Source organism: Streptomyces sp. NPDC018000 (assembly GCF_044328025.1).
Taxonomy (GTDB): Bacteria; Actinomycetota; Actinomycetes; order Streptomycetales; family Streptomycetaceae; genus Streptomyces.
The window spans coordinates 1-56,335 of sequence record NZ_JBIRGM010000014.1 but is presented as its reverse complement, the minus strand read 5'-3'; the positions used below and the strand labels follow the sequence as shown (position 1 = coordinate 56,335).

The following is a 56,335-nucleotide window of genomic DNA, read 5'->3' as shown; positions in this document are numbered from 1 at the left end:
ACGTGCGACTCGGTGGATTCCACCGCATCCCGACCACGAACGAACTGCGCCCGCTGGCCGAGCGGTTGCGCCGGGCCCGCGACGACGCGACCCAAACCGTACGCTGGGTGGCCGGCTTCGAGTTCCCCGACGCCGGATGCGAAAACGACCTGTTCGCCCTGTCCGAGCCCGGTACCTACGCGATCGAGTCCGGCACCCCGACCGTCATGCCCGCGCCGCACACCGCAGGCCTTCCCCCCGGATCCGACCGCGCGCTGCCCCTCCGTACCTTCGAGGTCCGTGAGTTCGGTGCCCACGTCGCCGAGAACCAAGTGCTCCACTCCACGGCCCTCCACTCCCTGCTGGACGACCGCCGCCACCTCACCGGCTCACTCGCCCGATACGCCATCAACGGCCGGTGGCTTTCGTCGATCGCCCTCCAGGCCGCCCACGACGCCGGACTCGGCGACCCCCGACAGGGCACCGTCTGTCGAAACCCCTTCCGCAGCATCATCGTCCGAGCAGTCGAGGTGCTCTACGCAGTCGACGAAGCATTGCGCATCATCGACGCCTACGAACCCCCACCGCACCCCTACGTCGACGTGCCCGCGCGCGCCGGAACGGGGCACGGGGCGACTGAGGCGCCGCGCGGCCTGCTCTACCACCGCTACACCCTCGACGCCGAAGGGACCGTCACCGACGCCAACCTGATCCCGCCGACCGTGCAGAACCTCGGCGCGATCGAGGAGGACCTCCGCCGCATCGTGCAGGAACGCCTGGCAGACGGCGACCCCACCGATGCGGAGCTGACCGCCCTGTGCGAACGGGCGATCCGCAATCACGACCCTTGCATCTCATGCTCGGCCCACTTTCTCGACCTCACCGTCGAGCGAACCCGAAACGGCTGCTGACGCCCCCACCGAGGACTCGGACGCCTCGCAGAAGCGGCACGGCCGACTGTTGTACAGCGGCGGTCCGACACCCCGGCGGCGGTCGAGAGGAGGGACACTTCCACGGGCCGGGAACGGTCGTGGCGGATCTCCTGTGGCTCGCCCGCAGGGCGGCTGTTCTCGATGCCCGTTCACCCGGGGGCGGTGAGGTCGCTCGGCGCGGCGTCCGTACTTCCGGCGCGGAGCAGCTGATTGCCGAGGTCGATCAGGGCCCGGCCGGCAGCGTACTCGTCGCCGATCTCGGGGACGAGTGCGTCGTGAGGGTTGCGCCGGGCGGAGGTGCGGCTCTGAAGGGTGGTGTCACCGGTGTCGAGGATGGCATGAACCTTGGTGAGGTCACCTTCCTCGAAGAGGTCCAGACGCACGATCCACTGCTTGGTGCGTGGCTTCTCGGTGCTGGTGTGTCGGGTCATGGTCAGGTACTTCCTTCCGCTGAGTACTCCAGGCTGCCTGGGAGGCGCGTCGCCTTTGATCGGCGGCGGCATGTCGCCTCTCCTCGCGGGTGAACCGGCAACGTCTCCGCGACCTCAGGACTCCAGCCTGCGCTGTGCGGGTCGTCCCCGGCTTGGGCCTACTGGTCCACAGGACATGCCGGACGGGTCCGCGCTGCCGTGACTGCTGTGGTCGGCGTTTCATCGGGAGTGCGGCCCTTCTTCCCGATGCACGCTGGAGGCCCAGCGCCGTCGGACGGCGTCCTCGTGTTCGCTCTGTTCCAGGGCGAGCTCGGTGCGGGCGAGTGCCTCGCGCAGGTTCGGGATCCAGTGGCGTTGCAGGGCACGGACTCGCTGGCGGGTGCTCTGCACCTCCGTGCCGATGATGCGGACGGCTGCTGCTGCGGCGGCGTGCTCGGCGGCCGCCAGGACCACCTCTCGGTATGCGGCCTCGGCGTGCACCAGAGCGGTGTTGGCCGGTGCGGCAGCGGTGGGGGAGCGGGCGGGCAGGGTGCAGGAGACGTCCGCCGGGTACAAGGCGCCCATGAAGCTGGTCCAGCGGGCCTCGACGTCGGTTCGGTCCAGCGCCTCCGCCGCCGCATCCAGGGCCCCCTCCCCGTTCAGCAGGAGACCGCGCACCAGCCAGGTTTCGGCCTCCTTCACCCGCTCGTGCCAGGCACGCGCGGCGGCTTCCTCGGCGCGTTGTAGACGCTGGTGCTCGGCGCGCAGGATGCGGAGCTTCTGTTCGAGGAGGTCCGCGCCGCGCTCGGCGACGTCCAGGCTGTGCCGAAGACGGAGGCGTCCGGCACGTCCGGGCGGGATGTGAAGGGTGCTCACGGCGCCGCCCCGTGTGCGTCGAGCAGGGCGTTCGGCAGCATGGCGAGCTGACTGCGGGGGAGGGTGAGGAGCACCTGCCAGGCGCGGTCCAGGGTCTGGTCCAGGGTGTGCAGTTCGTCGCGTCGCTGATCCACGAAACGGTGCAGGAAGGCCTGGTCGAACTCCAAGTACCGGCGGTCGGCCGGGCTCAGGGCCGCCTCCCCGACCAGGTCGGTGAGCTCACGGACCTGACGGGCGCGGGCGAGCGCGGCCAGCAATTGCGCCGCGACGTCGAGATGGTCGTCGCGAGTGCGGCCGGGCCCGGCGCCCTTGCGCATCAGCCGGGAGAGCGAGGAAAGCGCGTCCACAGGGGGGTAGACACCCTGGGCGTGGGTCTCGCGGGAGAGGACGACCTGGCCTTCGGTGATGTACCCGGTCAGATCAGGAACCGGGTGGGTGATGTCACCCGCGGGCATGGTCAGCACAGGCAGGACCGTGACGGAGCCCGGCCGGCCCTGGATCCGCCCGCAGCGCTCGTAGAGGGAGGCGAGGTCGCTGTAGAGGTAGCCGGGGTAGGCGCGACGCGCCGGGATCTCGCCGCGCGCCGCGGACACCTCGCGCAACGCCTCCGCATAGCTGGTCATGTCCGTCATCACCACGAGGACGTGCCTGCCACCGTCGAACGCGAGGTTCTCGGCGACGGTGAGTGCCAGGCGCGGAGTGAGGATCCGCTCGATGACTGGTTCGTCAGCCGTGTTGATCAGCAGCACCAGTTCGTGGGCGGCGGAGCGTTCCTCCAGGGCGTCCCGGACGAAGGAGGCGTCGGCGTGGGTGAGTCCCATACCGGCGAAGACCACGCAGAAGGGCTCGCCACCCGCGGTGGACTGGGCGGCGATCTGGGCGGCCAGCTCCAGGTGCGGCAGACCGGCGACGGAGAACACCGGCAGCTTCTGCCCGCGCACCAGGGTGGTGAGCCCGTCGACGGCGGCGACGCCGGTGAGTACGGGCTCTGCGGGTGGCTGTCGGCGCACCGGGTTGATCGGGGTGCCACCGACGGCCGCGGTGGTCGGCCCGAAGACCGGGGGCCCGCCATCGGTCGGCTCACCGCGGCCGTTGCAGACCCGGCCCAGCCAGCCGGGGCCGACCGGGATGCGAAGCGGCTCTCCGGCAAAGGCCATTCGCACGCGTGCGGGATCCATGCCGGCGGTGTCTTCCAGGACCTGCACCACAGCGACTTCGCGGTCCACTTCCAGTACGAGGCCGTGCCGTTGCTCGCCGGACTCAAGGGTGACCCGGACGAACTCGTCCCAGCCGACCCCCCTCACCCCTTCCACGACGGCGAGCGGGCCGCGCAGCTCACGGATGGCCGTGTACTCGACCTCACCCCAGGCGGTCACATCAGCTCCCTCAGTACGGCGAGCACGGCGTCCCGCCGGAGGGCCACGCCCGCAGAGTCGTGCGGGCCGACTTCCTCGCGGGCGCGCAGCAGTGGGCCGAAGTCCGCCTCCTCGATGGAGCCTGCCGGCACACCGGCCTCGGCCAGCTCCCGGCACCGCGCGATGACCGTGAGGACCGCCTCGGCCAGCGCCGAGGTCTTCTCCGGACCGCAGTAGGCGTCCCGGTCGGACAGGGCACTCTGCTGGAGGACCCCTTCGCGCACCAGTCGGCCGCCGAGTACGCTGACGCGTTCCTGGCCGGGGAGCGCGGTGATGCCGACCAGGTCGACGAGATCGGTGAGCCGGTCGGCCTCCGCCAGCAGGGCGCTGATCTCTGCCTGCCTGCCCGGCCACGCCGGGTCGCCGGCCTCCGCGTGTCCGGCCGCGAGGGCGTCGGCGTCGCGCGAGAAGGAGCCCGCCCAGGAGATCGCCGGATAGTGGCGGGCATAGGCGAGCTCGCGGTCGAGCATCCACAAGCAGCGTACGAACCGTTCGGTGTGGGCGGTCACCGGCTCGGCCATGTCCGCCCCGGGCGGGGAGACCGCGCCGATCACGGTGACCGAGCCCCGGCCACCCCCGAGGGTGGTCACCGCACCGGCCCGCTCGTAGAACGCGGCGATCGCCGAGGCGAGTCCCGCCGGATAGCCCTCCTCGGCCGGCAGGGCGCCGGTGCGGGAGGCGAACTCGCGCAGCGCCTCGGCCCACCGCGACGTGGAGTCGGCGATGACCACTACATCGTGTCCCATGTCCCGGAAGTACTCGGCAACCGTCGCTCCCGTGTAGATGCTGGCCTCCCGGGCCATCATCGGCATGTTGGAGGTGTTGGCGATGACCACCGTGCGCTCGACCAGCCGGCCTCCGGTGCGGGGGTCCGCGAGCTCGGAGAGTTCGGCGATGACATCGGCCATCTCATTGCCACGTTCTCCGCAGCCGACGTAGACGATGACATCGGCGTCGCACCACTTGGCGATCTGCTGGAGCAGCAGGGTCTTGCCTGTCCCGAATCCGCCGGGCACGGCTACCGTGCTGCCCCGGGCGACGGGGAAGAGTAGGTCGATCGCACGCTGACCGGTGTGAAGCGGTCGGCGGGCGTCGAGGCGTTCACGCACGGGGCGTGGTCGGCGGATCGGCCAGTCGGCGGTCATCCGGACCTCGGTGCCACCGACGACGGCCAGCAGCGAGTCCAGGGTGTAGTGCCCTTCCGGGACGATCTCCTTTACCGGGCCGGTGCAGCCGGGCGGTGCCAGGATCCGAGTCTGCACGGGACCCGCCTCCAGGACCTCGCCGAGCGCCTGCCCCCCTGTCACCTGTTCGCCGACTGCCACGGTAGGGGTGAACCCCCAGGTACGCGCGTCGTCTTCGCTTCCTCCGCTTCCGGGCAGCAGCCAGTCGCCGGAGGTCGACAGCGGGCGGAGCAGGCCATCGAAGATCCCGCCGAGCAGCCCCGGGCCCAGTCGCGCCGACAGCGGGCTGCCCCGGGGGCGGGCGCGGTGTCCGGGTGCCAGGCCACCGGTGTACTCGTACGCCTGGGCCGTCACCACAGTGTCGGTGATCTCCACCACCTCGCCGGGCAGTCCGGCCTCTCCCAGAGAGACCAAGTCGTTCATGGCGGTGTCTCCGGTGTACTCGAATTCGACCAGCGGTCCCGCAACGCGCAGGATCGCGGGATCGGCTCGGTGCAAGCCGGTCATGGTGCCCACAAGGCTTCCGCGTCCGCGCCCAGGCGGTCGAGTGCACGGGCGGCGAGGGCGTCCAAGGTGAAGTCGGATCGCCGACCGGCAGTGTGGGCGATCACCCCTCCGTCGGGGTGTTCGGCAACGGTGGCGTCGGGACCGAGGAGCTGTCGGGCCCGCCGCTCCAACCTGTCGAGTACGCCGGGGTAGTCCGCCGTGTACCGCAGGGCCCGGAAGCGTTCTGTCACCTGGCGGTGAAGCTCCTCGTATGCTTCCCGGCGGGCAGCCTGCTCGCAGGCCCTGGCATTCCAGCGGGCCCGCAGCAACTCCGCCGCTCCGGCGGCAGCGCCCTCTGCCGCACCCTCGCGACGGGCCTGTTCCACGATCTCTTCGGCATCGTTCCTGGCCCGGTCGAGCACCGCCTCGGCATCGCGCGGCCTCGACGATCAGCGCTTCGGCGTCGGCCCGGGCCGAGCGCAGCAATTCCGCCCGTACCGTCGCGAGGGCATCTGCCTGGCCAGCGGTTGGTGTCGTCATGCCGGCATCACCGCGATCAGGGGCCGCGTACCCTGCAACTGCGTCCGGCCGAGCACCTCGGCTACGGCCGGGGTGACGATTACCAGCGTGACCTCGTCCGACACGCTCCGCCAGGCTTGGCGTACCGCCTCGGGGTCCTCTGCGACGAGGACGCTCACCCCGGCGAGCGACAGCCCGGCCACCCGCGCCCGTGCTCCGATGGCTACCACCCGCCCCATGGTCAGGCCTTGCCCAGCAGCAGGACCGCGACGACCAGCCCGTAGATGGCGATTCCTTCGGCGAGTCCGACGATGACCATCGCCCGGCCGAACAGCTCGGGACGCTCGCTCATGGCGGCCAGCGCCGCCGCTCCGGTGTAGGCGACGGCGATCGACGCACCGATCGAGGCCCCTGCCACCGCGATCGCGGCGCCGATCAGAGCGGCGGACCCGGCACCGGACCCGGCAGCGGCAGTGCTGGACGCCGCCGCCCGTGCCGCGCTGCCGCTGAGCGCGACGATCAGCAGAGCGAGCGCACCGCCGAACAGCAGCACGTCAGCGGCGATGATCAACCGGAGGGCGGCCCGGCCGTGCCGGCGCGCCAACTGGCGGGTGACGGCAAAGATGACCGCGAGGGCGGGAAGGGCGATGAGCCAGGCGATCACGGTGCCACCTCCGTGTGTTGCGTGGGCACATGCCAGGGGCGGAAAGGACGGCCCCAGGTCTCGAAGACCCGGGAGAACAGCTCGTAGAACTCCAGCCGCAGGGCCTGTACCCCGGCGACCAGCGCCTCCAGCGAGAACGCCAGGGCATTGCCCACGGCGAAAACAACCGCCGCCCCTATCAGCCCGCCCGGACCCATGTGGGCCAGTGCGGTCGTTCCCCTCCACACGACGGCGCCGAGCGCCGCGTGCGTCAACCCGAAGGCGGCCAGCCGTGCGAAGGAGACAGTGTTCGAGAAGATCCGTACCACCGAGTCGAAGAGCTGAACCGCGGTCTGCATCGCCCCGGGGACACCGCCCCCCGAAGCGATGAACAGCCCCCAGCCGACCAGCACGAGACCGCAGACCGCAATCCCGGTTCCCGTGAGGGTGAGGTACGTGTGGTGCAGATACCCACCTGCGGCGAGGCCGACGAGCCCGAGGAACAGGGCCGAACCCGCGATGCCGGAGACCGCGTACAGCGCCCGCGCCGGCCCGCCCTCCCGCCAGCGGTTGACGATGCCCGCGCCGTACGCCAGCGCGAGCAGCACCGCGCCGACTCCGCCGGCGGCCGCGATCAGCCGTTCGGGATGGTCCAGAGGGGCCAGCCAGAGTACGGGAAGGACCTTCGTCGGACCGAAGAACTCGCCGTAGGCGAAGCCGAACGCAATACTCGTGGCCCCGGCCCCCGCGACAAAGGGCCACATCGCACGGAGCCGTGCCAGCCTGCGGGGGCGGCCGGTCCGCAGCAGGAGCGCCATCAGGAGCAGCAGTGCGCCGTGCCCCGCGTCGCCGAACATCATGCCGAACATCACCACGTACGCGATCCCGGCGGGCCACGTCGGGTCGACATCCGCGTACGGCACTGTCCCGTAGGTGCGCACCAGCGGCGTGAACGAACGGTGCACCGGACCGGTGCTGCGCAACAGGGTCGGCGGGTCGACGCCCCGCGGTGCTGTCAACGCCACGAGCGCGCAGCCGAGCTCGGCCACTCGCCCAGCCGTCGCCGGTACCTCGCTGGCTGGGCACCAGCCGGCGAGCGCCACCACGTTTCCGCGCCGCACAGCGCTGCCGGAACGCTCCTCAAGCTGTGCCTCGCCCGCGAGCAGACCCGCGTGGCCCTCGTGTTCGAGGGCGTCGAGGTCGGGAGGGTCGGCGGAGAGCATCGCTCTCGGCGGCTCGGCGCGCAGAAGCTGCAGCCGACGCGCGGCCGGTCCACGCTCGCCCTGCCCGGAGCCGTCCGCCCGGTCGATCTCGACGCACCCGGCGTCCGCGAGCCGCACCAGCGTCTCCCGGAGTGCCTCGCGCGGCACGACGATCGCCACCCGTTGCATGCGGACCGGTGTCACGGCCTCAGCCCAGCGCATCGAACGCCTCCAGCGTGCCGCCCCGTGCGGCCGACTCCAGCGCCGCCCGTACCCGCCAGGCGTCCGTGGAGAGCAACGCGACAGCACCGACGACCGGCGCGGCGTCCAGGCGCGAGCCGCGCAACAGCGCGGAGCCCTCCTCCTCGACCCGATTCCACCAGCGCGCCTCGGCTTGCCAGAGATCGGCCGACTCGTCGATACCGTCCACCGCCCAGCGCGCCGTGCCCGGCAGCTGCCGACGGAAGTCGGCGAAGGAAGCGGCGCGCAGGACTCCGGGGCCGAGGACCCGGGCAGCGCGCCGACCGGACGGTTCCGTCAGCCGACGCCCGTGAACGAACAGCTCACGGGCGACCAGCAGGGCAAGACGTCCTGCCGCCCAGGACACCGCCTCCGGCACGGCCCCCGCTGTGCGGGTGGCGGCCGAGATCCGCAGACCGATGCCCACCGCAGCCGCCGAGTCGCCTCCCGGATCCCCCCACGCACAGGAGGCCAGCGCGGCCCGCAGTTCGGCCGGCGACCGGCTTTCGGCCAGTCGAGGCCAGGCCGTCGCCAACCCGCCGAGCCGGTACGGGCACGGCCTGCCAGCAGCCGTGCCCGATAGCACCCGCAAGTGCTCCTCCACGTTGGCGACCTCGAAGCCGGCCGCCAGCACGCGGACCGCGCCTGCCCCTTGACGCGGCAGCCAACCCGCGACCACCCGCAGATGCCACAGCAGAGTCGCCGCTACGGACCGCTGTGCGGCCGCCAGCCCAGCCTCCGCGTCGAGCACGCGCCGGTACGGCGTAGCTGCCAGCTGTCCGAGGGCGTCATCAAGCGTGGCTGCGGCAGCCACTTCACGGGCCCCGCGCACTCCCAGACGGCGCGACACCATGGCTCTGGCCCGGGTCACCCCAGCGACCCATCCTGCTCCCACCGAGACCTCCCCCCCGGCGCGTTCCCCCCGGTCACGACCGAGGCGCCGGTCTCTGCGAAGTCCGCCAGCACGCGGTCGACGAGGGAAGCCATGCGTTGCTGCGCTCGGCGCTTCAGCAGGGCGGCTTTGCGCTCCGACTCCGCAAGACACTCCGCCGCCTCGGTCTTGGCCAGGCCGTAGGTATGCGCGGCGCTCTCCGTCCGCACCTCACGTGCGCGAATCCGGGCCAGCACCACGATTTCCTCGGCTTTGTCGGCAGTCGCCCGTCGGTTCTGTTCCGCCTGCTGAGCGGCCGCTTCGCGGATCTGTTGTGCCTCGGTCTCTGCTTGTCCCAGGCACGAGAGCACTGGGTCCAGTTCGGCCGCGAGGTCCGCCGAACGATCTGCAGGCACACCCGTTGTGTTCGCCGGGCCCGGCGAACCGGCCGGACGGAACCGCATCAGGAAGTCCCGGAACGCCGTCACGACAGCTCCTTGAAGTGCATCCCCACTTCAGTGTCTACGGTTGTCGTACCGCTGTCGCCCTGGACTGGACCGATCGGCCCGCACCAGGGCATTCCCCTTCGCGGCTCATCCGACGGCTGCCGGACTGATCACCGAAGACTCTTCCCGTGACCGACCTGGTGATCCCTGGTGCTGCGCCGGATCGTCGAGGCCGCGGTCGTCGTGGCCGACGCGGGCCTTGGGCGTGGTCCGGTGTTCCCATTGCTCCAGCCGTTATCCGGCGTGTGGGGAGTGCTGCATGGTGTCCAGCGCATTACCGGTCTGGTCTGCCAGGGTCACGGCGACGAGGCGGGCTTCCAGGGAGGGAACGACACCCGGGGTCGCTTCGAGCATGAATCGGCCGTAGAAGCGGCCGTTGCCGAAGACCCGTAGTTCGACCTTCTCGTCCGGTAGGCCGAGTCGGTCGACGGCCCACTTCTTGCGGCCCAGGACGACGGAGCCGTCCTGTTCCAGGCGTGGCGGGTGGCCCAGCAGCGTGCTGTACTCGAAGCGGCAGCCGCGCAGGTGGAGCAGGCCCACGAGTTGTGCTCGTACCTGGTCGATCACGGCGGTCGGGGAGGTGGACGACTGGGCCAGCCGGGCCGTGTGGTGGATCTGGGCGAGGTAGTCGGCATCGGTGATGGCGATCACCTGGAGGCGGCGGGCGCGGGCGGCCAGCTGGGAGACCGCCAGTCCGACCAGGAGGAGCAGGACGGCGGTGGTGATGTCGGCCGACCTGGTGATCGAGAAGTGCTCGTAGGGGCGGGTGAAGAAGAAGTCGAACCACACGGCAGCGGAAACGGCCGTCAGTGCTCCGGCCGGGCGGTGTCCGAGGGCTGCCGCTGCGACGACCACCACAACCAGGATCAGGGCGACATTGACGTTGGCGATGTTGCTGCGGAAAGGCAGCAGGAGCGCGCAGACGGCGAGCGGGGCCATCAGTGCTGCAAGGATCGCGAGGGGGCCTCGGGTGAGGAAGTGAGACATGGTGCACCTCCTGCATTCAGGTGTAACAGGGGGCACGCACGGTGAGGACAGTCGGCACGGCCGGGCACGGCCGACCCCTCGCCGCCGAGGACCGGCGGGTCTTCCTCGCCTGCGCGGCGCAGTTCGCGGCGAGCCGGGAGAACTACCGGCGCCGGCAGCAGGCCGCGGAAGCTGAGGAACGCGTGGCCCACGCACTGCGCCGCAGCCCCGCCGAAGCGCCCCCGCGCGTCGAGGCGGCATCGGCCGCAGGGCGGGTGGACACCCGCCTGGTTGACCACGGCCCGCCCACACCCGAGGCAGCACAGCGGGAGCCCAACGGCGGCCACGGTCCGACAAGCGGGGTGCTGCGCCTTTGCGCCGATCTCGCCCCGGCGATCGGTGGCACGCTGCGCTGGGAGGAGACCACCGGAGGCGGTCTCACCTCGGTTCTCAGCCTTCCCGCAGCAGCCGAGCCCTGAGGCCGACGGGCTCGCGGCCGGTGAGGTGCGGTGCGTGGCAGAACACGCGATGCTGCAACTGGAAGCCCGACCACAACGTGGTCGCCGAGCGAAGGCGCTGCGCTCGCGGACCAAGGTACGCCGTACCCGTGCCGCAGTCGTCGGCGCCACCGTCGGGCTCCTCATCGACATCCTGGCCAGACATGGGCTCCAGGTCGCCCGCTCGCAGACCGAGGCCGAGAACCTGGCCCGCCTGGTCGCCGACGTCATCGCTGACGGCCCACGGACCCAGACGGAGCTGGTGGACGCCGTGCGCCGCACCTTCGACCTGGACGCCATCGCCCTCCTGCGCCCCACCGAAACAGGTTGGCAGACCGAGCAGGCGGCAGGCTCACTGCCCGTGACGCGCAACTCCTGCGCTCCTTCGCTACCCAACTGCGCCTGAACCAGGAGAAGATCCAACTCGATCGGCTGCACCGCGGCTGATCGGGTCGATCCATACGTCACAGGAGCGCCGCGGGGGTGGTGATGAGTTCCGCATCAGGAGCAGGGATCTTGATCATCGGCCGCGGAGGGCACCGTGCCCCCCCTGAGCGCGCAGATCGGCCCTGTCGTGCACGCGACCATCCACCATGCCGCATGCCGCATGCCGCATGCCGCATGCCGCATGCGCGGTCGCCGTCGTCACCCACGGCTGATCCATCGGGTGTCCTGACCGCTCGTCCTTCCGACGCGAGCCCTCCGACGCACCCGCCCCGGATAGCTTCGAAGGCACATTTGAGATCCCCGACAGCGCCAGCTGCGGCGCCCCCATGGCGGCGTCCGTCGGCGGTGAACTCCACGTCCTCCACCGCACGAACGCCTGACACCGCGCCTGGGCGGGCGCCGCGGGTTCACCCGTCGCCAGACCGGGGAGTCGGGACTTCGGCGTCACCCTGTGACTGGGTTCAGGCGATCGATCACTTCGGTCACGTCGTCGATGTCCTTGATCTTCGCGAGGAGCCGCGGGACATCGGCTTCCGCTATCCGGCCACTGACGTCCACCACGCCGTTGCGCACGGTGACCTTGACGGTGTTCTGCGCAGCCGGGAAGTCTTCGGCGAGGATCCTCGACTCAATCTCCTCGCGAATCGCGGCATCATCGCGTATCAGCGCGTTGAGCAGTGTGTTCCTGTGCACGGTACCGATCAGGCGGCCCTCGTGGTCCGTCACCGGCAGGCGCTTGAGGCGCGACAGGGACACGAGCCAGGTGGCTTCGGCGACGGTCGAATCAGGGAACACGGTGACGGCCGGAGAGGTCATCAGCATCTCGGCGGTCTCGGCACGGGCCTTGTCGTGCAGCCGCCGTTCCCTCAGTCGGCCGATCGCGCCCGGTTCGTATCCGGACGCCTCGACCGCGGCTTTCGCCAGCAGGTCGGACTCCGACACCACGCCCATTACCCGGTCGTCGGTGTCGACCACTGGCAGGGACCCGACGTGTTCACGGGTCAGGCTCCGGGCGATGTCCAGGAACAGCATGTCGCCGTGCACCGATGCAGCCGGTACGTCCATGACGTCACGGACCAGCAGAGGCGCGGGTTCGGCACCGGACACAGGCTCGGCGGACTCCTTCGCTCGCCCCGGTGGAGCCGACTTGGGTGCGGTCGGGCGCCGTGTCGCCGCTTGCTTGGCGGACACCCTGGCCACGGTGCCAAGGTAGCGCAACAGCATGTCCTGCCGTAGTGGTTCGTCGGGCCTCCATGCCTTTCCCGGCACCGCGCGGCGGGCTTCGGCCCCTGCCGCGATGTTCTCCCGCTCAGTCATGGTGGGCTCCTCACTCTGGCCGAGCCGACCTGCTCCCAGTCTTCCGCTACTGAGGCCGGCCACAAGGGCCAGTCGGCCCGTGCGGGCTGACGGACGGCCCCGACAGGACAGGAAACAACAGACGGCCGACAGGCGGTGAGACCGGAGCTGGCCCTCGGACCACTCGCGGAGGGACTCGCATAGGCGCTCGGTCCTGTCGCGACGCGGTTTCGCCGGAGGTCGCCGCCTGCATGGTTGCGCCTGCGTCGACAACCATCGCCCAGCGCTCGGACCGGCGGGGCTGCCACCTGCGGGCCAACCGCTTGTCGAACCTGGACGGCTATCGGGCCGCGTTCCCAAGCACGTCCTCCCGCCCCCCGTGCGCCGATGGCCGTACCTGGGCCGCACATGCCCCTCGTCCCGTCTGAGCCTCCGCCTGTGACCGGAGCACGCGTTCAGGCTCAGGTTGCCCCATGGGGAACCGGGGCCATGTGGTCGGTGAACCAGTCACGGGCCAGATCGGTGACCTTCTCCAGGGCACCGGGTTCCTCGAAGAGGTGGGTGGCGCCGGGGACGACCGCGAGCCGGTTCTCGCAGCGCAACCGAGCTTGTGCCTCGCGATTGAGGTCGAGCACCAGCTGGTCGTGGCCCCCGACGATCAGCAGCGTGGGCGCCGTCACCGCCGGCAGCCGTGGCCCCGCCAGGTCGGGCCTGCCGCCCCGCGAGACGACCGCGGCGATCCGCGCACCCGGCTCGGCGGCTGCCCACAACGCGGCTGCCGCGCCGGTGCTGGCGCCGAAGTACCCGACAGCGAGCCCTTCGGTCTCCGGCTGTCCAAGCAGCCAGCCGGTGGCGTCCGCCAGACGCCGGGCCAGCAGTCCGGTGTCGAACACGTTGGCCCGGTCGATCTCTTCCTCCTCGGTGAGTAGGTCAAACAGCAGGGTGCCCAGCCCGGCCCGATTCAGTCCGGCGGCCACGAACCGGTTGCGCGGGCTGTGCCGACTGCTGCCACTGCCGTGCGCGAACACCACGACCCCGCTCGCGCCCTCGGGTACCGTCAGCTGCCCGCGCAGCACCACCGCACCAGCCCGCACGTCCACCTCGCGATCCTCGAGCACGGCGTGACGCGAATCAGCCCGGCGGGTGCTCACCGAGCGGGCGCCCACCTCTTCCAGACAGGCGACAACCTCGTCGTCGTCGACCTGGCAGAAGTCGATTGTGTAGAACTGCCCGACCGCCAAGAAGTTCCGCGGGGTGTGCAGGCATATCAGTTCGTCGGCCTCCTCGCCGAGCCGTGCGATCCAGTCGTGAGGTGCCACGGGGACGGCGAGCACGATCCGCGCAGCCCCGCGGGCGCGGGCGATCCGGCAGGCCGCGCGCGCCGTGGACCCCGTGGCCACCCCGTCGTCGACCATCAGCACCGTACGGCCCTCCAGCCTGATCGGTTCCCGCCCGCCCCGGTACCGCCGGGCACGGCTCTCCAGCACCTCCCGCTCACGGGCCTCGACCTCAGCCAGCTCATCCGAGGTGATGTGCGCCGCACACACCACGTCATCGTTGATCACGCGTACGCCGCCCTCGCCGATCGCTCCCATTCCCAGCTCCGACTGGAAGGGCACGCCCAGCTTCCGCACCAGGCAGACATCCAGCGGCGCGCCCAGCGCCACGGCGACCTCTGCGGCGACCGGAACCCCTCCGCGGGGCAGGCCAAGCACCACCACCTCAGCCCCCTTGAGGTGCGCCAGCCGGGTGGCCAGTTGCCGGCCGGCATCACGACGATCCATGAAGAACACGACCGACCTCCTCGTCACCGGAGGAACACGTGGGCGACGCGTGCGCCCCGTACCTCCATCCTCGCCCCTTCGTAGGCGCTTGTTACGCAGGCGAGCACGCGTGAGGCCGTGCTCGACGGGACCTGTCCGGGGTCCACGTGCGCATCGAGATGAAGGTCTGCGCCTCTCTCACCTCTCACCAAGGAACTGCGTACCGGCGACGTCACGGCGGTTGGTTCGAACGAGTGCGGCAGCCCATGTTCCGGCCTCAGGACCGGATCGATCCGGTGGCCTTCGTGCGATACATCGGATCTTGCCCGATTCGCGAGGCGATAGGCAGGCGCGCAGCATCGAGGTGTATGGAATCGTCGTTCTGCGGAGGTGAACCGCGATGAGTCTTCCCGTCGTACACCGCAGGCCCGGTCGGTTCATGGAACGGCCGTTCCCCTCTCTGGGCTGGGGCGAGCCGACCGCCGCCGGATTCGATGACCTCCTCGAGCAGATGAACCGCTTCCTGGGAGCCGTCGGCACCGAGTCCTCCGCCGGTGCGTGGTCGCCACTGGCCGACCTGCACGAGACGGACGACACCTACGTGGTCGAGGCGGAGCTGCCCGGGATCGAGCGCTGGAAAGGGACCCCCCGTTTCCACGAGAACCCGGTGGCACCGGGCTGTGGTAAGGCCGACCTTGTTCGGTCTGGGTGTCACCGACCGCCGGCACCTGGAAGCGGGCGGAGGAGCGTTGCCGGCGCCGAGCCTCGGAGCGTTTCATGGCTGGTATCTACGCACTCATCGATCCCGACGGACGGCTGGAGTTCCGCGACGGCGTCCCGGACCGGATGCTGGGAAACTCAGACCCGTCGCACGGGATCCCCGTAGCCTTCACCATCCAGCGCGCCGCATGGGGCGGCAACGGCCTGCAGGGCCACATCGGCAACGCCTCCTGTTTGGGCGGCGCGTATCCGCCGAACCGCATCGCCACCGGTGTCGTGACCGCCCTGGGCGGCCCGCAGGAGTACATCTTCGGCAACCTGACCATCTGCGGCAGTCAGAGTTTTTCCGTCAGCGGGGCACCATACTTTCTGTGCGCCCTCACCGAGGCACAGCAGGACCTCATCAGTGATGTCCACACCGCAGTCTCGAAAAGAGCCGCCAACGGCCCGTAGCCGAGTGGCAGTGGCAGCGACTGTGCACGGTACGTAAAGAATGGCTTGCTGGTACGCATCCACCGAGGGCCGTTGATGTCATCCGGCCTTGGCGGGGGACTGCGCGCGCCCGGGACGGCCCTCCTGGGAATCGTCGGGCGCAGGGCGTGCGGATCGGGCCTGCGTGCTCGGCCCCGATGTGGGCCTGACCGTGCATGGCCGCGCGTGTCGCGGCATCCGGCAATCGACGTTGTACTGGTGGCAGGAGCGCTGCCGTGCGATGGGAGCAGCTATGTCGCCTTCCGACGTTTCTCGTCCCGGGAAGCCGGAGACGGTTTTCGACCGCGAAGCCGAGTGGGACGCGCTCGTCGCTTTCGCCTGCGACACCCGGCCCGGAGGCGGACTCGGCGTCGTGTCGGGACGGCTGCGGCAGGGCAAGACGTACCTCCTGAAGGCACTCACCGCGGCCCTGGGCGGCTTCTATTTCGGGGCGCAGCAGGCGGCTGAGGGCGAGTCCCTGCGCCGACTCGGCGAAGAGCTCGCCCAGTACACGGGCACAGCGCCACCGAGTCGCTGGCGTGGTTGGGAGGACGCCGTCGAGGCGCTGCTCGAGCTGGGCGACCAGCGGCCTGTCCCGGTCGTCGTCGACGATTTCCCCGACCTGGTACGGCAAAGTCCCGCGCTGCCCTCCATCATCCACAGCGCTTACCGGCGCCTGCGCGACACGGGCCGGGACAACCGCCCGCGCCTGCTGCTGAGCGGCAGTTCCCTGCCGGTGATGCACCGGTTGTTCAGCGCGTCCTCACCGTTGCGCGAACTGGCCGATCTGGAACTCACCCTTGGTCCGCTGGACTTCCGGCAGGCCGCGCGGCTCTGGGGCATCGACGAACCCGGTCTCGCCCTGCTGGTCCACGCCGTCGTCGGCGGGACCCCCGCCTACTGGCGGTACGTGGGCAATCACGGCCCCAGCGGGCCGGACGACTTCGATGCCTGGGTGTGCAGGACCGTCCTCAACCCCCGGACTCCCCTGTTCCTGGAGGCACATCACCTGCTGCAGGAGGAGACCGATCACTGGGACCGTGCGCTGTGTCACTCCGCGCTCGCCGCCATCGCCTCGGGCTGCTCGACACCCGGCGAGATCGCAGAATGTCTCGGCGCTCCGCTCACCGATGCCTCCCGCTGGCTGGCGCTCCTGCGGGAAAACGGCCTGCTGTACGGCGAGTCCGATGCCTTCCGGCCGAACCTGATCCGGCTGCGTATCGCGGAGCCGTTGCTCGCCTTCGAACACGCGGTTGTCTGGCCCCACCGCTCGGCGCTGGAGCAGCAGGAGGCCATCGAGGTCTGGCGGAGCGTACGTCCCGTCTTCGACTCAGCGGTGGCAGACCCCCATTTCGCCCGCATCTGCCGGGACTGGGTCATGGACTTCGCCGACCCGGCCGTCTTCGGTGCGCACCCCGCAATGGCGGCCCACGGCTCACTTCCCGACCCGGCGCGCCGTGCCGGTCCGGACGCGGAAGCGGAAGTGGCGGAAGCGGAAGTGGTCGCACGCGGCCGGGCGGACGTCTGTTCCGGGCCTCTGCTGTCGGTGGGGGTGGCGCGCTGGGACGAGGTCATGGACCTGCACCACCTGGAACACCTCCGTCACCTCCTCGCGCTGCTCGCCGCCTGCGGCGAGGACGTCACGCACGCCCGGCCCGCCTGCTACAGCGGTGTCGGCTTCACTCCCGCGCTCCGCTCGGCCGAAGCCGACGGACATGTGGTGCTCGTCGACCTCGACCGTCTGTACCGGGGGCGGTAGCCCGGCAGCAGCAGCGAAGGGCGCGGTGCCCGGCGGTGATCTGGTTCAGCCGGGGATGGCACTTGTTGACTCCAGATCCTCCGGCGGCACCCGGTGCGGCTCGAAGGGACCATGACGACGCAGGCAGCCCATGGCAGCATTCGCCAGACGACGTGCATCACCGAACGCCGGATCGATGAAAAGGCCCCGCAGGCCATTCGGCTCCTGCACCCGGGGTCGGCGTCGAGATGTGATGAACCGGGCCCGGGCCGAGGATGGACAGCAGGGGGTGCGCCCGTGAAACATTTCTCCGCAGCGGGGCTGGCAGCCGCCGTTTCGGCGCGGCTGGAGCCGGCTCTTCTTGCCGTCACGGCAGCGGCACTGGCGGCCGGCGGTGCGGCCTGGATCGTCGGTGCGGGCAGCCTCGCGGACCTGTTCTGGGGTCTGGGGACCGTGTTGGCCGTCGTCCCGGCGGTGGGGTGGGTTGTGGCTGCGTTGCGGCAGGGTCATGCGGGCGTGGACCTGATCGCTGTTCTGGCCCTCGGAGGCACGCTCGCCGTCCACGAGTACCTGGCCGGCGCGCTGATCGCCCTGATGCTGGCCACCGGCCGCACTCTCGAAGCCGCCGCCCAACGGCGAGCCTCCCATGATGTGCGGGCCCTTCTGGAACGTGCGCCGCGCACAGCCCGGCGCTTCACCGACGTCGGGGTGCGCACGGTGCCGCTCGCCGAGGTGGGAGCCGGTGACCTGCTCGTGGTGGGCCCGGGGGAAGTAGTACCCGTCGACGGCCGTGTGGAGAGCGCCGTCGCTGTGCTGGACGAGTCAGTGCTCACAGGGGAGCCGCTGCAGGTCGAGCGGGCGAAGAGCGAAGCGGTGCGCAGCGGCGTGGTCAACGCGGGCGGCGCCTTCGACCTGCGGGCCACTGCCACCGAGCAGGAAAGCACCTATGCCGGGATCGTGAGGCTGGCGCGGCAGGCTGGCGCGGAATCCGCTCCCGTGGTCCGCCTGGCCGACCGGTACGCAGGGTGGTTCCTCCCCCTGTCCCTCGCGGTGGCGGGCCTGGCCTGGCTCCTGAGCGGTTCCCCGGTACGCGCGGTCGCGGTCCTGGTGGTCGCCACCCCGTGTCCCCTGTTGCTGGCCGCACCGGTCGCGATCGTCTCCGGGCTGTCCCGCGCGTCCCGTCTCGGCGTGGTGATCCGTGACGGCGGCGCGCTGGAGAACCTCGGCCGAGCCCGTACCCTGCTGCTGGACAAGACCGGCACCCTGACGGGCGGTCGTCCGCACGTCTTCGACGTGGCCGCCGCACCGGGATGGAAGCCGGCAGAGGTATTGCGCCTGGCGGCATCGGCCGACCAGTACTCGCCGCACGTGCTGGCCCGCGCCATCGCCGACGGGGCACGGGAACGCGGGCTGGACCTGTCGATGCCGTCGGACGTCACCGAAGAGCCTGGCCGGGGAGCCTCAGGGCTCGTGGACGGGCACCGGGTGTCCGTCGGCCGGATCGGCGCCTCGGACGCCATGCCGTCCTGGGCCCGGGCGGCGGACAACCGTGCGCTGCTCGACGGCGCGGCCGTCGCCTGGCTGACCGTCGACGGGCAGCTGGCGGGCGGGGTCCTGTTGCGCGACCCGATCCGCACGGACGCCCCCAGAACCCTGCGCCACCTGCGTACGGCGGGCATCACGCGGATCATGATGCTCACGGGTGACCGAGCCGAGCCTGCCCATGAAGTGGCTGCGGTCCTCGGCCTCGACAGTGTTCGGGCCGAGCTCAGCCCTGCGGACAAGGTCGCTGCGGTTCGCGCCGAGCGTGACCGCGCCGTCACCGTTATGGTCGGCGACGGCGTCAACGACGCCCCCGCCCTTGCCGCGGCGGACGTAGGGGTGGCCATGGGGGCCCATGGTTCCACCGCTTCATCAGAAGCCGCCGACATCGTCCTGACCACAGACCGCGTGGACCGCCTCGCCGATGCGGTGGCCATCGCCAAACGCGCCCGGCACATCGCGGTGCAGAGCGCGCTGGGCGGCATGCTGATGTCGCTGGCAGCCATGGCCGCCGCTGCCGTCGGTCTCCTCCCGCCCGCCGCCGGCGCCCTGCTCCAGGAGGGCATCGACGGCGCGGTCATCCTCAACGCCCTGCGGGCGCTGCATGTCGACCGGGAGACGCGACCGGCGCTCACTCCCACCGCCGAAGCGCTCATTCGCCGTTTCGCCGCCGAACACGACGATCTGCAGGACGTCCTCGAGGCGGTACGCGCGGCCGCAGACCGGCTCTCCGACACCCCGGGCCCCGAGGCCATGGAAGCCGTAGAGGAGACGTACCGGCTGCTGACCGAACGGCTCCTGCCGCACGAGCACGCCGAGGAGCACCAGCTCTACCCCGCGCTCGCCCCCACGCTCGGCGGCCCCGAGGCCACCGCCACCATGAGCCGCGCCCATACCGAGATCGAACGCCTCTCCCGACGCATCGCCACCCATCTGCACCTGGCCCACGCCTGCGGGCAGCTCGCCACCGACCAACTCGACGACCTGCGCTCGTGCCTGTACGGACTGCACACGGTCCTGCGACTGCATTTCTCCCAGGAAGAGGAGAACTACTTCTCTCTGGCCCCATGAGAACTGACCCTTCAGCTGGGCGGGGCTGGTCACTCTCGCTTTGGTGGTGCTGACCATTGAATCCGGCAAGTGGCTGGAGGAACGGGTGCGGGGGAGCGCGCTGGTGGAAGAGCACGCCGAGATGGGCTCCGGTCTCACTCCGTGGGCGATCGTTTGTACTGACGGTCGCCGTCTGGCTGCTCGGCCGCGCCGGCCCTCGCCGGGAGCGTCAGCGCAGCGGTGCGGCCGACAGCCCCACCAAGGGCGGGGCATCCGCCGTGGCTCGGCTGGCTTCTTCCCTTCCAATGCACGTTGCGGCGCTGGTGATCGCCCTGGCTGTGGCTGTCGGCGCGATCGTTGACGCATACCGGATCGGTGACTCGGGTGCGAAGGCTGTCTGGCATGGCCGTTTCTCAGTAAGCGAGTCGGGCGGCAGGCAGTGACGCGGCAACAGCCGCGTCACCGGAAGCCCGGCCAGCCCCTGTGATGCGTCGACCGGCCGGACGGTCTTGCCTGGTGTCCGGCCGGTCGCGCGGCTTGGCCAGGGAGTCAGTGCAGTTGGTTGAGTGCCTGCTGGAAGGCGGCTGCCTGCTTGGCCTTGTCAGCGGCCGTGTCCCGGAAGTAGCGGGCGGCTGCGGTGTCGCCGACGGCGGAGGCCTGCTTGGCGAACCCCGGGTACAGACCGGTCGCCTCGGTGTGCTCCCCGGTGACGGCCTTGCGCAGGTTGTCCTTCGTCGTGCGGACCAGTCCGGCCAGGACCGCTTCGCCGGCGAAGTGCTCGTGCAACTCCACCTTGGCAGTGCCCTCGAACAGGCGGGCCAGCGCGGGGTTTCCGCTCTGCTGCGCGCGGGCGGCGAAGAGCATGTACTTGGCGTGGGCGAGCGCCTCGCCGTGCATCGCGGTGTCGAGGTTGGCCCGGGTGCTGGCGGCCTTCACCTTCGGCGGCCCGGCAGGCACCGGCACCATGTCGGCCTTCGGTGGCGCCGGGATCGTGCCGCGGCCGGTGATCACGACCGTGAGAGCGGTGCGGAAGGCGTCGCGGTGGCGGCCCTCGTCCGCGGCGATCTCGGTGAACAGCTTGGCGGCGTTCAGGTCTCCGTCCTTGCGGGCCTGGTCGGCGAAACCGCGGTACATGACCCGGTGCTCGTAGGTTTCGCCGTTGATGGCCTGGCGCAGGTTGGCCGCGTCCGTGCCGACAACGCCGGCCAGGGTGGCTGCCTGGTGCAGGTGTTCGTTCAGCTCGGTCTGTGCCGTGGTGCGGAAGAGCCTGCCGACGGCCGGGTGGGCCTCGCGGTCGGCTTGAGTGCCGAAGAGGTTGTAGGAGGCGTAGGCGAACGCCTCGCCCTTCATGGCGGTGGTCAGGTCGGAGAGGGTCTGCGGGTTCAGGGCCCGGTCTGCGGTGTATGTGGCCCGGAGCTGATCGGCCGGCGCGGCGAGGGCCACGGCCGTAGCCGCCTGGGACGCGGCGGTCAGTGTGCACAGGCCGACCAGAAGCGTACGTATCGAGTGGCGGACCATGATGCCTCCTTCGGGGCGCTTCTGGATGTGAGCGCCCCTCCCCATGCGACCCGCAGACGTACACCCCTGCCCTTTCACATAACCCTTTCGAGTGAATACGCACAGTGATTGCATGGCATGCCTGTTGATCGACGTGCTCCCTCGGCGATGTAGAGGGGAGAAGGAATACGGGCACGGTCAGTCTTCGGCCGTCGTAGGATTTTTCGGCCAGGTGGGGGTGGCGCCTTTGTGGGCGAGGCGCCTGGTCATGAGCGGCGTCGTGCAGGTCGGCGGGGGTGACCACGGCGATGAGAGGCCTCGGGTGTCGACGACCAGGTGGCGCTTGTGACCATTGATTTTCGTGCCCGCGTCGTAGCCGCGGGTGGCCTTGGAGACGGTTCGGCGGCCTTGACGCTCTGGGAGTCGATCACTGTGTCGACCGCCCGGGGCCTTTGCCCATGTCCCGGAGGATCCGCCCCGAAATCTGGTTGAGGATCTGGCCGACGATCCCGGCCGCTGCCCAGCGGGCCATGCCCCCCCAGACTGTGCGCCAGGCGGGAAAGCCGCAGGCAAAGCCCGCCACTTGCAGCCGGTGTCCACGACAAAGCTCCTGACGCACCGCAGTTCCCGGGCCGCTGCTCGTGGCATTCGCGGCCTCCGAGAATGGTGCAACATCCCCCGGTAGGCCCTGGGGTCCGGGGCTGTTGGGGTCGCAGACCCGGACATCGGGCCCTTCGCGTCCGTACGCCGGCGACACCCGGGAGCAGGGCGTCGCCGGAAGAAGCGCCCGTAGTCAAAAGGAAGGCTGGTGGTCATGGCTCAGGCGCAGAGAGCCCCGATCGACAGCTGGCCGCCCCCGGAAGAGCCCGTGGTCATGTGCGTGATTCGGGTTCGGTGTAGCGCAGCAGTACGGCCACGCCCTCACGCAACTGCAGCCGCTGCTCGGGTATCACGACGAGTTCGGCCTTCGTGCCCACCAGGGCGCGGGTCAGGGCCGCGTCGGCGCGCTCCTCGCGGACGTCCTGTACGCCGTAGGAGCGCAGTTCCTGCTCGGTGAGGGCGAGCTGGCCGGGTTCAGGGCCGACCCACAGGCGCAGCGTCGACTCGGGATGGTTGTTGAGGAAGAGGGCCTTGACCCGTCCGCGCTGCAGGGCTGATATGGCGGCGGGGAGGTCCTCGGCCGAGGCTCCGTCGCGGGCCTGCTGAGCGAGGAGAGCATCCAGCAGGGCCCGGTCGTGCGCGGCCATGAGTCCGCTGAAGAGACTTTCGAGCCGCCGCTCCATGAGCGCCCTCCCAGGCTGGGACTCGCCCACGCCTTCCACCGGGGTGACCTGTCGGCGCAGGAACGCGGGAAGCCGGTGGACGAGGATGCCGCGGGCCCAGACGTCTCCCGCTACGACCACCGCTTCGGCGTCGATGCCGCGTGCGTGGCCCTCCAGCTTCCTCCCGATCACTCCTGCAGCGTGCAGCCAGTCGGTCACAGGGATCTCCTCGTGGAGGAGGTGTTCCGGTGTGACCTTGGTCAGGGGCCAGATACCCGCCTCGGCGTCGATGCGCACGTTGCCGGTGGCGTCCGTTGAGTGAGGGCCTCTGTAGTGAACGCGGACCGCCAGGTACGGGATACCGGGAGTGTGTTGGACGAGCAGCGGCATGGTGTCCGGCAGTGGTCCGAAGTGCGCCGTGTCCCGTGCGGGCGGGGCGGGCAGCTCGTCCAGCAGAGCCAGTCGACCATGCGCGGTGAACACCGCCTGCCCGTGGGTGCCGGGGACGTCCGCGTCGCTGCCCACCACACGTGCCACCGCGGTGACGGAGCCCTGGTCCGCTCCCTCGGACCTCAGCGCGTCCCGCAGATGCCGCCAGCGCAGTTCTATGGCGGCATCGGGATCCTCGACGGCGCTGTCGCGGGAGGTATCCAGATACACCGACGCGAAGGGACCAGGCTGCTTGTACAGGGGCTCGAGGAACGTAAGTCTCATGGTCACTCCCGGGTGCGCCGTCGATCTCCCGGGCGAGGACGACCGCGTTCCCACGCCGAGCCGGCGGCCTGACGTTCGAAGTCGCTCACAGCAGCCTCCCGACGAGCTTCGGCCCGTCACCTACCCGGCCAGTGTCACACCGATCCGATCAGCCTGCCGCCGGGCGGATGCGGCAACCCTCAGCCCCGCCCGGCCCGGCGCGACAGGGTCTCCTCCCGGAGGGAGACTCGGGTCCAGGGACGACCGGCGACTCCGTGCCGCGATTCCGGGAGCCCTGATGAGCTTGCGTCCGGCAGGCGAGCGCCCGTGCGGCTACCTTGGGCGCCCACTCTGCGCTGCATCACCCGCTCCTCAAGGAGGCAGCTCGTATCCCCCATGGCATCCGTCGACGTGAGCACCGCGGTGGCCGTCGCTGACCGGCGGTCACCATCCAGGCCCACGGTGACGACTGGCCCCACGGCGACCGCATCCGTCTCGTAAAAAGCTGCAGCCACGTTCAGAGCGCTGCTGTCTCCTGCCGACGTCAGCGGCCAGGTGGGCGACCGTGAGGGGCGCTCGGTGCGCGAGCGTCTGCGTCGGCACGTCCGTACGGCCGCAGCTGCCGCATCGAATCCCGGATGGCATCCGATGCGGCAACGTGCCACGCGTGGCACGTTGGCTACAGCAGCATTGGGAGGAGATGGTAGCGATCATGCGAGCTCACCTCGGCGACCAACTCGTCATCGAAAGTCCGGCGACCGGTTCTGCCAGGCGCGACGGCGAGATCATCGGACTCCACCATGAGGACGGAACACCTCCCTACGACGTGCGCTGGTCGGATACGGGCGGGGTGACGCTCGTGTTCCCCGGGCCCGACGCGCACGTTCATCACATCGAGCAGCCCGGCGGACGCCAGGCGCCTTCCCGGCCCGGCATGGACGAGGCCGGTGTCATGTCCGCAGCGACCCCACCAGACGGGACCGCCAGCCCTGGCGACATCGGCCGACGCGTGGCCGCCGAACGCACGCGGCAAGGACTGTCCCGCGAGGAAATCGCCGGCCGGGCCGGCATGGCGCCCGACTACCTTGCCTACCTCGAAGAACGGCCGGCCGACCCGAGCCTGGCGACCCTCATCAGGCTGGCTGGCGCCTTGGGCATGACCGTCGCGTCGCTGCGCGGGGTCGGCGTCGAGGCGCCGCCCGGCCAGGGGCAGGCGCTCCTCCACCCCCGGCTGCAGGCTCTCAGGCCCGGCGAATGCCGCGTCCGGCTCTCCACTCACGGTGTGGGGCGTGTCGCGGTGTCCACCCCGGACGGCCCGGCGATCATCCCCGTGAATTACGAGGTCGTCGACGACGCCATCGTCTTCCGTACCGCTCCTGGCTCGGCCCCCGCCGCAGCCGTGGGAACGGACGTCGCCTTCGAAGTCGACCATGTCGACGAGGCCATGAGCCAGGGTTGGAGTGTGCTCGCTGTCGGCCCGGCCCGCGTCGTTTCGGAGCCCGAGGCCGTGCGGCGGCTGGCCGATCGAGCCCGTACCGAGCCGTGGGCCGGGGGTGAGCGTGGGATGTGGGTATCCGTCCAGCCCAGGCGCCTCACCGGCCGCCGCATCGTCCCTGCCAGCCAGTGAGTGACCGCAGGCTGCGGTTTGCTCAGGCGCACACCCGTGGCAACGAACCCGCGTCAACCGACCCTTGGGCCCCGCTGCGGTCCACGAGCGGCCCCTGTCATGGCCGTCGCGTACTCGCACTCGCTCACTTCTCCCGCCCCCGTGGTGCCAGTGCAGTCCGGCGGGAAGTAAGCCACGGTGGAGCTGTGCGTGGCACACGTCGGGATGCCGAGCAGTGTCAGAAGCAAGTTGGGAATGCAGCCAGGAGTGAGCGAGGATGCGGGCACCCGCCGCCTACTGGTCGCGCGCGTGCGGGACGGTGACGACCGGACAGCGTGCATGGTGCAGTATGCCCTGGCTGACGGAGCACAGCAGCATGCCGGTGAAGCCGCCGTGCCCGCGTGGGCCCGCGACCAGGCCGAGGGCGTGTTCGGACGCGTTGGTGAGGACCTGTACCGGGTGGCCGTACACGACCTCATGGTGCAGTTCCACCTCCGGATGGGCGGCCGCACGCCCGGCGACCGTCTCCGACAGCAGCCGACGGCACTCCTGGACGGCCGCGTTCTCGTCCAGGACTCCGAGCTGCGGAGGCTGCCATATGTACCCGACCAGGCGGGGCAGTCGCGTTCTTGGTGCCAGCCAGGGCGGGCGCAGGCATGCTGGCCCGGGACCTGGATTGCGGGGCGGTTGGGGTCAGGTCAGGATGGAGGTGACCCGAATGCCGCAGTGCGGCGGATGTGATCCGCAATTCAGGGTGCTGCCGCCGTACGGAAGTGAGAGCCGGAGAGGCCAGAGCCTCCCTCGCTGAGGGGTACTGACGGTAACCATCCCCGAGGCGTAGACCGCCGAGCCCCGCTACCGAGATCAAGGGCTGAGCGGTGCCGGCCGTGGTGGCCCCAGCACGGCGTGCTGGGGTGCGGCGGGATGCCAGTTCGTGGGGGCAAGGAGGGGTCTTGCGGCAATTGAGCGCGCTCGATGCGCAGTTCCTCAGTTACGAGAGCGACATTAATGTCGCCAACATCGGAGGCTTGTCGATCGTCGACGGGCAGCTTTCCCGGGGCGACTTCGCCGAGCTGGCGGAGGAGCGCTGCGCGGTCACCCCCACGCTGCGGCAGAGGCTCATGACGGTGCCGTTGGGCCTGGACCGCCCGTACTGGGTGGAGGACGAGGCCGTGGATCTGGGCTACCACGTACGCGAGCTGGCCCTGCCGCGACCTGGCAACGACCATCAGTTGGCCGAGCAGGTTGCTTGGCTGCACGAGCAGCGCCTGGACCGCCGCTATCCGCTGTGGGAGGTATACGTGATCAGCGGGCTGCGCGGCAGGCGGGCAGCGGTGTACGTCAAGGCGCATCACGCGACGGTCGACGGCGTGGGTGGGGCGGTGCTGCTGAACGCTTTCATGGATCGGGAGCCGAGCCCCAAGCGCCAGCAACCCGGCCCGCGTGCGGAACCTGATCGCGTCCCGCCCAGGGCTGAGGTCCTGGCGAGGTCCGTGGCTGGGATCATCGCCCATCCCGCGCGCCTGACGCGGTCCGTCGTTGAGACAGTGCCGTACCTCGACGAGATTCCACTGGTCTCCCAGCTGCCGGGTGCGGTCCCGGTGTCGAGAGCGGTCCGGTCCGTGACCCGCCGTCTCGCTGGGCTTGAGGGGGTGCCGGAGCTGCCGAGCCTGGCTGTGCCGTGGACACCCTTCAACGGGCCGATCTCCCGCCACCGGCGCTTCGCCTTCGCGGATCTTTCGCTGGACGAGGTGAGAAGCATCAAGAACGCTTTCGGCGTGACGGTCAACGACGTGGTCGTGGACCTCGCCTCGACGGCCGTGCGGCGGTGGCTGATCGGCCACGACGCCCTGCCCGAGGAGCCGCTGGTGGCCTGCGTTCCGTTCGCGCTGCGTAAGAAGGGCGTGGAGGAGACCGGCAATCGGGTCACCGTGATGCTCACCTCGCTGGAGACCCAGATTGCCGACCCGCGTGAGCGGCTGCAGGCCATCCACGAGGCGATGCAGAAGATCAAGGATCGCTTCGATCTGGCGCCGGCCCAGTGGTTGCAGGGTCTCTGCGAGAGCGTGCCTGCCGCGTTGACCGGTCTGGCTGATCGCGCTTTCTTCGGCCTGCTGGCCCGGGGGTGCCCGGCGGTGAATCTGACCGTCTCGAACGTCACCGGCCCACGGATCCCGCTGTACGTGTGCGGCCGAGAGGTCCTCGCCCAGTACCCGGTGTCCCTGATCAATGATGCCGGCGGCGGCTTGAACATCACTGCGTTCTCCTACAACGGCGAGCTCGGGATGGGGATCGTGGTCGACCGCGCGATGGTTCCTGACGTCTGGCACATCGCCGACTACCTGCACGACGCCTTGGAGGAGTTGAAGTCGCTGGTCGGGTAAAGTGCCCGGGCCTTGGAGTCCGGGTCCGGTCCTACGGCAGCTCCTCGCGACAGGGGAGGCGGCCGCGACCATTCTTCATCTCCCCGCCGGGGCTGCCTCGTAATGGAATGACGCATCGGCTGGAACTTCTTGTTACGTTCTCACCATGTGCCCATGGAGGCGCCGTCATACGGGGTCGGAACAGTGACGCGCATGAACACGAGTATGCGCGTGAACCCGAGGGCAGGACGGCGGGTCGTCTCCGTATTCCTGGCCCTGTCCGCCTCCGCCGCCGTCCTGGCCACCCCCAGCACGGCTGCCGCTCAGCGGTCGTCCGGTGCCGCCGTCCCGGTGTCACCGATCCGTTGGGGCGCCTGCCCCGAGGCCGAGCCGCCCTATCCCGACCCAGCCCGAGGGCGCAGTGCACGACGGTCGAGGTGCCGCTGGACTGGGCGCAACCGAACGGGCCGAGGACCGGCATCTTCGTCGCGCGGTACCGGGCCACCGACCCCGCGCGGCGGATCGGCGTCCTGATGTCGAACCCGGGCGGCCCCGGCGCGCCCGGGGCCGACGACGCGCTGTACGCGGACGACCCTGTCAGCGGCTACTCCCCGGCCATGCTCCGGCGCTTCGACGTGATCGGCTTCGACCCGCGCGGCATCGGCCGCAGCCGGAACGCCGAATGCGACGAGACGATCAGCGACCAGGTCCCGGCCCGCCCCCGCGACGCGGCCGAGTTCGAGCGGCTGCGCACTCTGAACGGCAGGCTGGCGGACAGTTGTCCGGAGCGTACGGGCCCGCTCGCGGCCCATATGGACGGGGAGAGCGTGGCCCGCGACATGGACGCGATCCGCGCCGCCCTCGGCGAACGCCGAATCAGCTTTCTCGGCCACTCCTACGGCACCTTCCTCGGCGAGCGCTATGCCCGCCTCTTCCCCGGCAGGCTCCGCGCACTGGCCCTCGACAGCGCGATGGACCCGGACCGGCCGAATGCCGAGCGGTACCTCACCGACGGCAGCGTCACCACCGACAACACCCTGAAACGGCTCGCGGCCTGGTGCGAGAAGGACACGTCCTGCGCACTCAACGGCAAGGACCTGACGGCCGTCACCGACACACTGTTCGCCCGCGCCGACGCGGGCACACTCCGCGAGCCCGGCCCGAACGGACCGACGCGGACCAAGGTCGACGCCGACAAGCTGTCCGACTTCCTCACCCATGCTCTTGGCAACGGAGAAGGCGATGCGGGTCATCGACACCTACCTCACCGGACCGCGGGGCTGAGCCGACAGGGGTGCGGCGGTGGGGGCGGGCGGGCCGCCCCACCGCCCTTGCCCGGAGCTGATGTTCCGTCATGAGGTGCTCAGCAGCGAGAAGAACCCGTCGGACCGGCCGGGGCTACGGGAATCGGCCCTGCCGCTCCGCGAGTTCATCATCCGGCTCGACGCCCCGGCACCCAACGGAGCGGGACGGCACGCCAACGCGCCCCCCTCCAGCACCGAGAGCGCGAGTCTCAGCGACACGAGTGGGCCGGCACGCGCTGTGAGCGCGTGCCGGGCACCGGCGTACAGGTACGCGTCGACGCCGGAGTCCCCAGATGATCGATTCCAAGGGGTTAGTCGCGGGAACCTGCCGGCCCAGTCCAGGTCCACTCCTCGATGTCAAAGTCGACATCGTTCGGGAAGCGGACCTTCAGCTGATCGAAGGTGGCGTCAGTTCGAGCGGCTTGGAGGGCTGACTCGATGACGAAGAGCCTGGCCTGCTGGTAGTCGTCGGCCGTCGTGGCCATGTCCATGTCGGTGACCGCGAGCACGATGCTTCCGTCCTCGTACTTGTCCACAGCCGGCACCATGACGTTGAAGTGCGCGTATCGCGCGTAGTCGATACCAAGCGCGATCACCTGCAGCGCTTCCTGCAGTTCCATCGTTGTCGTCGTTAGCGCGGTGAGCTGGCGTGATACTGCGCTTCCTTGCTGGTCTTTGTCCGGCTGGAAGAAGCGGAGGCGATTGCCGAACGAGAAGGGCGGCCGCCCAAAGCCCTCGATCCTGCGGTCTGTGTAGTGCCTCAAAAGCTCTTGGAAAGCTATGGCCAGCCCACCCATTGCGAAGACTTTGTCGTCGGCATCAAAGTGCGTCTGAGCTTCGTGCAGCAGTCGATTGATCGTGGGCTGAGCAACGAGATCGACCATGTCCACGGTCTTGAAGTCGACGTTGAAGATCATCTGCGTCGCGTCTGTGAAGAAGGTAGTGACATCGGCTCTGGCTTGGGCGATGGCGTGAGAGGACGGGATGCTCCCGTGATGCTTCAGATCGACACGGAGCTTGTTCACCCTGCTGAGGGCCTGCTTGCTTGGAAGGACTTGTCCGGTGGGCAGCTTCGGCTGAAGTCGCTCCCAGTACTGCATGAACTGCATGCTGCTCGGCAAGTTCACACCGAGGTGATCTGCGCTGACCAGCAGGAAGTGCTCAACTGCGTCTTGAAAGGACAGGATGGCGGCAGCCGACATAGGTTCGGGCTGAGCGCTCTGGGCTGTGCCCTGTTCGTGAAGGAATCGGACGAAAGCGAGCCGTTGGATCGTCTGCTGGCTGAGTGGGCTGGTCACGGTTCTCCTAGCGACGTGGCCGTGGGAGCCCCAGGTCAACGGGGGCTCGGCTTGTGAGTCGTGCGGCATCTGCCTGCTTGGTCCGGAGGAAGGTGAGCGTCAGCTCGATCCCTTCGATCTCACCAAGCCACTGCTCCTCCTCGGCCCTCTTGCGCCGTAGGAGGAGATCTTTCTCCAGTTCGGCGAGCCTCGGTAACAGGGCAAAGTTCGTGGCCTGGGCGCTCGCGGTAGTCGGACGCCTTTAGATGACGTCATATGGGGCAGAGCAGGACAACCTGTCGTGCACGCTCTGACCAGGCTGAATAGCACTCAGCAGCACTACGCGGCGCCAGACGACATGATCGCTCACGGTGCCGTAAGCGTACGTCTTGCTTCCTGACCACGTGCACCGACGCACTCCACACCCCGAGGTGCCCCAAGGGCCGGGTCCTCCGGCAGGCGGCCAGGCTCAAACCCCAAGAGCGAGGCGCGGCAGGGACATCCCGGGGACTTTTCAGGGACTTTCATGTCTGTCTCAGGGAGATTTCAGGGACATTCCACCGCGTAAGCAGGGAAGGCCCTGACAGCGCTGAAAGTTACAAACGCGCTGGTCAGGGCCCGTTTCCCTAGTGCTCGATGATGTTGACCGCCAGTCCGCCCCGCGCCTTCTCCTTGTACTTCACGGACATGTCGTGTCATAGGGCGGGGTGTGTGCGGTGGGGTTGTCATCCTCCTACTCGAAATCCCCGGCGACGTCAAAACGTATGCCGATTGGATCATTCATCTGCCGATAGCAGAGAAGCTGTGGGCACCGTGACGCGATGACAGATTGGGTGGCTATGCCTGCGGAATTTATGGACGCCAAGGCGACGGCGGAGTACCTGAACATGTCGATCTCCTGGGTGTACCGTGACGCCCCCGCTCTCGGGCTCGTTCCGTACAAGTTTGGACGCGGCCGCAACGCCAAGATCCAGTTCAAGGTTTCCGAGGTGACGGCCTGGGTTCGGCAGCAGAAGATGCAGTGATCAGGTGGAGGTTCTGGAGCGGTGGCTGCCGTTCGCGCGCCGGTGTTGCGTGAAGTTGGTCCGTTGGCTGGATGCGGCCAGGCAAGGCGAAGCCCTTCTGGACCATTGGCCCAGAACATTGGACTTCATTTGAACCACTAGCCGCTCAGGTGCTGAGATAGGGCTGTCAATGGCGCTGCGGGTTCCCCCGGGATCTCTGCGGCGCCTTTCTCATGTCTGCGCTGGTCTATGCGTGAAAGGGGCGGGGTAACTTGCTGAAGAGGGCGTTCGTTGCACACGATCCGGGGCGGATGCGGCTGCGGTTCGCGTCCCGGGCTGTGCTCGGCATCGGGCTCGCCGTCGCGTTGTGCGGTGCGGCCGGGCACTCACTGGTGGCGGCCATCGCTGGTGGCCTGGCCGCGCTGCTCGCACTGTTCACGGTGAACGACCCGACGGTGCGTGGGCAGGCGATCACGACCGTGCTCCTTCCCGTCGTCGGCCTCCCAGTGCTCACGCTCGCCGCCGCGCTGCACGATGTGCCCGTCGCACGCGACCTGGCGTTCCTCGCCGTCGTGGGGGTGGGGGTGTACGCGCGGCGCTGGGGACCTCGCGGGCACTCGTTGGGCGTGTTCGGCTTCATGGCCTATTTCTCTGCCCAGTTCCTGCACACCGTGCCCGGCCAGCTGCCCGAGCTGTACGCGGCCGTGCTGCTGTCGCTCATCGCGTCGTCGGCGGTGCGGTTCGGGGTGTGGTGCTATGAGCGGCGGCTCGCGGTACCGGTGGCAGTCGCTTTCCCTGCCGAGGCAGCGGGGCTCGGTCGGATTACGACGCGGCAGGCCGTGCAAGCGGCCTTGGGGGCGGGGTTCGCGCTCGCTGTGGGGCAGGTGCTCTCCGATCAGCGTTGGTACTGGGCGGTCGGCGCCACCTGGTGGGTGTTCGTGGCCACGACCTCGCGAGGCGAGGTCGTCGTGCGCGGGTTCAGACGCTTCTTGGGGACGGTGCTCGGGATCGGGTTGGGCTTCGCCGTGGCTGTGCCGCTGCACCATGAGCCGGTCGTGGCCACCGTGGTGGTGGCGATGAGCGTGTTCGGGATCTTCTATACCGCCGCTGTCTCCTATACCTGGATGATGCTGGCCGTGACCGTGATGGCGAGCATGCTGTACGGGTTGCTCGGCGTGCTCGACGCGGACCTGCTTGTGCTGCGGGTGGCTGAGACGGCGGTCGGGGCGCTCGGTGCCGTACTGGCGGTGCTGTTCGTGCTGCCGGTAACCACGCACGCGGTGACTGAGGCGTGGGTGGAGCGGGCGCTGCGGTGCGTGCACACGTGCACGGCGGAGGCCGCTGCCCGGCTCGCCGGGAGCGAGGACGCCGACCCGCCCCAGTGCGTCGCCGAACTGGAGGCGATCCTCGGCCGGGTGCGCTTGTCGCTAGCGCCGCTGGTGCATCCGCTCAACCCGATGAAGGCCCGCAAGCGACGGGCGCGGCAGGTGCTCGCATTGCTCGACGACTGCGCACGCGAGGTGCGCGGCCTGGCCTCCGTCGCTGCTGATCCGGAGGCCTCGCACGACGTCCGGCTCGCCGCAGCCTGCTGGCGTGTGGAGGCTGCTGTCGAGGCCCTCACTGATGCGCCGACCGTCGGGCGGGACCTCCGACTCGGCAACGCGACGACTACGGAGCCTGCGGGCGTCGAACCGGTGCTCGCCCACCTTGCCCACCTCCATGCGCTGGAGCGGGCCCTGCTTGAACTTGCCGTTCCCCTGCGGAGGCCCAGCCAAATCCCGGCCGGCGCTTGAGCCGTCTCGCGCGGCGAGATCGTCGAGCACCACCCGACCCAGTGCTGCTCGGCCTCTGACATCCGGGTCGGGACGAGCACGATGGTGCGATTGCCTTCCTGATAGACGGAGACCGCCGTGCTGCGCCGGGTGCCTGAGGAATTCGACCGCGCCGCGCGCGACGTTGTCGCACGTGCGACACGCTTCGCCACCCAGCTCCTGCAGGGCTGTGCGGCACGTAGATCAGATACCCGTGTCGAGTAGCCTCGCGGCCCTGCCGATGGAGGACGGCATGAGGTGGCGGTAAATGCGATACGTCACCTCGATGGACTTGTGGCCCATCCACTCCGCAACATCCGTGATCGGAATAGTCCCGCCGCGTCCGCCATCACTGATCGGCATCCCCATCGGCCTGGCCGTCCTCATTCCGCTGCACGGTGCTGCCGTGCCCAGTGCGGCCGTCGTCGCGATCGCCGTCTTCGGGATCTTCTACACCGCTGCGGTCTCGTACACCTGGATGGTGTTCTCCGTGACGGTGATGGCCGGGACGCTCTACGGACTCCTCGGCACGCTCGACCCGGCCCTGCTCATGCTGCGGCTCACCGAGACCGGTGCCGGAGCGCTCGGTGCGATGCTCGCGGTGCTCCTCGTGCTGCCGGTCACCACACACGCCACGACCGACGCATGGATCCAGCGGGCCTTGCGCTGCGTGCACGCCTGCACCGCGGAAGCCGCTGCGCGACTTGCCGGTTCGACGACCGCCGACCCGGCGCCCCGAATCGCAGAGCTGGAGGCGCTCCTCGGGCGGGTGCGGATGTCCCTGGCCCCGCTGGTGCATCCGCTGAGCCCACTGCGCGCCCGCAAGGCCCGCGCAGGACAGGTACTCGCTCTGCTGGACACATGCGCACGGGAGGTGCGGGGGCTGGCCTCGGTGGCCGCAGACCCGGAAGCATCCCACGACGCCCGCCTCGCTGCCGCCTGCTGGCGCGTCGAAGCTTCCCTGGAGGCGCTGACGGCTCCGGATCTGCCGTACAGGGCGGGCGTGCCGAGCATCCCGCCGCACCAGGCCGTCGCAGAACCCGCGCTCACCCACCTGCACGGGCTGGAGCGGGCACTCGCCGAACTCGCCGCACCGCTGCACAGCGATCCGCGCGCCCCGTTGATCGGTGCGTGAATCGCCCCCGCAGCGCCGGCCGGCAACCGAGGTCTTGGTCTAGACCTCGGCGGGTCGACTGCTACCGTCGCCCGGGAAGATCACGAGGTACGGACGGTCGTGGTCAGCCGGCGGAGAGGGGCAGTGCGGTGACGAGAAGTGCGGTGGTCAGCGACAACGGCGCAGGACGCGCATTCATCGGGTCGTTCACCTCGGCGGGCGGGCAGGGAATCACCGCCGCTGCCGTGGATCAGGAGACCGGCGCCCTGACTGTCCTCGGCTCGACGGACACCGTCCCCGATCCCTCGTATCTCGCCCTGGGTCACGGACCGGGTCCGGGCGGCAGGGCGCTCTACGCGGTCAGCGAGACCGAGCGCGGTACGGCCGCCGCACTCGACATCACCGGCGATGTGCCGCAGCCGATCGGCGAGATCCGACCGGTGGAAGGCAATGGTCCGACCCATCTCGCGCTCGCGGGCGGTCATGTGCTCACAGCCAACTACGGCTCCGGCAGCGTCACCGCTCTGCCCGTGCAGAAGGACGGTTCTCTCGGCGTCGTCACCGCCGTGCTCCGGCACGAGGGCAGCGGTCCGGACGCCGACCGTCAGCAGGGTCCGCACGCCCACCAGGTGCTGCCGGACCCGTCGGGGAACTGGGTGCTCAGCGTGGACCTCGGGACCGACTCCGTACGGATCTGCGCGCTCGACACGACCACCGGAGCGCTGCGGCTGCACGGCGAGACGGCCCTGCGGCCGGGCACGGGCCCACGTCACCTGGCTTTCCACCCTGCGGGCAGCCACGTCTACATCCTGAACGAACTCGAACCGACCGTCACCGCATGCAGGTGGGACGCCGCCACGGGAGTCCTGGAACCGGTCGCTGAGACGTCCGTGCTGCCCGAGGAATCGGCGCATGGCGGGGACACGGTGATCTACCCGTCCGAGGTGGTCGTCTCGCACGACGGACGGTTCCTCTGGACCGCCAACCGCGGGCACGACAGCATCTCCGTTCTCGCGCTCGACGCAGCGGGCGAGACAGCAACGGTGGTCACGACCGTGGACTGCGGCGGACACTGGCCGCGTGATCTCGCGCTCGACCCCACCGGCCGACGGCTGTACGCGGCCAATGAGCGGTCCGGGAACGTCAGTTGGTTCGCCGTCGATCCGGCGACCGGCATCCCGCGCCGCACGGGCTCGCTGGAGGTCCCTGCCGCGTCCTGCGTGATCTTCGCCTGACATCACGACACGCACAGCCGAATCGCCGGGTGGGCCGGAAGGATCAAGCCCGCCCGGCGATCGACGGCATACGGCTGCCGGGCGCACCCGGCACCGGGTCAGTGCGTCTGAGCACCCTGCGGCGTCGTCGGCGCGATACCGAGGGCCGTCATGTACTTCGACAGCACGAGCTTGCCGATCGCCGGGTACGCGCCGAGCGGCTCGGCCGTCGCACAGCCCGCCTCCTTCGCGGCGGCATCCAGCAGTCCCTCGGCCACCTCGGGGCCGACGAGGTACGGAGCCAGCGCGAGCTGCGCCGAGCCGGAGCCCGTGAGCTGCTCGGCGATCGACGCGACGGAACCCTCCACGTCGAGTGCGGCGGCCATCACCGGTACCGCGAGCCGGGCGGCCAGCAGCATCCCGGTGATGCCGGCGGCCTGTACGGCCTCCTCGCCACCCACCGTGGCCAGCACGATGCCATCGGCGGCCGTGGCCACCGTGAAGAGCCTGGCACGGTCGGCGCGGGCCAGACCGGCCTCGGAGAGCCGTACGTGCAGCGCCTCGGCGAGCAGCGGGTGCGGGCCGAGCGCATCGGTCAGCTCGACCTGCGTGCCGCTGTCCATCACGGCCTGCCGTATCCGCCGGATCAGGGCGCTGTCCGGCCCCGCGAGCAGCGGCACCACGACGGCGGACGGGCCCTCGGGCTCGGCGACCTCACGGCCCGCGGCCTGCGCCTGCTCGAAGCGCGCAATGCGCTCGGCGGCGCTGTGGGTGAGTACGGACGAAAGCTTCGGGTACTCGGCGTCGTCGCCGTCCAGGTAGCCGATCCGGGCATTGAGGCCGGGCAGCTCGGAACGGGCGATGCTGATCACCTCTTCGGCCAGGCTGCGCGTGGCCGAAGAGGGGGTACCGGGAACGGCGAGAATGAGCGCGGCAGCGCCCTCGGGTGCGACCACGGGCTCCGGGCGGCGGTGCCGTCCGGACTGGCGAGGTCGCGGCATTCGTACAGGCAGGCCGGAAGCGGGCCCAGTGGGGGTGCTCATGGCGCCGCATGCTACTGGTTTTGGGTGCCCCGCTGTTCGGGGAGGGCCCAGACAGGCGTTATCTGTCCGCTTATATCCGATGGGAGGCTTACTGGCTGACTGTCCTGTTCTGTTCTGTCGGCGACTATCCGTGATCCTGCCCACGCCCGTAACCGGGTACGCAGAGCAGGGTGGTATGGCGGGGCAGTCGCAGATCCCCCGCGGCCAACGCCTGAGCGATGGCCAGCGCACCGGTCAGCGGATCACCAGAACCGGGGATCGTCCGCGCATGCGGGAGCTGCCGGGACAATTCCTCTCGCAGCGGTACGAGCAGCGGTTCGCCCATCCGGAACAAGCCACCCGTCAGGGCCACTTCGCAGGGTTCGTCGTCGGCCCCGGCCTTCGGGCACACCGCTGCGGCCGCCTCCGCGATATGTCCGGCGGCCTCGCGCAGAATGCCCGCGGCGACCGGATCATGCCCCGCGCACGCGGCGACCTCGGGTGCGAACGAGGCCAGCACGGCCGGCCGGTCGGCACGCGGATACAGCAGTCCCGGCAGTTCCGGCGCCGGCCCGAACACCGCCTCCAGCCGGGCCAGCAGCGAGGCGGACCCGCCGCGCCGCCCGTCATGGGCGCGCATGCCCGCATCGAGCCCGGCCCGCCCGATCCAGGCGCCGCCGCCGCTGTCACCCAGCAGATGACCCCAGCCGTCGGCCCGTCGCCAGCTCGCCAGATCCGTACCCAGTGCGATCAGGCCCGTTCCACCCGCGACGACCGCCCCCGGGCGCTGGCCGACCGCACCCGCGTACGCGGTCACCGCATCGGCGGCGAGAGCCAGCCGGCGCACCCCGAGCGCGCTCTCCAGGGCTGAAGGCAGCTCGGCGCGCAGCTGTCCGCCGAGCGTCGCCATACCGGCGGCGCCGATTGCCGCGGTGGCGATACCGGAGCCGTCACCGCTGCCGTGCTGCTCCAGCAGCCGGCGGGCGGCGGGCAGCACCTGCTCCAGCAGATGGCCCGCATCGATCCCCGCAGGTCCTGTGCGTACCGGCTCGGCACAGACCGCCGTGCCCACCGGGGCGGACATGCCGACGGTGCCCAGCGCCACCCGCAGCCCGGAACCGCCCGAGTCCACACCGAGCGCGAACGGCCCCGATGCACCAGCCGTTGAATCCGTCTCCGTCTCCGTCTCCGCACCCGACCCCGCCGTCACGACAGCCTCCACCGGGCGCACCGAGTACCGCTGCCTTCCGGCCAACGCCTGCGTGACCTCATGGACCGGCTCCAGTAGGAAGAGGTGAGAAGAGGAATGACGGCGGCAGCCTATCCCGACTCCCCGGATACCGGACCAGGGCGGGGGAGTCCGGCCGCGGAAGCCGACACAGCGGCGGTGGGCGGGTTCAGTACGCCGGTAGAGTGATGTGTTGTGGCACCACGACCGTTGAACGAAGTAGTCGAGCCCGGTTGGGCCGAGGCGCTGGCACCTGTTGCCGGACGCGTCGCCGCGATGGGCGATTTCCTGCGAGCGGAGGTCGCAGCCGGCCGCACCTATCTGCCGGCAGGTGCGAACGTCCTGCGCGCATTCCAGCAACCCTTCGACGAGGTACGTGTCCTGATCGTCGGTCAGGACCCCTACCCGACACCGGGGATGGCCATGGGGCTGAGCTTCTCCGTGGCCCCCGACGTGCGTCAGCTGCCGGGCAGTCTGGAGAACATCTTCCGGGAGCTGCACACGGACCTTGGGCTCCCGCGACCGTCCAACGGCGATCTGACGCCGTGGACGCGCCAGGGCGTTCTGCTGCTGAACAGGGCGCTCACCACGGCGCCCCGTAAACCCGGTGCGCACCGTGGCAAGGGCTGGGAGGAAGTGACCGAGCAGGCCATCCGGGCCCTGGCCGCGCGTGGCAAGCCCCTGGTGTCCGTGCTGTGGGGGCGCGACGCCCGGAATCTGCGGCCGTTCCTCGACGGCTTCCCGGCGATCGAGTCCGCGCACCCCTCGCCCATGTCGGCGGACCGAGGTTTCTTCGGCTCGCGTCCGTTCAGCCGTACCAATGAACTCCTGCTCCGCCAGGGGGCCCAGCCGGTGGACTGGCAACTGCCGTAGACAGGACGATCGCCCCGGCATCGCGCCGGTCCCGGAATGACACCGGCTCCCTCTCGGGACCGGTGTCACGTCCTCGGAACACCTGCACGGCTTGTTACTTGTCCGCCGATGGTCACGGACCGACGACCGCCGCCCGGACGCAGAGGACATCGGGCAGGTGCGAGGCGAGCTGCTGCCAGCTGTCTCCGTCGTCCGCGCTCGCATACACCTCGCCATTGCGATTACCGAAGTAGACGCCCGCCGGGTCGGCGTCGTCCGTACAGAGCGCATCGCGCAGCACCGTGCCGTAATGCATCTCCTCGGGCAGGCCCGCCGACAGCGGCTCCCAGGTGTTGCCCGCATCGCCGGTCCGGAAGACCCGGCAGCGGTGCTCGGCAGGCACGCGGTCGGCATCGGCGTTGATCGGGAAGATGTACGCCGTGTCCGCGCGGTGCGGGTGCGCGGCTGCGGCGAAACCGAAATCGGAGGGCAGACCCCGGCCGATGTCCGTCCAACTGTCCCCGGAGTCGTCGCTCCGGAAAACTCCCCAGTGGTTCTGGAGGTAGAGCCGGTCGGGATCGACCGCGTCCCGGGCCACCTTGTGGACGCACTGGCCGAACTCCGGATTCGGGTCGGGGAGGAAGGCCGCCGACACTCCCTTGTTCGACGGAGTCCAGCTCGCACCGCCGTCCTTGGTGCGGAACACCCCGGCCGTGGAGACCGCGACCGTCACGGCCCGGGCATCCCTGGGGTCCGTGAGGATGGTGTGCAGACCCTCACCGCCCCCGCCCGGCACCCACTTCGAACGCGTCGGATGCTCCCACAGCGGGCGGACCAGCTCGAAGGACGCCCCGCCGTCGTCAGAACGGAACAGCGCCGCCGGCTCGGTCCCCGCGTATACGACATCGGGTGCCTCGGGGCCCGCCGGGTGCAGCTGCCAGACCCGCTCCAGCGATGCTTCGGTGAACTGCGGGAACTTCACTGCCGGTTGCTCTGGTTCGAACCATGTGCCGCCCAGGTCGTCGGAGCGGAAGACCGAGGGGCCCCAGTGCGCACTGTCCCCGCCGACCAGCAGTCGGGGGATCTGCCTGCGGGTGTCGATGGCGATCGAGTAGATCGCCTGGGCATTGAAATGCGGGCCGTCGAACTCCCACGCGCCATCGAGCCTGTGGCCGATGAAGAGTCCCTTGCGGGTGCCTACAGTGAGTAGTACGTCGGCCATGGCCGAACCTCCCGAAACGCCGTTGTGTCGGATAAGGACCAGTCTGCACCCCGGCACTGACAGTGACCCGCAGGGCAGCTCCGGACCCCGGGCCCTGTTCCATATCGATCGGCCGGTCCGGAGTCCATATGCTGAAATTCTGGGTGGTCGACTCCGGCGGTGGTGCTGCAGAACCTGGTCGTCGACACCGGCGGCCTCAACCCAGTTGTCTGGGCCGCCGGAGAGCCTCCCGCTGCACTGGGCCGAACGGTGCACCGGGCAAAAGGAGAGCAGAGCGATGACGAGTGGGATCGAGGACCGCGACGGACACGTTGCGATGCTGGAGGTGATCCCCGTTGGGGCGGGGGTCCAGGTCCGGGGCGTGGCACCGTCGGGAGAGCTCACTGTGATCTGTACCCCCGCCCGCGCGCGTGAACTGGCGGCGGCGCTCGCCCTCGCGGCGGACGACGCCGAGAGCGCGCAGTCGGCGGAGCCCGTCACCGTCAAGGCGCGCGAACTGTGTCGAGGGGATGTACGGGACGGCGACCGGGCCATGACGGTGGAGGGCGTCAGGGTCGACGGCACCACCGCCCATGTCACCTGGAAGTCGGGTGCCGGACGCAGCTGGACCCAGGGTTACGACGCGGACGCCGACATCGCGCTGAGGCGTCGCGGATAGCCCGCATACGCCGCTCAGCGGCGCGTGAGGCCCAGAGACCGTACGGCTGGCAAGGACCTCCAGGCCCACGGCGTCGACCTGCTGGACGTCTCCAGCGGCGGGAACTCCCATGGCGCCGGTATCGAGGCAGGGGGGTCAAGCATCGGACCCCCAGGCACATGAAAGCCCGAGGCTGGGTGGAACAGCGGCAATGGCGCGGCGAGTGTCAGATCCTACGTGATACCGATCGTCCCGAGCCGGTGGTCAGTGCTTCCGCTTTACAGGCGTGAACGGGCCGGTCTCGGGAGCTCCGAATGCTTCGATGACGGCCTTTGTGCCGGTCACTGAGCCGTCTCCCAGCTTTGGGCCCTTGTGAACGCATTCAGCCGTACTGGGCGTATTCGGGCGTTGCGGCAACGCGGCGAGGTGCCGTAGCTGTCGTTGTGCGCCCGCCGGGGACTGTGGGAGAGCCCTCGGCCTCACGATCCGCCCCGTTCGCCACCCTCCGCGGCACTCAGCAGCCCCGCCCAGTCCGGGATCTTCACCGGCCCTCGGCCCAGCGACCGGCCCAGCGCCGCTTCCGCCCGCTCGATGGAAAGCCAGCCGTCCCATTCCACCGGGCGCAGCCCCCATGCCCGCAGCGCGGCCACCGGATCGGGCGCCGACGGGCGCCCGGCGAGCAGCGTGGCGTCATCGAGCAACGATGCCACCGTCTCCTTCGCGCACGACCGGTTCGAACCGATCACTCCGGTCGGCCCCCGCTTGATCCACCCGGCGACGTACTCCCCGGGCGACGGCACCCCGTCCCGCAGCACCCGCCCCGCCAGATGCGGCACCGTCCCGCGCGCCCGGTCGAACGGCAGGCCGGGCAGTGGCAGCCCGCGGTAGCCGACGGCCCGCAGCACGAGCTGGGCGTCGATGTCCTCATAGGTACCGGCGTCGCGCACGCCCCCGCTGCCGTCCGGCACGGTACGGGCGAACCGCACGCCGGCCACCCGGCCGCCCCGCTCCAGCAGTTCGACGGGGCGCAGAAAGAACCGCAGGTGGATCATGCGCACCGGGTCTCCCGCCGCGCCCGCACCTGTGGCGCCCGCCGCGGCCCATCCGCGCAGGACCTCGACATTGCGCCGCGCCGCCGCCGTCAGGGTCGGCGCGTTCGGTGGTGAGGGCAGGGACGGCGTCAACCGGGGGGACGGATCGACGTACGCCGGGTCGAGGGCCAGCTCTGCCTCGTCCACCACCACCCGCGCCCGCGGCAGCGAGCCCAGCTCCCGCAGCTCCTTGGTGGTGAACCTGGCCTGGGAGGGGCCGCGCCTGCCCGCCATGTGGACCTCACGCAACCGGCTTCCGGCCAGCGCACCGAGCGCACCGTGCGGTACGTCGGTCGGGCGCAGCTCCTCCGCGCTCCGGGCGAGAATCCGCGCCACGTCCACCGCCACATTGCCGACCCCGATCACCACGGCCGAACGGGCCTGCAGCGCAAAGCTGTTGGCCGCTGCATCGGGGTGTGCGCTGTACCAGGAGACGAACTCGGTCGCGGAGCAGCTGCCGGGCAGGTCCTCGCCGGGGACGGCCAGGCCGCGGTCGGTCGCCGCCCCGACGCAGTACACGACCGCTTGGTAGAGCTCGCCGAGCCGTCCGGGTGGGACCCCGTCGCCGCCCACCTCGACATTGCCGAGGAAGGTGACCCGCTCGTGCTCCAGGACGGTCCGCAGGCTGCTCTGCAGCGACTTGATCTTCTCGTGGTCGGGGGCGACGCCGTAGCGCACCAGGCCGTACGGGCAGGGCAGCCGGTCCAGCACATGGACCCGCACATCGGGCACCCGGTCCTGTTCGACCAGGGCCTGGGCGGCGTAGACCCCGCTGGGACCGGAGCCGACGACGGCGACACGGAGCACGGCGCACCTCTTCCCGCAGGATGCCTCCAGCATGGCACCGGCGGCCGGGGAGAGGGAGAGGCGCGCCCGGGATGCGGTCAGGACGACAACGCGCGCATTCTGTCGATCTCCGCCGTCTGCTGGGCGACGACGTCCCCGGCCATCTCCTCGACCTGCACATTGTTCCCCTGCGAGAGCACTTCCGTCGCCATCGTGATCGCTCCCTGATGGTGGGCGATCATCAACTTCAGGAAGAGCTTGTCGAAGGCCGCGCCGTCCGCCGTCCGCAACTGTTCGAGCTGCGCAGGGGCCGCCATTCCGGGCATCGCCGAGTGATCGTGGCCGCTCTTGCGCTTCTCTCCGCCATTGTGTTTGAGCCATCCCTCCATGGCTCCGATCTCCGGCTTCTGGCCTGCGGTGATGCGCTCGGCGAGCCGCTCGACCGCTGCGGAGTCGGAGCGGGCGGGGACGAGACCCGTCAACTCCAGTGCCTGGGCGTGGTGTTGGATCATCATCTGCACATACCGGAAGTCGGCCGAGTTGGGGGTGTCGTCCCCGGCGGCCTTCGCGGCCTCCTCGGCGGACAGGGTCCGCGCGGGCTCGCCCGGTTTTCCGGGCGCCACGACCGAAGGCCCCCCGCCCGCCTGCGCCTTCGTGGGGTTGTCACCGCCTCCCTCATCGCATGCGCTCAGGGTGAGCACGGTGGACATGACGGCCACGGCGAGAACGGATCTGCGTACACACATGGTCCGACGGCGGATCAACAAGTGGACCTCCATTGCCATATGGGGTGGTTGCCAACCGTCCTAACACGCTTCTGCACGACAGTGATCAGAAACTTTCATTACGTCTCGGTTGCCATCTGTCGGGATAGCCGTGGGGGGACGATACTGCCGGGGTCCGTGAACCGTTCAACCACGTACGGATACATGGGAGGACGCAGTGATTTCGTTGCACACGAGCCCGGCGCGGCGCAGGCGCCTGGGTGTGGCCGTGGCAGCCGCCGGGCTGCTGGCCACGCTGCTGACGGCCGGCCCCGCGGCTGCGACGCCCGGCCCCGGTGACACGGCCACCGCCCGTACCGCCGTCTCCGCCGCCCAGGAAGCCGAAGCCGCGGCCGCCATCCGGAGCGGCGAGATACCCGGCGTGGACGAGATCGTCCACAGCAGCAACATCACCCATCTGGCCAACGTTCCGAAGGACGCGCTCAAGGGGCTGAACACGGACCTGGCCTTCCAGGGGAAGTACGCCTTCGCAGGAAACTACGACGGCTTCCGGATCTACGACATCAGCAATCCGAAGTCCCCGGAGACGGTCGCGCAGGTCCTGTGCCCCGGGTCGCAGAACGACGTCTCGGTTTCGGGAAACCTGCTCTTCCTGTCCACCGACTCCTCGCGCAGCGACAACTCCTGCACCAGCACCACTCAGCCCGCCACGGAGAAGTCCTCCTGGGAGGGCATGAAGGTCTTCGACATCAGCGACAAGCGCAACCCGAAGTATGTCGCCGCCGTCGAGACCGCCTGCGGATCGCACACCCACACGCTGGTCCCCGATCGCAAGAACGTCTACGTATACGTCTCCTCGTACTCGCCGAGCGAAAATTTCCCCGACTGCCGGCCGCCGCACGACGGGATCTCCGTCATCAAGGTGCCGCGCAAGGCACCCGAGAAGGCCGCGGTCGTGAACTTCCCGGTGCTCTTCCCGGACGGCGGCAACCCGGGCGCTCCCACAAACCCGGGCGTCTCCAAGACGACCGGGTGCCACGACATCACGGTGCTGCCCTCGAAGGACCTGGCCGCCGGTGCCTGCATGGGCGACGGTCTGCTGTTCTCCATCAAGGACCCGGAGAACCCGAAGATCATCGACCGGGTGCAGGACAATGTGAACTTCGCGTTCTGGCACTCCGCGACGTTCAACCAGAAGGCCGACAAGGTCGTCTTCACCGATGAACTCGGCGGCGGTGGCGCAGCCACCTGCAACGAGGAGGTCGGCCCGAAGCGCGGCGCCGACGGCATCTACGACATCGTAGGCAGGGGAGACCACCGCAAGCTGGTCTTCCGCAGCTACTTCAAGATCGACCGTCCGCAGGCCGACACGGAGGTCTGTGTCGCCCACAACGGTTCGATCATCCCGGTCGAGGGCCGCGACCTGATGGTCCAGGCCTGGTACCAGGGCGGAGTCTCGGTGTGGGACTTCACCAACTCCTCGAAGCCGAAGGAGATCGGCTACTTCGAGCGCGGCCCCGTCAGCACGGACGCGGTCACCACGGCCGGCCCCTGGTCGGCGTACTACTACAACGGCTACATCTACTCCAACGACATCGCCAAGGGCTTCGACGTCCTGAAGCTCGACGACCGGCGGACCGACCCGGCGAAGCGGGTGCGGCTGGACGAGCTCAATGTTCAGACGCAGCCGGACTACTTCGACCGCTGATCCGCCGGGTTCATCCGATCGGCCGACACCATCCTGCTCCACCGCGCACCGAGTGCGTCCCGCCGGGCGGATCCCCAGCCCGGCGGGACGCACTCGGCACCTGCGTCAGGCGGCGGTCCTGGCGCTTCCGCCGGTCGCCGCGGCCCATTCCACCAGCAGCCGCTGGTACTGCTCCTCGTCCTTCGGGGACAGGCAGCCGCCGGAGCGCTGCCACAGGTCACGAATCTCTTTGTTCACCACGGCGGCGGTACGCACGGAATCGGAGGAGCACGGAGAACGGGACATACGTACAGGCTAAGGCCCCGATGTGACAATCCGACCCATTGGGCGTCGAGGACATCTCTCACATGTCTCTCAGGCAACGCCCGGCAGCAGTCCCAGCATCCGCAGCCCATCGGGCCGCTCCTCCACCGGCAGATGCTGCACAAAGCGCACGTCACAGCCGAGCGCCGCCGCCCCGCCGTCGGCGCGCCGGTCGTCGCCGACCATCACCACATCCGTCGGATCCTGTCCTATATATGTGCAGGCCGTATGGAGGAGCTGTGTGTCCGGCTTCTGGACGCCGTACTTCGTAAAATCGAAGAGCACACCCTTGATCTGCATGGACGCGATCCTTCCCGGTTCAGGAGCGCCGTGGCAAGGCCGGTCCGCCGCGCCCCTCGTACCGGGCGAATCCGGCGATGGAGAACCCGACCAGGGCCGCTCCCAGCAGCCAGCCGCCCAGGACGTCGCTCAACCAGTGGACCCCCAGGTAGAGCCGAGTGATGCCCACTCCGATCACCGAAACCCAGGCCACCACCAGTGCTGTCCGCCACATCCAGGGACCCGTACCGCGCCGTCGCAGCAGCCAGAGCAGCAGAGCGCAGCTCACCATCGCCGTCATCGCGTGCCCGGAGGGAAACGCCGCGTAATGGGCGGAATCCACCGGGTCGGGCCACCGCGGCCGCTCCCGGCCGACCGCGGACTTCAGCCCCTGCTGCAGGAGAGTCGACAGCACGCTCGTCGCCGCCACCCACACCGCGAGTGCCCGTTCCGCGCGCCACCACAGCGCCACCACGGCCACCGCGATCAGGGCGCGCATGGTCCACGGATCCCACACCCAGTCGGTCAGGATCCGGTTCGCGTGGACGAGGCCGGGTTCGGCGACCGCCCTCCGGTGCAGGGCCTCCGCGACTGTACGGTCCAGCGTCATGAGGGGCGGCCAGCGCACGACGACCAGGATCAGCAGGACCAGGGCGGCAGAAGCACAGACCACGGCCATGCCGAAAGGTGTGACGCCGGAACGGATGCGGGCCGGTGGGGCGAGCGGAGGGGATGGCATGGGGTGATCTTCGCGGACGATCCGCGCATCCGGCTATCCCAGTGCGCTGAGTCCTGGAATGAATGCCACCAGAAGCGGAACCACCGGTACCAGGGTGGCCGCCGCGGTCAGCCGGAGCCGACGGCCGGCGGTGAGCCGCTCCACCGGGGTCAGCAGCCGGTTCACCCGCAGCGGCAGCTGAGCGTCCGGCGTCGGGCACGGGCCGAACACGCCACGGTCCTCGTTGAGTTCCACCAGGGCCAGAGCGATCGTCAGCCGTCCGAAGCGCCTCGATGCCACATCGTCCGCGGCCAGTTCGACCAGCCGGTGCATCTCGTCGCGGAAGGCCGCGAACATCGGCACCCGCGGAAACCCGATCGCGAGTGCGCCGGAACAGTGCAGCAGCCAGTCATGCCGGGCCTTCGCGTGTCCCTGCTCGTGAGCCAGCACCGCATCCAGCTGACGTCCCTTCAGGCGGCGAAGTGCGGTGGTCGTGATGACCAGTTGAGGTGCGGCGCCAGGCAGCCACCAGGCATCCGGACGCTCTCCCTCCAGCACGACGAGCCGGCCGCTGCCGGGCTCCTCCCCGGGCATCAGCGGGGAACGCACCAGCAATTCGGCGCGGCGCCGCCTGCGACGCACCTGGGCGCGGTGGATCTCCCGGGTCAGCATCGCCGCCGTCCACACCCCGCCGAGCGCCAGCAGCACGGCCATGGCAGCGGACCACCGCCCGTGCCCGCCCAGTGCATACGCCTCCACCACGGCACGCGGCGCCGGTGCGAACACATGCCCGCGCACCGCCTGCCAGGCCGCGGCCGCACTGAACGTCATGGAGAGCGCGAAGGAGAGCAGCACCCCGGCCACCACGCACTGCCAGACCCACAGCGCAACGACGGGCTCGCGCTCCAGCCACTGTGCCCGCGCCATCAGACGCGGAGTCACGACGGCAGTCAGGGCACCGAGCAGCAGCAGCGCGAGGGAGACCAACATGGCATCAGCCTATGAGTGGCGCGGTAGCCACGGGTATGGCTGTGCACGGCAAGTGATGCACGCCACGGTTTGGCCTGCCCCCTGTGTCACAGAGTGAGCAGCATGGCGAACATGCCGATCCCCATCATCAGCCGACAGGCGAGAGCCACCTCGGGCCATGCGCCCCAGCCGCCCCCGACCGCCCCCCCACCGCCGCCCGCCGCGGCGGCCACCGGTATCAACCGCGCCCCCGAACGCAGCACATACACCGCGTAGTATGCCAACAGCAGTCCGGTCAGCAGGGGGATGCCCGCGGCCGTCGCCGTGACATCGTGGCCCATGTGCCCGCCGTGCGCCCCTCCGCCGACCGGTGACATCGTCAGTGCCATGTAGACCATCGCCGACGACCCGACCAGATGGTGCAGATGGTGCCCGCTGTGCAGGGAGAACCACAGCGCGCGCAACGAGGCCGCGCCGAACAGCACTGCGTACACCGCCCACCCCCACACAGGCGGTGTCACGACGGCAGTCGGCACTGCCATGGCGGCCATGCCGAAGCCCATCAACGCCTCCGCACGCGCCGTCCTGCGCCCCTCCCCGGTCTCGCTGCGCGTGCGCAGCAGGCAGGACGCGCCCGTCATTCCGCACAGCGCCATGAGCAGCCAGCCGGAAACCGCCGGTCCGTGCACAGCGCACCTCCCCCTGGACGTACGGCGTCGGTCCCCTGAGAGCCTGTCGGGCGACCTCTGAGCGGGGGGACGCGGCGTGGCAAGCATGCTTCCGGCGTCGCCGAAATGGCCTAGTGCCGCGTCCGCTCTCCGATCGAAGGTCACCCGACAGGCTCTTAGTCGATGCCCGGGCCCGGGCCGTCGTACGCGGCGCACTGAGGTACACGGGGAGCGCGCGGAGGCGGTGTCTCCCGCCGCGCCGTGTGCTCCCGCCGGCTCTGTCAGCTGAGCGCGACGGACTCGGGGGCGTTCCCGCTGCCTGAGGACCGCGCCCATGGCGGCAATGCCGCCGCACCGGCACTTCTACGGCCGGTAGCGCAGTGGATGGCCCTCCGGCACTTCCACCATGACGATTCTGTGCCCGTCCGGATCGCGGATCCACATCTCGACAAGCCCCCACGGCTCGCGCACCGGCGGCCGCAGCACCTCGACGCCACCCGCCGACACCTCCTCATGCGCCGCCCGGACGTCCGCGACCTGCAGCCACATTTCGAGGCCGGGCACCGGCGGTGCGGTGGCGCGCCCGGAGACCTCCAGGAAGCCGCCGCCGAGGAAGTAGACCGTGCCCCGCTCGGGGCCGGTGCCGAACTCCCGGTAGACGGGCAGCCCGAGGGACTGGCCGTAGAAGATCCGTGACCGCTCGGGATCGGCCGGACGCAACAGGATCCGGCTGCTCAGCACATGAACCATGCGCCAGACTCTATGGGCTGTCCCGTAGCTGATCCGCCACGGATCACCGGACAGCCCTTAGGTCCGGAACACGCGGGCTACCCTGCTTCGGCACGGCCACACCAGAGAAACGGAGAGCCGCCACCATGGACATAGCTCCTGCCCAGGACTCGGGACAGCTGACCTTCCGCGACGCGGCCGACGCCGATGTGCCGGCACTCGTGACGCTGATCGAGTCGGCGTATCGCGGGGACTCCAGCCGGGCCGGATGGACCACCGAGGCGGACATCCTGCAGGGGCAGCGGACCGACCCGAACGGTGTCCGGGAGGTCGTCGAAGCGCCCGGCAGCCGAATGCTCGTGGTGGAGTGCGACGGTGCGCTCATCGCCTGCTGCCAGCTCGAACATCGCGGTGACGCCGCCTACTTCGGGATGTTCGCGGTCCGCCCCGAGTTGCAGGGAGCCGGTCTCGGCAAGGTGATCATCGCCGAGGCCGAGCGCACTGTCCGGGAGAGCTGGGGGGTGACCGAGATGCACATGACCGTGATCTCGGTGCGCGAGGAGCTGATCGCCTGGTACGAGCGCCGTGGCTACCGCCGTACGGGAAAGCTCAGCCCCTTCCCGTACGGCGACGACCGCTTCGGCGTTCCGCAGCGCGACGATCTCGCGTTCGAGCTGCTGATCAAGGGCCTCGTCTGACCGGGCCGGCCATCAAGCGGTGAAGCGGCCGGCGCGGCGGATCTCCGGGTAGTCGGTGGTCGCGCCGTCCAGCCGCAAGGCGCGTACCAGCCGCAGATGGTCCTGGGTGTTCACGACCCAGCCGATGACCTTCAGCCCTTCGGCGTGCGCCTGCTCGACCACCTCCAGGGTGAGGCGGCGGATATTCAGCGCCAGCGTCGCCGCACCCACCGCCTTCGCCCGGTCCACCACATCGCTCCGCCAGCGGCTCGCGATGAGCACGGTCCGCACCCCCGGCACCAGTTGGGCGATCTCGGCGACCGCTTCGTCGTGGAACGACGACACCTCGACCCGGTCGACGAGACCGCGTTGCAGCATCACTTCGGCCAGGGCGCGGGCCGCGGCCACATCCTTGATCTCCGCCTGCACGGGGGACCGTACGGCGTCGAGAACCTCTTCGAAGACCGGCACGCGCTCGCCCTGCCCGGCATCGAGTTCGCGCAGCTCGGACAGGGTCTTTTCGGCGATCGGACCGCTGCCGTCCGTCGTGCGGTCGACATCGGCGTCGTGCATGACGGCCAGTGCGCCGTCCTTGCTCAGATGAAGGTCCAATTCGATGGCGTCCATCCCGGCCCGTTCCGCATGGACGAACGACCGCAGGGTGTTCTCCGGCTCGACACCCATCACTCCGCGATGACCGATGGTGAAAAAAGACAAGGCAACTCGCTTCCGTCGACGGCGTCTTCCCGCGTGCGGCTCCTACCCACGAGGCGCCACGGCATTGCGGCAATTCGGCAGCCCGATGTTCCACCCCACGAGAGGGAACCACTCGTGTCACTCATGCGTGGGCGCGCCCTGCATGGCTTGACCGCTCATGCGTACGAGGCAGGGCAGGCCGGCGGCACTCACAGTGGGTCCGGCCGACGGAAGCGTTCGCAGAGAAGGCTCTGCGCAGGAAGAATCGCCGTGGCGCTGGGGGTCGGCAGAATAATCTTCTGAGGTCCACTTGTCCGAAGGAACCGTAAATGGATACGGTTGCTTGACGCGAGGTTCTCCTGTGGAGGAAGTGTTATGACGGAAATTCTTGTGCACGACGTCGCCGCAGGTGACAAAGCTACGGACCAACGGGTGGTCGATCAGCCTGCCTGGCCCGCGCTCAAGAATGCCGTGGAGGAGATCCGCCCCTGGCAGTCGAAGGACGGTTCCATCGACTTCGACGCCGAGGGTGCGCCGTCCCGGGCAGCCGCCCGGGCGACGCTGGACCGCGTGATCGCCGCGGTCGAGGAGCTCTCCCCGCTGCTTCCGCACGACGCCGCATACCACCGCGCGCTTGTCACGGACCTGCGTCGCTGGGCCACGGACGGCTTCGGCGTGCCGGACTTCCTCGACTCGCTGCTCGCCTTCCAGCCGGCCAAGGACCGCACCGACGGGCTTCAGCACCTGGTCGTTTTCGCGATGTACACACAGAACGGAAACCCGGACCGCAACCTCGAAGCGGTCGTGCTGCGGATGGTCTGGCCCGAGTGGCTGGCCGAGCTCGAAGCCACCCGCTACGACAACCCGCTGTTCTGCGGCATCACCTTCGAGGACTTCACCTCGGGCTACGACACCAACTCCGCGGTGCTCTTCCCGGAGACCGTCGCCGTGCGCGAGGCTCCCGAGCGCTTCAGCTGGGGCGGGATCTTCTGCGACCGCGAGGCCGCCCGCTTCCGCCGGGTCACCGAGGCGTCGGTCGATCTGCTCGGCGTCGAGCTGCCCGACGACATCCACGAGATGGTCGGCGACCAGCAGCGCTGTGAGCAGGCATTCGTGCTCTGGGACATGGTTCACGACCGCACCCACAGCCACGGCGACCTGCCGTTCGACCCCTTCATGATCAAGCAGCGCCAGCCGTTCTGGATGTACGGGCTCGAAGAGCTGCGCTGCGACCTCACCGCCTTCAAGGAGGCCGTGAAGCTGGAGGCCGACGGCTTCCCCCAGGGCCGCGATGTGCAGTACGCCGTGCTGTTCGACCGGATGTTCCGCTTCCCCGTCACCGGCGAGCGCGTCCGCAACTACGACGGCCTCGGCGGCCAGCTGCTCTTCGCGTACCTCCACAAGCACGACGTGATCCGCTGGACCGACAACACGCTGAGGATCGACTGGGACCGAGCCCCGCAGATCACCAACCAGCTCTGCACCGAGATCGAGAAGCTGTACCGAGACGGCATCGACCGCCCCAAGCTCGTCCACTGGTTCGCCGCCTACGACCTGGTCTCGACCTACCTCGCCCCGCACCCGGGCTCCCGCTGGGCCAAGGGCCCGGACGCGCTGGATCTCTCCCAGCCGCCGCGGAAGCTCGTCGACGACGTGCTTCCGGACGAGTTTCCCCTGAGCATGTTCTATGAGGCGCTCTCCAAGAAGCTGAAGAACGTGATCGCCTCGACCAAGGGGATCACCGCCGCGGATGCCGAGCGGGCAGCCGCGTGAGCGCCGGGTTTGAGGAGGCGGTGGTCATGAACGGAAACGGCAAGGGCAACGGGAGCGGTGCTCTCGAAGGTGCCGTGGTCGCGGTCGCCGGGGCCGCGGGCCCGGCCGGCCGGGCCACCTTGCTGAGGCTCGCCGAGGCCGGTGCGACCGTTGTCGCGTCCGACGCCGATGCCACCCGCCTGGCCGAGGCGGTCGACGCCGCGCGTTACGCCCACGGCGGCGCCACGGTCACTGGTGACACCGTCGATCTGCTGGACCTCGCTGCCGCCCGTGAATGGGCGGACAAGACGGAGAAGGAATTCGGCCGGATCGACGGCCTGGTCCACCTCGTCGGCGGCTGGCGCGGCAGCGCCACCTTCGCCGAGACCGACCTCGCCGACTGGAACTTGCTGGAGAAGCTGCTGATCCGCACGGTCCAGCACACCTCACTGGCCTTCCAGGAGGGTCTGCAGCGCAGCGACCGTGGCCGCTATGTGCTGATCAGTGCGGCCGGGGCGAGCAAGCCCACTGCGGGAAACGCAGCCTATGCCGCGTCGAAGGCGGCGGCCGAGGCCTGGACGCTCGCGCTCGCGGACTCCTTCCGTAAAGCGGGGGGCGACGCAGGTCCCAGGACCGCGGCTGCGATCCTGGTCGTCAAGGCACTGGTGCACGACGCGATGCGCGCCGAGCGCCCCAATGCGAAATTCGCGGGCTTCACCGACGTCAAGGAGCTGGCCGATGCCATCGTCGGCGTCTGGGACCGGCCCGCCCCGGAAGTGAACGGAAAGCGCCTGTGGCTGACCCCGCAACCGTAAAGACCGACGCGCGACGCCACCACGACCCGCAGGTACGCGGTTTCGCCAGTGATAACTACGCGGGCACGCACCCGGAGATCCTCGCGGCCATCGCCCTCGCCAACGGCGGTCACCAGATCGCCTACGGCGAGGACGACTACACCGAGCACCTCCAGCGCGTCATGCGCAGTCACTTCGGCCCGACCGCAGAAGCCTTTCCGGTCTTCAACGGAACCGGCGCCAACGTCGTCTCCCTCCAGGCGATGACCGACCGCTGGGGCGCGGTGATCTGCGCCGAGTCCGCCCACATCAACGTCGACGAGGGCGGCGCCCCGGAACGGGTGGGCGGCCTCAAGCTGCTCACCGTGCCCACCCCGGACGGCAAGCTCACGCCCGAGCTCATCGACCGGCAGGCGTACGGCTGGGACGACGAGCACCGTGCCATGCCGCAGGTCGTCTCGATCACCCAGAACACCGAGCTGGGCACGGTCTACACACCTGACGAGATCCGCGCCATCTGCGACCACGCGCATGGCCACGGCATGACGGTTCACCTGGACGGGGCCCGCATAGCCAACGCCGCGGCGTCGCTGGACGTACCGATGTGTACGTTCACCAACACCGTCGGCGTCGACGTCCTCTCCTTCGGCGGCACGAAGAACGGGGCGATCTTCGGCGAGGCCGTGGTCGTCCTGAACCCGGACGCCGTCCGCGCCATGAAGCACCTGCGCAAGCTGTCGATGCAGCTCGCCTCGAAGATGCGTTTTGTCTCCGTACAGCTGGAGGCCCTGCTTGCCGGAGACCTCTGGCTGCGCAACGCCCGGCACGCCAACGCGATGGCACAGCGCCTCGCGGAGGGCGTGCGTGCGGTGGACGGCGTGGAGATCCTCCACCCTGTCCAGGCCAACGCCGTTTTCGCCCGGCTGCCGCACGACGTGAGCGAGCGGCTGCAGAAGCGCTTCCGCTTCTACTTCTGGGACGAGGCCGCCGGTGATGTGCGCTGGATGTGCTCCTTCGACACCACGGAGGACGATGTCGACGCATTCGTCCTTGCGCTGAAGGAAGAGATGGCAAAGTAGCCAACTGAATAAGTATGCGGTCGATCGGAAAGTCATTGGCATCCGGTCGGCCGCTTACTTACACTCGGCGGTCATGGGGCTGATCCAGCACCGGGTGTCGATGCCCACTTCTCGCTCGGCGAGGAGCGGCTGGCGTGGCCCGTCCCTCCGGAGTTCAATGAAGTGGACTATCCAGTACTCTATACAGCACCGCATCCGGCGGTGCTGCGCGGCCTCCGGTCCGCCGAGGACCGCACGCAGCTGTGGCGCACTCTCCCTGCAGAGCTCTGAGATCCCGTCCCGAGGCAAGGCAGCCGATGACTCTGACGTTCACCGTCTCCGACGACGTACGCACCCTCGCCCCCAGCTTTACCCACCTCGCGGTCGAAGCGCGCGGCCTGGTCAATGGGCCCAGCAACGAAGACAGTTCGGCCCTGCTGGACGAGGCGGCCCGCCGCATGGCCGAGCGACTCGACGGCCGGGCCCCGCACCAGGACCCCCACCTCGCCGCCTGGCGCGACACCTACACCGCCTTCGGTGCCAAGCCCTCACGCACCCGCAACTCCGCCGAAGCCCTGGCCCGGCGCGCGCTCACCGACGCCGGGCTGCCGCGCATCAATCTCCTGGTCGACCTCTACAACGCAATCAGCGTCGCCCACCTGATCCCGGTCGGCGGTGAGGACACCGACCGCATCAACGGCACCATGCGGCTCGTGCGTTCCACCGGCCAGGAGCCTTTCCCCACTGTCGCCGGCGGTGAGGAGACCGTGGAGCACCCCGAGCCCGGCGAAGTCGTCTGGTGCGACGACGAGGGCGTCACCTGCCGTCGCTGGAACTGGCGACAGGGTGTGCGCACCCGGCTCACCGAGGAGTCCGTGAACGCGGTATTCCTGCTGGAGCGCCTCGTTCCCATGACGATCGGTGAACTCGAAGCCGCGGGCGCCGAACTTGCCGAGTGGCTGGAGAAGCTGAACCCCGGGGCGCGGATCACCGTCGGCACCCCGGAGTGATATTTCGGTCGTGGCCGTGAGCGGGCCGCGTCAGCTCTTCTCGCGCACCTCGGCGGGCGTCGGAGCCGTACCGCCGAGGTGCGAGGGCACCCACCAGGTGTCGCTCGCGTCCTTCGGGCGCACGGGATAGGCGCGCTGAGCCGCTTCGAGGAGCTCCTGGACCTGCTCCCGCAGCCGCCGGGTGATCGCGCCCGCGTACTGGTCGGTGGGGGCCGCCACCGGCTCGCCGACCCGGATCGTCACCGGGATGTGGTTGCGCTTGAGATTGCGCGGCCGGTCCTTGGTCCACAGCCGCTGCGTCCCCCACAGCGCCATCGGGATCAGCGGTACGCCGGCCTCCTGAGCCAGCCGGGCAGCGCCCGACTTGAAGCTCTTCAGCGTGAACGACTGCGAGATCGTGGCCTCGGGGAACACACCGACGATCTCGCCGGCACGCAGCGAGGCCAGAGCGTGCGCGTATGCGTCCTCGCCCTGCTTGCGGTCGACAGGGATGTGCTTCATGCCACGCATCAGCGGGCCCGAGACCTTGTGCCGGAAGACCGATTCCTTCGCCATGAAGCGGACGAGACGCTTCTGTGGCAGCGCCGCGAGCCCGGTGAAGATGAAGTCCAGATAGCTGATGTGGTTGCTGACCAGTACCGCGCCACCGGTCTTCGGGATGTGCTCGGAACCCTGAGTGTCGATCTTCAGGTCAAGCGCCTTGAACAACGTACGAGCGGCGCCAATGACCGGCCGATAGACGAGTTCTGCCATCTGGGGAAGACCCTTCTTCTGCGCCTGAGGAGGGGTCTCCCGGCGGAAGTTACGCAGCCGTAGGTTTTCGGCATTGCGCCGATCGTGCCCCATGCGCGACGCGGTGGCCAGTCTCCGAGGGCGCGGGCCGCGAGATTCTCGTCACGTGGAACCGACGGGAATGTCTCGGTGCCCGGTGGTGCTGACCTCTTGCGATGAGCTCTGACAGGAGGCCGAAGGTGCACGGACAGACACGCGAGGGAGCGCTGGACGCGGCCCAACTCGGCGTGGAATTGGGCGAGCGGGCAACTCTTGTGCAGTTCTCCAGTGCGTTCTGTCAGCCCTGCAGGGCCACCCGCCGCACTCTCGCAGAGGTGGCGCGCATGGTGGACGGCGTCGCCCATGTAGAGATCGACGCCGAGGCGCATCTCACTCTCGTGCGCGAGCTGGAGATCAGTCGGACGCCGACCGTACTGGTCCTCGACGCCACCGGCCGGATCGTCCGCCGGGCTGCCGGACAGCCGCGCACCGCCGATGTCGTCGCCGCACTGGGGCAGGTGATGTGACGGACAGTGACGTATCTCCCACATTACGGAACGCTCTTGACTGCATCGACCACGCATCGTCACTCTGACGCCATGCCGCCGAAACTCCTTCTCCATGGCCGGGTCCATGTGGATCCGGTCCGCAACGCGAGTGGGCGCTGTCCGGGTGTCTGAGCAACCACAGTCCCGTACGCCTCCTCCGCAGAAGGACATCTCCATGACGGCTTCGCCCGAGCTCGGTGCCTCCCGCACGGCATCCCCCGAACTCCTCCGCTCGGTCTTCCGGCAGCACGCCGCCGGTGTGGCAGTGATCACCGCCGCAGGTGACCGGCCGGTCGGCTTCACCGCAACATCTCTCAACTCCGTCGCCGCCGAGCCGCCGCTGATCTCCTTCGGTGTGGGGACCTCGTCCTCCAGCTGGCCGGTCGTGGCCGAGGCCGAGCACATCGGCATCCACATACTCGGTGAGCACCAGCAGGAGCTGGCCGCCACTTTTGCCCGTAGCGGCGCCGACCGGTTCGGCCCGTCCACCTATTGGCGCAGTGGGCCCGAAGGTGTGCCGGTGCTCGACGGCGTGCTGGCGTGGCTGGTCTGCCGCGTGGTGGCCAGGATCCCGGCGGGGGACCACCGGATCGTGATCGCGGAGGCCGTGGCCGGCGACCCGGTCGGAGGAGGTCGCCCACTCCTCTATCACCAGGGCCGATTCACCGCTCTGCGGGACTGAGGATTCCCAAGCGGCACATAGGCGCCGCACGTTGGCCAGATCACAGTTCCAAGCGCTTGCTCATGGGTGAAACACTGGGTGTACTGGCTAGTAATATTTCCTTCGGAGCATCGGTCGCCCCGACCGGAAACTGCCCCATCAGGCGCCTATGCTGCGTGCAACAAGGCAGCCCAGAAATGACGATGCAGTAGGAGAGCCGGCGTGAGCTTGAGGATCGTTGTCTGTGTGAAGTATGTGCCCGACGCCACTGGCGACCGGCACTTCGCTGATGATCTGACGCTGGACCGTGAGGATGTGGACGGTCTGCTGTCGGAGCTCGACGAGTACGCGGTGGAGCAGGCGCTGCAGATCGCGGAGGAGCGCCGGCAGGGTGGTGATGATGCGGAGGTCACCGTGCTGACGGTGGGTCCGGAGGATGCCAAGGACGCGTTGCGCAAGGCGTTGTCGATGGGTGCGGACAAGGCCGTTCATGTCGAGGACGATGATCTGCACGGCAGTGATGTGATGGGTAC

At 69.5% G+C, this 56,335-nt stretch carries 52 protein-coding genes and 5 pseudogenes (1 of these 57 cut by a window edge); 24 read left to right on the top strand and 33 right to left on the bottom strand.

Going from position 1 to position 56,335, the window contains the following annotated elements; genetic code table 11:
• On the top strand, positions 1 to 890 hold the 3' portion of the coding sequence (locus ACH4EW_RS24425) for a Ni/Fe hydrogenase subunit alpha (RefSeq protein WP_398260233.1). 490 nt of this gene lie to the left of the window's left edge; the window shows 890 of its 1,380 coding nt (coding positions 491–1,380); the start codon falls outside the window, past its left edge; its stop codon occupies positions 888 to 890.
• Between the two features lie 170 nt (positions 891 to 1,060).
• Here ACH4EW_RS24425 and ACH4EW_RS24420 read toward each other — a convergent pair whose 3' ends face one another.
• The 11 genes from ACH4EW_RS24420 to ACH4EW_RS24370 form a co-directional block, all read right to left on the bottom strand.
• Entirely contained in the window at positions 1,061 to 1,342 is a 282-nt protein-coding gene (locus ACH4EW_RS24420) for a dsRBD fold-containing protein (protein WP_398260231.1), read from the bottom strand.
• Positions 1,343 to 1,561: 219 nt separating this feature from the next.
• A complete protein-coding gene (locus tag ACH4EW_RS24415) occupies positions 1,562 to 2,197 on the bottom strand; it encodes a V-type ATP synthase subunit D (RefSeq protein WP_398260229.1) in 636 nt (211 codons plus the stop codon).
• The gene (locus tag ACH4EW_RS24410) at positions 2,194 to 3,573 is read right to left on the bottom strand and encodes a V-type ATP synthase subunit B (protein WP_398260227.1); all 1,380 of its coding nucleotides are present in this window, start codon (positions 3,571 to 3,573) and stop codon (positions 2,194 to 2,196) included. The genes ACH4EW_RS24415 and ACH4EW_RS24410 overlap by 4 nt, the downstream gene beginning before the upstream one ends.
• Positions 3,570 to 5,303 (bottom strand): V-type ATP synthase subunit A, encoded by a 1,734-nt coding sequence (locus ACH4EW_RS24405; RefSeq protein ID WP_398260225.1) that lies wholly within the window; start codon positions 5,301 to 5,303, stop codon positions 3,570 to 3,572. The genes ACH4EW_RS24410 and ACH4EW_RS24405 overlap by 4 nt, the downstream gene beginning before the upstream one ends.
• Positions 5,300 to 5,668 (bottom strand): hypothetical protein, encoded by a 369-nt coding sequence (locus ACH4EW_RS24400; protein ID WP_398260223.1) that lies wholly within the window; start codon positions 5,666 to 5,668, stop codon positions 5,300 to 5,302. Before ACH4EW_RS24400 ends, ACH4EW_RS24405 begins: the two co-directional genes overlap by 4 nt.
• Positions 5,669 to 5,818: 150 nt before the next feature.
• Positions 5,819 to 6,040, bottom strand: a complete 222-nt coding sequence (locus ACH4EW_RS24395; protein ID WP_398260221.1) for a V-type ATP synthase subunit F — start codon at positions 6,038 to 6,040, stop codon at positions 5,819 to 5,821.
• Between the two features lie 2 nt (positions 6,041 to 6,042).
• On the bottom strand, positions 6,043 to 6,465 hold the full coding sequence (locus tag ACH4EW_RS24390) for an ATP synthase subunit C (RefSeq protein ID WP_398260219.1): 423 nt from the start codon (positions 6,463 to 6,465) through the stop codon (positions 6,043 to 6,045).
• The gene (locus tag ACH4EW_RS24385; RefSeq protein ID WP_398260217.1) at positions 6,462 to 7,868 is read right to left on the bottom strand and encodes a V-type ATPase 116kDa subunit family protein; all 1,407 of its coding nucleotides are present in this window, start codon (positions 7,866 to 7,868) and stop codon (positions 6,462 to 6,464) included. Before ACH4EW_RS24385 ends, ACH4EW_RS24390 begins: the two co-directional genes overlap by 4 nt.
• Positions 7,855 to 8,757 (bottom strand): hypothetical protein, encoded by a 903-nt coding sequence (locus ACH4EW_RS24380; protein ID WP_398260215.1) that lies wholly within the window; start codon positions 8,755 to 8,757, stop codon positions 7,855 to 7,857. The genes ACH4EW_RS24385 and ACH4EW_RS24380 overlap by 14 nt, the downstream gene beginning before the upstream one ends.
• A complete protein-coding gene (locus ACH4EW_RS24375) occupies positions 8,754 to 9,245 on the bottom strand; it encodes a hypothetical protein (RefSeq protein ID WP_398260214.1) in 492 nt (163 codons plus the stop codon). Before ACH4EW_RS24375 ends, ACH4EW_RS24380 begins: the two co-directional genes overlap by 4 nt.
• A gap of 252 nt (positions 9,246 to 9,497) precedes the next feature.
• On the bottom strand, positions 9,498 to 10,250 hold the full coding sequence (locus ACH4EW_RS24370; RefSeq protein ID WP_398260212.1) for a DUF4118 domain-containing protein: 753 nt from the start codon (positions 10,248 to 10,250) through the stop codon (positions 9,498 to 9,500).
• 41 nt (positions 10,251 to 10,291) lie between these two features.
• On the opposite strand from ACH4EW_RS24370, the gene ACH4EW_RS24365 reads away from it, so the two are divergent.
• Positions 10,292 to 10,708, top strand: a complete 417-nt coding sequence (locus ACH4EW_RS24365; RefSeq protein ID WP_398260210.1) for a hypothetical protein — start codon at positions 10,292 to 10,294, stop codon at positions 10,706 to 10,708.
• Between the two features lie 34 nt (positions 10,709 to 10,742).
• Complete coding sequence (locus tag ACH4EW_RS24360) at positions 10,743 to 11,132, top strand: hypothetical protein (RefSeq protein ID WP_398260208.1); 390 nt, start codon at positions 10,743 to 10,745, stop codon at positions 11,130 to 11,132.
• Positions 11,133 to 11,617: 485 nt separating this feature from the next.
• Here the strand turns inward: ACH4EW_RS24360 and ACH4EW_RS24355 are convergent, their stop codons facing one another.
• Together ACH4EW_RS24355 and ACH4EW_RS24350 are read right to left on the bottom strand one after the other, a co-directional pair.
• On the bottom strand, positions 11,618 to 12,490 hold the full coding sequence (locus tag ACH4EW_RS24355) for a CBS domain-containing protein (protein ID WP_398260206.1): 873 nt from the start codon (positions 12,488 to 12,490) through the stop codon (positions 11,618 to 11,620).
• A 440-nt stretch (positions 12,491 to 12,930) separates the two neighbouring features.
• On the bottom strand, positions 12,931 to 14,262 hold the full coding sequence (locus ACH4EW_RS24350) for a phosphoribosyltransferase family protein (protein ID WP_398260204.1): 1,332 nt from the start codon (positions 14,260 to 14,262) through the stop codon (positions 12,931 to 12,933).
• Positions 14,263 to 15,009: 747 nt separating this feature from the next.
• Between ACH4EW_RS24350 and ACH4EW_RS24345 the strand changes: the two genes are divergently transcribed.
• Both ACH4EW_RS24345 and ACH4EW_RS24340 read left to right on the top strand, forming a co-directional pair.
• The gene (locus tag ACH4EW_RS24345; protein ID WP_398260202.1) at positions 15,010 to 15,405 is read left to right on the top strand and encodes a hypothetical protein; all 396 of its coding nucleotides are present in this window, start codon (positions 15,010 to 15,012) and stop codon (positions 15,403 to 15,405) included.
• Between the two features lie 271 nt (positions 15,406 to 15,676).
• On the top strand, positions 15,677 to 17,182 hold the full coding sequence (locus ACH4EW_RS24340) for an ATP-binding protein (RefSeq protein WP_398260200.1): 1,506 nt from the start codon (positions 15,677 to 15,679) through the stop codon (positions 17,180 to 17,182).
• A 45-nt stretch (positions 17,183 to 17,227) separates the two neighbouring features.
• Here ACH4EW_RS24340 and ACH4EW_RS24335 read toward each other — a convergent pair whose 3' ends face one another.
• On the bottom strand, positions 17,228 to 17,467 hold the full coding sequence (locus ACH4EW_RS24335) for a fructose 1,6-bisphosphatase (protein ID WP_398260198.1): 240 nt from the start codon (positions 17,465 to 17,467) through the stop codon (positions 17,228 to 17,230).
• Here ACH4EW_RS24335 and ACH4EW_RS24330 point away from each other — a divergent pair.
• Positions 17,459 to 19,774, top strand: coding sequence for a heavy metal translocating P-type ATPase (locus ACH4EW_RS24330; RefSeq protein ID WP_398260196.1), 2,316 nt, complete (start codon positions 17,459 to 17,461; stop codon positions 19,772 to 19,774). The genes ACH4EW_RS24335 and ACH4EW_RS24330 overlap by 9 nt on opposite strands.
• Before the next feature lie 528 nt (positions 19,775 to 20,302).
• Here the strand turns inward: ACH4EW_RS24330 and ACH4EW_RS24325 are convergent.
• The 3 genes and pseudogenes from ACH4EW_RS24325 to ACH4EW_RS24315 all read right to left on the bottom strand — a co-directional run bounded on the left by ACH4EW_RS24325 (position 20,303) and on the right by ACH4EW_RS24315 (position 23,226).
• A complete protein-coding gene (locus tag ACH4EW_RS24325; RefSeq protein WP_398260194.1) occupies positions 20,303 to 21,271 on the bottom strand; it encodes a ferritin family protein in 969 nt (322 codons plus the stop codon).
• Between the two features lie 291 nt (positions 21,272 to 21,562).
• A pseudogene (locus ACH4EW_RS24320) lies at positions 21,563 to 21,684 on the bottom strand (transposase); the annotation flags it as partial.
• Positions 21,685 to 22,122: 438 nt separating this feature from the next.
• The gene (locus tag ACH4EW_RS24315; protein ID WP_398260192.1) at positions 22,123 to 23,226 is read right to left on the bottom strand and encodes a hypothetical protein; all 1,104 of its coding nucleotides are present in this window, start codon (positions 23,224 to 23,226) and stop codon (positions 22,123 to 22,125) included.
• 691 nt (positions 23,227 to 23,917) lie between these two features.
• On the opposite strand from ACH4EW_RS24315, the gene ACH4EW_RS24310 reads away from it, so the two are divergent.
• Positions 23,918 to 24,832, top strand: coding sequence for a DUF1918 domain-containing protein (locus ACH4EW_RS24310; protein ID WP_398260190.1), 915 nt, complete (start codon positions 23,918 to 23,920; stop codon positions 24,830 to 24,832).
• A gap of 273 nt (positions 24,833 to 25,105) precedes the next feature.
• On the opposite strand, the pseudogene ACH4EW_RS24305 reads toward ACH4EW_RS24310, so the two are convergent.
• Positions 25,106 to 25,414: pseudogene (locus ACH4EW_RS24305) on the bottom strand (universal stress protein); the annotation flags it as partial.
• Between the two features lie 275 nt (positions 25,415 to 25,689).
• On the opposite strand from ACH4EW_RS24305, the gene ACH4EW_RS24300 reads away from it, so the two are divergent.
• Positions 25,690 to 27,195, top strand: coding sequence for a wax ester/triacylglycerol synthase family O-acyltransferase (locus tag ACH4EW_RS24300; RefSeq protein WP_398260188.1), 1,506 nt, complete (start codon positions 25,690 to 25,692; stop codon positions 27,193 to 27,195).
• A 416-nt stretch (positions 27,196 to 27,611) separates the two neighbouring features.
• On the top strand, positions 27,612 to 28,532 hold the full coding sequence (locus ACH4EW_RS24295; protein WP_398260186.1) for an alpha/beta fold hydrolase: 921 nt from the start codon (positions 27,612 to 27,614) through the stop codon (positions 28,530 to 28,532).
• A 257-nt stretch (positions 28,533 to 28,789) separates the two neighbouring features.
• Here ACH4EW_RS24295 and ACH4EW_RS24290 read toward each other — a convergent pair whose 3' ends face one another.
• Complete coding sequence (locus tag ACH4EW_RS24290) at positions 28,790 to 29,776, bottom strand: hypothetical protein (protein ID WP_398260184.1); 987 nt, start codon at positions 29,774 to 29,776, stop codon at positions 28,790 to 28,792.
• Between the two features lie 818 nt (positions 29,777 to 30,594).
• On the opposite strand from ACH4EW_RS24290, the gene ACH4EW_RS24285 reads away from it, so the two are divergent.
• Both ACH4EW_RS24285 and ACH4EW_RS24280 read left to right on the top strand, forming a co-directional pair.
• Positions 30,595 to 30,780, top strand: coding sequence for a hypothetical protein (locus ACH4EW_RS24285; protein ID WP_398260182.1), 186 nt, complete (start codon positions 30,595 to 30,597; stop codon positions 30,778 to 30,780).
• Positions 30,781 to 31,031: 251 nt separating this feature from the next.
• A complete protein-coding gene (locus ACH4EW_RS24280) occupies positions 31,032 to 32,552 on the top strand; it encodes an FUSC family protein (protein ID WP_398260180.1) in 1,521 nt (506 codons plus the stop codon).
• Positions 32,553 to 32,774: 222 nt separating this feature from the next.
• Here the strand turns inward: ACH4EW_RS24280 and ACH4EW_RS24275 are convergent.
• A pseudogene (locus tag ACH4EW_RS24275) lies at positions 32,775 to 32,900 on the bottom strand (site-specific integrase); the annotation flags it as partial.
• 19 nt (positions 32,901 to 32,919) lie between these two features.
• Between ACH4EW_RS24275 and ACH4EW_RS24270 the strand changes: the two are divergent.
• Both ACH4EW_RS24270 and ACH4EW_RS24265 read left to right on the top strand, forming a co-directional pair.
• Positions 32,920 to 33,705 (top strand): annotated as a pseudogene (locus ACH4EW_RS24270) (FUSC family protein); the annotation flags it as partial.
• Between the two features lie 143 nt (positions 33,706 to 33,848).
• Positions 33,849 to 34,919 carry a lactonase family protein gene (locus ACH4EW_RS24265; protein ID WP_398260408.1) on the top strand — a complete coding sequence of 357 codons (1,071 nt, stop codon included), beginning with the start codon at positions 33,849 to 33,851 and terminating at the stop codon, positions 34,917 to 34,919.
• A 98-nt stretch (positions 34,920 to 35,017) separates the two neighbouring features.
• Here ACH4EW_RS24265 and ACH4EW_RS24260 read toward each other — a convergent pair whose 3' ends face one another.
• Positions 35,018 to 35,941, bottom strand: coding sequence for a sirohydrochlorin chelatase (locus tag ACH4EW_RS24260; protein ID WP_398260178.1), 924 nt, complete (start codon positions 35,939 to 35,941; stop codon positions 35,018 to 35,020).
• Positions 35,942 to 36,065: 124 nt separating this feature from the next.
• Positions 36,066 to 37,130: an N-acetylglucosamine kinase gene (locus ACH4EW_RS24255; protein WP_398260176.1), complete on the bottom strand. Its 1,065-nt coding sequence runs from the start codon at positions 37,128 to 37,130 to the stop codon at positions 36,066 to 36,068.
• Positions 37,131 to 37,343: 213 nt separating this feature from the next.
• Here ACH4EW_RS24255 and ACH4EW_RS24250 point away from each other — a divergent pair, with 213 nt between their 5' ends.
• Positions 37,344 to 38,021 (top strand): uracil-DNA glycosylase, encoded by a 678-nt coding sequence (locus ACH4EW_RS24250; protein ID WP_398260174.1) that lies wholly within the window; start codon positions 37,344 to 37,346, stop codon positions 38,019 to 38,021.
• A 112-nt stretch (positions 38,022 to 38,133) separates the two neighbouring features.
• Here ACH4EW_RS24250 and ACH4EW_RS24245 read toward each other — a convergent pair whose 3' ends face one another.
• On the bottom strand, positions 38,134 to 39,222 hold the full coding sequence (locus tag ACH4EW_RS24245) for a WD40/YVTN/BNR-like repeat-containing protein (protein ID WP_398260172.1): 1,089 nt from the start codon (positions 39,220 to 39,222) through the stop codon (positions 38,134 to 38,136).
• A gap of 277 nt (positions 39,223 to 39,499) precedes the next feature.
• On the opposite strand from ACH4EW_RS24245, the gene ACH4EW_RS24240 reads away from it, so the two are divergent.
• The gene (locus tag ACH4EW_RS24240) at positions 39,500 to 39,880 is read left to right on the top strand and encodes a hypothetical protein (protein WP_398260170.1); all 381 of its coding nucleotides are present in this window, start codon (positions 39,500 to 39,502) and stop codon (positions 39,878 to 39,880) included.
• 458 nt (positions 39,881 to 40,338) lie between these two features.
• Here ACH4EW_RS24240 and ACH4EW_RS24235 read toward each other — a convergent pair whose 3' ends face one another.
• The gene (locus ACH4EW_RS24235) at positions 40,339 to 41,757 is read right to left on the bottom strand and encodes an FAD-dependent oxidoreductase (protein WP_398260168.1); all 1,419 of its coding nucleotides are present in this window, start codon (positions 41,755 to 41,757) and stop codon (positions 40,339 to 40,341) included.
• 77 nt (positions 41,758 to 41,834) lie between these two features.
• A complete protein-coding gene (locus ACH4EW_RS24230) occupies positions 41,835 to 42,521 on the bottom strand; it encodes a DUF305 domain-containing protein (protein ID WP_398260166.1) in 687 nt (228 codons plus the stop codon).
• 157 nt (positions 42,522 to 42,678) lie between these two features.
• Here ACH4EW_RS24230 and ACH4EW_RS24225 point away from each other — a divergent pair, with 157 nt between their 5' ends.
• Positions 42,679 to 44,169 (top strand): LVIVD repeat-containing protein, encoded by a 1,491-nt coding sequence (locus tag ACH4EW_RS24225; RefSeq protein ID WP_398260164.1) that lies wholly within the window; start codon positions 42,679 to 42,681, stop codon positions 44,167 to 44,169.
• Positions 44,170 to 44,274: 105 nt separating this feature from the next.
• On the opposite strand, the gene ACH4EW_RS24220 is transcribed toward ACH4EW_RS24225, so the two are convergent.
• The 6 genes and pseudogenes from ACH4EW_RS24220 to ACH4EW_RS24195 all read right to left on the bottom strand — a co-directional run bounded on the left by ACH4EW_RS24220 (position 44,275) and on the right by ACH4EW_RS24195 (position 47,856).
• Positions 44,275 to 44,454, bottom strand: a complete 180-nt coding sequence (locus ACH4EW_RS24220; RefSeq protein ID WP_398260162.1) for a hypothetical protein — start codon at positions 44,452 to 44,454, stop codon at positions 44,275 to 44,277.
• Between the two features lie 69 nt (positions 44,455 to 44,523).
• Positions 44,524 to 44,739: pseudogene (locus ACH4EW_RS24215) on the bottom strand (HAD hydrolase-like protein); the annotation flags it as partial.
• A gap of 52 nt (positions 44,740 to 44,791) precedes the next feature.
• Positions 44,792 to 45,490 carry a phosphatase PAP2 family protein gene (locus ACH4EW_RS24210; protein ID WP_398260160.1) on the bottom strand — a complete coding sequence of 233 codons (699 nt, stop codon included), beginning with the start codon at positions 45,488 to 45,490 and terminating at the stop codon, positions 44,792 to 44,794.
• A 33-nt stretch (positions 45,491 to 45,523) separates the two neighbouring features.
• Complete coding sequence (locus ACH4EW_RS24205) at positions 45,524 to 46,459, bottom strand: M56 family metallopeptidase (protein ID WP_398260158.1); 936 nt, start codon at positions 46,457 to 46,459, stop codon at positions 45,524 to 45,526.
• An 86-nt stretch (positions 46,460 to 46,545) separates the two neighbouring features.
• On the bottom strand, positions 46,546 to 47,127 hold the full coding sequence (locus ACH4EW_RS24200) for a DUF5134 domain-containing protein (RefSeq protein ID WP_398260156.1): 582 nt from the start codon (positions 47,125 to 47,127) through the stop codon (positions 46,546 to 46,548).
• Positions 47,128 to 47,469: 342 nt separating this feature from the next.
• Complete coding sequence (locus tag ACH4EW_RS24195; RefSeq protein WP_398260154.1) at positions 47,470 to 47,856, bottom strand: VOC family protein; 387 nt, start codon at positions 47,854 to 47,856, stop codon at positions 47,470 to 47,472.
• 125 nt (positions 47,857 to 47,981) lie between these two features.
• Between ACH4EW_RS24195 and ACH4EW_RS24190 the strand changes: the two genes are divergently transcribed.
• Positions 47,982 to 48,533 (top strand): GNAT family N-acetyltransferase, encoded by a 552-nt coding sequence (locus tag ACH4EW_RS24190; protein WP_398260152.1) that lies wholly within the window; start codon positions 47,982 to 47,984, stop codon positions 48,531 to 48,533.
• A 12-nt stretch (positions 48,534 to 48,545) separates the two neighbouring features.
• Here ACH4EW_RS24190 and ACH4EW_RS24185 read toward each other — a convergent pair whose 3' ends face one another.
• A complete protein-coding gene (locus ACH4EW_RS24185; protein ID WP_398260406.1) occupies positions 48,546 to 49,196 on the bottom strand; it encodes a glycerophosphodiester phosphodiesterase in 651 nt (216 codons plus the stop codon).
• Positions 49,197 to 49,583: 387 nt separating this feature from the next.
• On the opposite strand from ACH4EW_RS24185, the gene ACH4EW_RS24180 reads away from it, so the two are divergent.
• The 4 genes from ACH4EW_RS24180 (at position 49,584) to ACH4EW_RS24165 (ending at position 53,822) form a co-directional block, all read left to right on the top strand.
• Positions 49,584 to 50,981, top strand: a complete 1,398-nt coding sequence (locus tag ACH4EW_RS24180) for a DUF6421 family protein (protein WP_398260150.1) — start codon at positions 49,584 to 49,586, stop codon at positions 50,979 to 50,981.
• Between the two features lie 26 nt (positions 50,982 to 51,007).
• On the top strand, positions 51,008 to 51,775 hold the full coding sequence (locus ACH4EW_RS24175) for an SDR family NAD(P)-dependent oxidoreductase (protein ID WP_398260148.1): 768 nt from the start codon (positions 51,008 to 51,010) through the stop codon (positions 51,773 to 51,775).
• Positions 51,754 to 52,833 (top strand): threonine aldolase family protein, encoded by a 1,080-nt coding sequence (locus ACH4EW_RS24170; protein ID WP_398260146.1) that lies wholly within the window; start codon positions 51,754 to 51,756, stop codon positions 52,831 to 52,833. Before ACH4EW_RS24175 ends, ACH4EW_RS24170 begins: the two co-directional genes overlap by 22 nt.
• Positions 52,834 to 53,129: 296 nt before the next feature.
• On the top strand, positions 53,130 to 53,822 hold the full coding sequence (locus ACH4EW_RS24165; protein WP_398260144.1) for a B3/4 domain-containing protein: 693 nt from the start codon (positions 53,130 to 53,132) through the stop codon (positions 53,820 to 53,822).
• Positions 53,823 to 53,852: 30 nt separating this feature from the next.
• Here the strand turns inward: ACH4EW_RS24165 and ACH4EW_RS24160 are convergent, their stop codons facing one another.
• Positions 53,853 to 54,575: a lysophospholipid acyltransferase family protein gene (locus ACH4EW_RS24160; RefSeq protein WP_398260142.1), complete on the bottom strand. Its 723-nt coding sequence runs from the start codon at positions 54,573 to 54,575 to the stop codon at positions 53,853 to 53,855.
• A 218-nt stretch (positions 54,576 to 54,793) separates the two neighbouring features.
• Between ACH4EW_RS24160 and ACH4EW_RS24155 the strand changes: the two genes are divergently transcribed.
• The 3 genes from ACH4EW_RS24155 to ACH4EW_RS24145 all read left to right on the top strand — a co-directional run.
• Positions 54,794 to 55,120 (top strand): TlpA family protein disulfide reductase, encoded by a 327-nt coding sequence (locus ACH4EW_RS24155; RefSeq protein ID WP_398260140.1) that lies wholly within the window; start codon positions 54,794 to 54,796, stop codon positions 55,118 to 55,120.
• A gap of 196 nt (positions 55,121 to 55,316) precedes the next feature.
• Positions 55,317 to 55,823 (top strand): flavin reductase family protein, encoded by a 507-nt coding sequence (locus ACH4EW_RS24150; protein ID WP_398260138.1) that lies wholly within the window; start codon positions 55,317 to 55,319, stop codon positions 55,821 to 55,823.
• Between the two features lie 201 nt (positions 55,824 to 56,024).
• Positions 56,025 to 56,335 (top strand): electron transfer flavoprotein subunit beta/FixA family protein (locus ACH4EW_RS24145; RefSeq protein ID WP_398260136.1); only part of this gene is annotated, 311 nt, incomplete at its 3' end.

Coding starts and splice junctions, on each gene's coding strand:
- ACH4EW_RS24420 (WP_398260231.1), bottom strand. CDS start 1,342: ATGACCCGACACACCAGCACCGAGAAGCCACGCACCAAGCAGTGGATC.
- ACH4EW_RS24405 (WP_398260225.1), bottom strand. CDS start 5,303: ATGACCGGCTTGCACCGAGCCGATCCCGCGATCCTGCGCGTTGCGGGA.
- ACH4EW_RS24395 (WP_398260221.1), bottom strand. CDS start 6,040: ATGGGGCGGGTGGTAGCCATCGGAGCACGGGCGCGGGTGGCCGGGCTG.
- ACH4EW_RS24385 (WP_398260217.1), bottom strand. CDS start 7,868: ATGCGCTGGGCTGAGGCCGTGACACCGGTCCGCATGCAACGGGTGGCG.
- ACH4EW_RS24370 (WP_398260212.1), bottom strand. CDS start 10,250: ATGTCTCACTTCCTCACCCGAGGCCCCCTCGCGATCCTTGCAGCACTG.
- ACH4EW_RS24355 (WP_398260206.1), bottom strand. CDS start 12,490: ATGACTGAGCGGGAGAACATCGCGGCAGGGGCCGAAGCCCGCCGCGCG.
- ACH4EW_RS24345 (WP_398260202.1), top strand. CDS start 15,010: ATGGCTGGTATCTACGCACTCATCGATCCCGACGGACGGCTGGAGTTC.
- ACH4EW_RS24340 (WP_398260200.1), top strand. CDS start 15,677: ATGTCGCCTTCCGACGTTTCTCGTCCCGGGAAGCCGGAGACGGTTTTC.
- ACH4EW_RS24335 (WP_398260198.1), bottom strand. CDS start 17,467: ATGTTTCACGGGCGCACCCCCTGCTGTCCATCCTCGGCCCGGGCCCGG.
- ACH4EW_RS24325 (WP_398260194.1), bottom strand. CDS start 21,271: ATGGTCCGCCACTCGATACGTACGCTTCTGGTCGGCCTGTGCACACTG.
- ACH4EW_RS24315 (WP_398260192.1), bottom strand. CDS start 23,226: ATGAGACTTACGTTCCTCGAGCCCCTGTACAAGCAGCCTGGTCCCTTC.
- ACH4EW_RS24310 (WP_398260190.1), top strand. CDS start 23,918: ATGCGAGCTCACCTCGGCGACCAACTCGTCATCGAAAGTCCGGCGACC.
- ACH4EW_RS24285 (WP_398260182.1), top strand. CDS start 30,595: ATGCCTGCGGAATTTATGGACGCCAAGGCGACGGCGGAGTACCTGAAC.
- ACH4EW_RS24260 (WP_398260178.1), bottom strand. CDS start 35,941: ATGAGCACCCCCACTGGGCCCGCTTCCGGCCTGCCTGTACGAATGCCG.
- ACH4EW_RS24245 (WP_398260172.1), bottom strand. CDS start 39,222: ATGGCCGACGTACTACTCACTGTAGGCACCCGCAAGGGACTCTTCATC.
- ACH4EW_RS24240 (WP_398260170.1), top strand. CDS start 39,500: ATGACGAGTGGGATCGAGGACCGCGACGGACACGTTGCGATGCTGGAG.
- ACH4EW_RS24230 (WP_398260166.1), bottom strand. CDS start 42,521: ATGGCAATGGAGGTCCACTTGTTGATCCGCCGTCGGACCATGTGTGTA.
- ACH4EW_RS24220 (WP_398260162.1), bottom strand. CDS start 44,454: ATGTCCCGTTCTCCGTGCTCCTCCGATTCCGTGCGTACCGCCGCCGTG.
- ACH4EW_RS24210 (WP_398260160.1), bottom strand. CDS start 45,490: ATGCCATCCCCTCCGCTCGCCCCACCGGCCCGCATCCGTTCCGGCGTC.
- ACH4EW_RS24205 (WP_398260158.1), bottom strand. CDS start 46,459: ATGTTGGTCTCCCTCGCGCTGCTGCTGCTCGGTGCCCTGACTGCCGTC.
- ACH4EW_RS24195 (WP_398260154.1), bottom strand. CDS start 47,856: ATGGTTCATGTGCTGAGCAGCCGGATCCTGTTGCGTCCGGCCGATCCC.
- ACH4EW_RS24190 (WP_398260152.1), top strand. CDS start 47,982: ATGGACATAGCTCCTGCCCAGGACTCGGGACAGCTGACCTTCCGCGAC.
- ACH4EW_RS24185 (WP_398260406.1), bottom strand. CDS start 49,196: ATGGGTGTCGAGCCGGAGAACACCCTGCGGTCGTTCGTCCATGCGGAA.
- ACH4EW_RS24180 (WP_398260150.1), top strand. CDS start 49,584: ATGACGGAAATTCTTGTGCACGACGTCGCCGCAGGTGACAAAGCTACG.
- ACH4EW_RS24175 (WP_398260148.1), top strand. CDS start 51,008: ATGAACGGAAACGGCAAGGGCAACGGGAGCGGTGCTCTCGAAGGTGCC.
- ACH4EW_RS24165 (WP_398260144.1), top strand. CDS start 53,130: ATGACTCTGACGTTCACCGTCTCCGACGACGTACGCACCCTCGCCCCC.
- ACH4EW_RS24160 (WP_398260142.1), bottom strand. CDS start 54,575: ATGGCAGAACTCGTCTATCGGCCGGTCATTGGCGCCGCTCGTACGTTG.
- ACH4EW_RS24150 (WP_398260138.1), top strand. CDS start 55,317: ATGACGGCTTCGCCCGAGCTCGGTGCCTCCCGCACGGCATCCCCCGAA.